General features: G+C 66.0%; 42 protein-coding genes and 1 tRNA gene. 27 read left to right on the forward strand and 16 right to left on the reverse strand.

Features of this window, described 5'->3' with window-relative positions:
• Positions 1-18: 18 nt before the first annotated feature.
• The 6 genes from HUU94_RS07655 to HUU94_RS07680 form a co-directional block, all read right to left on the reverse strand.
• The gene (locus tag HUU94_RS07655; protein ID WP_174274498.1) at positions 19-1215 is read right to left on the reverse strand and encodes a DUF445 domain-containing protein; all 1197 of its coding nucleotides are present in this window, start codon (positions 1213-1215) and stop codon (positions 19-21) included.
• A gap of 126 nt (positions 1216-1341) precedes the next feature.
• Positions 1342-4455 carry an efflux RND transporter permease subunit gene (locus HUU94_RS07660; RefSeq protein ID WP_174274499.1) on the reverse strand — a complete coding sequence of 1038 codons (3114 nt, stop codon included), beginning with the start codon at positions 4453-4455 and terminating at the stop codon, positions 1342-1344.
• Positions 4456-4459: 4 nt separating this feature from the next.
• On the reverse strand, positions 4460-5626 hold the full coding sequence (locus HUU94_RS07665; RefSeq protein ID WP_174274500.1) for an efflux RND transporter periplasmic adaptor subunit: 1167 nt from the start codon (positions 5624-5626) through the stop codon (positions 4460-4462).
• A gap of 81 nt (positions 5627-5707) precedes the next feature.
• Positions 5708-6622 (reverse strand): 50S ribosomal protein L11 methyltransferase, encoded by a 915-nt coding sequence (locus HUU94_RS07670; RefSeq protein WP_254602034.1) that lies wholly within the window; start codon positions 6620-6622, stop codon positions 5708-5710.
• Positions 6612-7319, reverse strand: a complete 708-nt coding sequence (locus HUU94_RS07675) for an SDR family NAD(P)-dependent oxidoreductase (RefSeq protein ID WP_174274501.1) — start codon at positions 7317-7319, stop codon at positions 6612-6614. The genes HUU94_RS07670 and HUU94_RS07675 overlap by 11 nt, the downstream gene beginning before the upstream one ends.
• 50 nt (positions 7320-7369) lie before the next feature.
• The gene (locus tag HUU94_RS07680) at positions 7370-8542 is read right to left on the reverse strand and encodes a methyl-accepting chemotaxis protein (protein WP_254602036.1); all 1173 of its coding nucleotides are present in this window, start codon (positions 8540-8542) and stop codon (positions 7370-7372) included.
• Positions 8543-8900: 358 nt separating this feature from the next.
• Between HUU94_RS07680 and sdhC the strand changes: the two genes are divergently transcribed.
• From sdhC to HUU94_RS07700, 4 genes are all read left to right on the forward strand, one after another.
• Positions 8901-9317, forward strand: coding sequence for a succinate dehydrogenase, cytochrome b556 subunit (gene sdhC / locus HUU94_RS07685; RefSeq protein WP_174274503.1), 417 nt, complete (start codon positions 8901-8903; stop codon positions 9315-9317).
• The gene (gene sdhD, locus HUU94_RS07690; protein WP_174274504.1) at positions 9317-9703 is read left to right on the forward strand and encodes a succinate dehydrogenase, hydrophobic membrane anchor protein; all 387 of its coding nucleotides are present in this window, start codon (positions 9317-9319) and stop codon (positions 9701-9703) included. The genes sdhC and sdhD overlap by 1 nt, the downstream gene beginning before the upstream one ends.
• A complete protein-coding gene (gene sdhA / locus HUU94_RS07695) occupies positions 9703-11490 on the forward strand; it encodes a succinate dehydrogenase flavoprotein subunit (RefSeq protein ID WP_174274505.1) in 1788 nt (595 codons plus the stop codon). The genes sdhD and sdhA overlap by 1 nt, the downstream gene beginning before the upstream one ends.
• A gap of 225 nt (positions 11491-11715) precedes the next feature.
• Positions 11716-12198, forward strand: a complete 483-nt coding sequence (locus HUU94_RS07700) for a hypothetical protein (RefSeq protein ID WP_174274506.1) — start codon at positions 11716-11718, stop codon at positions 12196-12198.
• 17 nt (positions 12199-12215) lie between these two features.
• Here the strand turns inward: HUU94_RS07700 and HUU94_RS07705 are convergent, their stop codons facing one another.
• A complete protein-coding gene (locus HUU94_RS07705) occupies positions 12216-13520 on the reverse strand; it encodes an MFS transporter (protein ID WP_174274507.1) in 1305 nt (434 codons plus the stop codon).
• A gap of 90 nt (positions 13521-13610) precedes the next feature.
• On the opposite strand from HUU94_RS07705, the gene HUU94_RS07710 reads away from it, so the two are divergent.
• From HUU94_RS07710 to HUU94_RS07725, 4 genes are read left to right on the forward strand one after another with little or no spacing between them, the layout of a single operon-like run.
• A complete protein-coding gene (locus HUU94_RS07710; RefSeq protein WP_174274508.1) occupies positions 13611-14144 on the forward strand; it encodes a GNAT family N-acetyltransferase in 534 nt (177 codons plus the stop codon).
• Positions 14145-14186: 42 nt separating this feature from the next.
• Positions 14187-14735 (forward strand): CDP-diacylglycerol--glycerol-3-phosphate 3-phosphatidyltransferase, encoded by a 549-nt coding sequence (gene pgsA / locus HUU94_RS07715; protein ID WP_174274509.1) that lies wholly within the window; start codon positions 14187-14189, stop codon positions 14733-14735.
• A 4-nt stretch (positions 14736-14739) separates the two neighbouring features.
• Positions 14740-14997, forward strand: coding sequence for a molybdopterin converting factor subunit 1 (gene moaD, locus HUU94_RS07720; protein WP_174274510.1), 258 nt, complete (start codon positions 14740-14742; stop codon positions 14995-14997).
• Complete coding sequence (locus tag HUU94_RS07725; RefSeq protein ID WP_174274511.1) at positions 14994-15437, forward strand: molybdenum cofactor biosynthesis protein MoaE; 444 nt, start codon at positions 14994-14996, stop codon at positions 15435-15437. The genes moaD and HUU94_RS07725 overlap by 4 nt, the downstream gene beginning before the upstream one ends.
• Here HUU94_RS07725 and HUU94_RS07730 read toward each other — a convergent pair.
• Entirely contained in the window at positions 15434-16357 is a 924-nt protein-coding gene (locus HUU94_RS07730; RefSeq protein WP_174274512.1) for a hydrogen peroxide-inducible genes activator, read from the reverse strand. The genes HUU94_RS07725 and HUU94_RS07730 overlap by 4 nt on opposite strands.
• Positions 16358-16465: 108 nt before the next feature.
• Here HUU94_RS07730 and HUU94_RS07735 point away from each other — a divergent pair, with 108 nt between their 5' ends.
• Positions 16466-17008, forward strand: coding sequence for a peroxiredoxin (locus HUU94_RS07735; protein WP_174274513.1), 543 nt, complete (start codon positions 16466-16468; stop codon positions 17006-17008).
• Between the two features lie 78 nt (positions 17009-17086).
• Positions 17087-17608, forward strand: coding sequence for a carboxymuconolactone decarboxylase family protein (locus HUU94_RS07740; protein WP_174274514.1), 522 nt, complete (start codon positions 17087-17089; stop codon positions 17606-17608).
• Between the two features lie 9 nt (positions 17609-17617).
• On the opposite strand, the gene HUU94_RS07745 is transcribed toward HUU94_RS07740, so the two are convergent.
• Positions 17618-19390: a cation:proton antiporter domain-containing protein gene (locus tag HUU94_RS07745; RefSeq protein WP_174274515.1), complete on the reverse strand. Its 1773-nt coding sequence runs from the start codon at positions 19388-19390 to the stop codon at positions 17618-17620.
• A gap of 102 nt (positions 19391-19492) precedes the next feature.
• Here HUU94_RS07745 and parC point away from each other — a divergent pair, with 102 nt between their 5' ends.
• Both parC and HUU94_RS07755 read left to right on the forward strand, forming a co-directional pair.
• A complete protein-coding gene (gene parC, locus HUU94_RS07750) occupies positions 19493-21769 on the forward strand; it encodes a DNA topoisomerase IV subunit A (RefSeq protein WP_174274516.1) in 2277 nt (758 codons plus the stop codon).
• Between the two features lie 26 nt (positions 21770-21795).
• Positions 21796-23523 carry a putative bifunctional diguanylate cyclase/phosphodiesterase gene (locus tag HUU94_RS07755; RefSeq protein ID WP_174274517.1) on the forward strand — a complete coding sequence of 576 codons (1728 nt, stop codon included), beginning with the start codon at positions 21796-21798 and terminating at the stop codon, positions 23521-23523.
• Here HUU94_RS07755 and HUU94_RS07760 read toward each other — a convergent pair.
• Genes HUU94_RS07760 through HUU94_RS07775 form a run of 4 tightly spaced genes read right to left on the reverse strand, consistent with a single transcriptional unit; the run spans position 23520 to position 26403 of the window.
• Positions 23520-24698 carry a CCA tRNA nucleotidyltransferase gene (locus HUU94_RS07760; RefSeq protein WP_174274518.1) on the reverse strand — a complete coding sequence of 393 codons (1179 nt, stop codon included), beginning with the start codon at positions 24696-24698 and terminating at the stop codon, positions 23520-23522. The two genes, HUU94_RS07755 and HUU94_RS07760, sit on opposite strands and share 4 nt — an antisense overlap.
• On the reverse strand, positions 24695-25279 hold the full coding sequence (locus HUU94_RS07765) for a CoA pyrophosphatase (RefSeq protein WP_174274519.1): 585 nt from the start codon (positions 25277-25279) through the stop codon (positions 24695-24697). Before HUU94_RS07765 ends, HUU94_RS07760 begins: the two co-directional genes overlap by 4 nt.
• On the reverse strand, positions 25276-25845 hold the full coding sequence (locus HUU94_RS07770; protein WP_174274520.1) for a DUF1285 domain-containing protein: 570 nt from the start codon (positions 25843-25845) through the stop codon (positions 25276-25278). Before HUU94_RS07770 ends, HUU94_RS07765 begins: the two co-directional genes overlap by 4 nt.
• 30 nt (positions 25846-25875) lie before the next feature.
• Positions 25876-26403: a GNAT family N-acetyltransferase gene (locus HUU94_RS07775; protein WP_174274521.1), complete on the reverse strand. Its 528-nt coding sequence runs from the start codon at positions 26401-26403 to the stop codon at positions 25876-25878.
• A 90-nt stretch (positions 26404-26493) separates the two neighbouring features.
• Here HUU94_RS07775 and HUU94_RS07780 point away from each other — a divergent pair, with 90 nt between their 5' ends.
• Both HUU94_RS07780 and HUU94_RS07785 read left to right on the forward strand, forming a co-directional pair.
• Positions 26494-26931 (forward strand): dihydroneopterin aldolase, encoded by a 438-nt coding sequence (locus tag HUU94_RS07780; RefSeq protein ID WP_254602041.1) that lies wholly within the window; start codon positions 26494-26496, stop codon positions 26929-26931.
• On the forward strand, positions 26931-27686 hold the full coding sequence (locus HUU94_RS07785; RefSeq protein WP_174274522.1) for an SDR family oxidoreductase: 756 nt from the start codon (positions 26931-26933) through the stop codon (positions 27684-27686). The genes HUU94_RS07780 and HUU94_RS07785 overlap by 1 nt, the downstream gene beginning before the upstream one ends.
• Before the next feature lie 78 nt (positions 27687-27764).
• On the opposite strand, the gene HUU94_RS07790 is transcribed toward HUU94_RS07785, so the two are convergent.
• Positions 27765-28595: a hypothetical protein gene (locus HUU94_RS07790; RefSeq protein ID WP_174274523.1), complete on the reverse strand. Its 831-nt coding sequence runs from the start codon at positions 28593-28595 to the stop codon at positions 27765-27767.
• 258 nt (positions 28596-28853) lie between these two features.
• Between HUU94_RS07790 and HUU94_RS07795 the strand changes: the two genes are divergently transcribed.
• The 5 genes from HUU94_RS07795 to HUU94_RS07815 all read left to right on the forward strand — a co-directional run bounded on the left by HUU94_RS07795 (position 28854) and on the right by HUU94_RS07815 (position 32421).
• Positions 28854-29483: an energy transducer TonB gene (locus HUU94_RS07795; RefSeq protein ID WP_254602043.1), complete on the forward strand. Its 630-nt coding sequence runs from the start codon at positions 28854-28856 to the stop codon at positions 29481-29483.
• Between the two features lie 71 nt (positions 29484-29554).
• A complete protein-coding gene (locus tag HUU94_RS07800) occupies positions 29555-30316 on the forward strand; it encodes a MotA/TolQ/ExbB proton channel family protein (RefSeq protein ID WP_217429588.1) in 762 nt (253 codons plus the stop codon).
• 100 nt (positions 30317-30416) lie between these two features.
• Positions 30417-30899 (forward strand): ExbD/TolR family protein, encoded by a 483-nt coding sequence (locus tag HUU94_RS07805; protein ID WP_174274525.1) that lies wholly within the window; start codon positions 30417-30419, stop codon positions 30897-30899.
• A gap of 44 nt (positions 30900-30943) precedes the next feature.
• Positions 30944-31372 carry an ExbD/TolR family protein gene (locus HUU94_RS07810; protein ID WP_174274526.1) on the forward strand — a complete coding sequence of 143 codons (429 nt, stop codon included), beginning with the start codon at positions 30944-30946 and terminating at the stop codon, positions 31370-31372.
• 149 nt (positions 31373-31521) lie between these two features.
• Positions 31522-32421, forward strand: coding sequence for an iron-containing redox enzyme family protein (locus tag HUU94_RS07815; RefSeq protein WP_174274527.1), 900 nt, complete (start codon positions 31522-31524; stop codon positions 32419-32421).
• Here HUU94_RS07815 and HUU94_RS07820 read toward each other — a convergent pair.
• Complete coding sequence (locus HUU94_RS07820; RefSeq protein ID WP_174274528.1) at positions 32397-33719, reverse strand: spinster family MFS transporter; 1323 nt, start codon at positions 33717-33719, stop codon at positions 32397-32399. The two genes, HUU94_RS07815 and HUU94_RS07820, sit on opposite strands and share 25 nt — an antisense overlap.
• An 83-nt stretch (positions 33720-33802) precedes the next feature.
• On the opposite strand from HUU94_RS07820, the gene rpiA reads away from it, so the two are divergent.
• The 8 genes from rpiA to HUU94_RS07860 all read left to right on the forward strand — a co-directional run bounded on the left by rpiA (position 33803) and on the right by HUU94_RS07860 (position 43454).
• Positions 33803-34507, forward strand: coding sequence for a ribose-5-phosphate isomerase RpiA (gene rpiA, locus HUU94_RS07825; protein ID WP_174274529.1), 705 nt, complete (start codon positions 33803-33805; stop codon positions 34505-34507).
• Positions 34508-34587: 80 nt separating this feature from the next.
• On the forward strand, positions 34588-36651 hold the full coding sequence (tkt, locus tag HUU94_RS07830; protein ID WP_217429589.1) for a transketolase: 2064 nt from the start codon (positions 34588-34590) through the stop codon (positions 36649-36651).
• Positions 36648-37790: a transaldolase gene (gene tal, locus HUU94_RS07835; RefSeq protein WP_174274531.1), complete on the forward strand. Its 1143-nt coding sequence runs from the start codon at positions 36648-36650 to the stop codon at positions 37788-37790. Before tkt ends, tal begins: the two co-directional genes overlap by 4 nt.
• Before the next feature lie 5 nt (positions 37791-37795).
• On the forward strand, positions 37796-39466 hold the full coding sequence (locus HUU94_RS07840) for a bifunctional transaldolase/phosoglucose isomerase (RefSeq protein ID WP_174274532.1): 1671 nt from the start codon (positions 37796-37798) through the stop codon (positions 39464-39466).
• A gap of 13 nt (positions 39467-39479) precedes the next feature.
• A complete protein-coding gene (gene gnd, locus HUU94_RS07845) occupies positions 39480-40466 on the forward strand; it encodes a phosphogluconate dehydrogenase (NAD(+)-dependent, decarboxylating) (RefSeq protein ID WP_174274533.1) in 987 nt (328 codons plus the stop codon).
• A gap of 5 nt (positions 40467-40471) precedes the next feature.
• Positions 40472-41905: a glucose-6-phosphate dehydrogenase gene (zwf, locus tag HUU94_RS07850; protein ID WP_174274534.1), complete on the forward strand. Its 1434-nt coding sequence runs from the start codon at positions 40472-40474 to the stop codon at positions 41903-41905.
• Positions 41902-42708, forward strand: a complete 807-nt coding sequence (locus HUU94_RS07855) for an HAD family hydrolase (protein WP_174274535.1) — start codon at positions 41902-41904, stop codon at positions 42706-42708. Before zwf ends, HUU94_RS07855 begins: the two co-directional genes overlap by 4 nt.
• On the forward strand, positions 42705-43454 hold the full coding sequence (locus tag HUU94_RS07860; RefSeq protein WP_174274536.1) for an HAD-IIB family hydrolase: 750 nt from the start codon (positions 42705-42707) through the stop codon (positions 43452-43454). Before HUU94_RS07855 ends, HUU94_RS07860 begins: the two co-directional genes overlap by 4 nt.
• 25 nt (positions 43455-43479) lie before the next feature.
• Here the strand turns inward: HUU94_RS07860 and HUU94_RS07865 are convergent.
• Positions 43480-43556, reverse strand: a tRNA-Pro gene (locus tag HUU94_RS07865).

Consider the following 43556-nt stretch of genomic DNA (forward strand, 5'->3'; position numbering starts at 1 on the left):
ACGTCACCAGGAAAGACTCTAAATCACGAGCTCGGCGGCGTGGATCAGCATGCCGACCAGACCGCCGACCAGCGTGCCGTTGACGCGGATATATTGGAGATCGCGGCCCACCGCATTTTCCAGCCGCGCGGTGATCGTTCCGGCATCCCACCCGCGCACCGTATCCGATACCAGCGAGACGATCGCGTCGCCGTAATTGGCGGCGATCGAGGCGGTCGCGCGGCGGGCGAAACGGTTGATCGAGCGGCGAAGGCCGTCGTCACGCTGGAGGGTTTCGCCGAAGTTGCGCACCGCCTCGCCAAGGCGCCCCGCCATCGCCTCCTGCGGATCGCGGACCGAACGCAGAAGCGCGTTGCGCGCGCGCTCCCAGAGGCCGTCGAGCCAATCGCCGAGCGCCGGATTTTCGAGCGCGGCATCGCGGAAGCGGGTGACGCGCGCCTGCAATTCCGGATCGTGCCGGAGGCGCCAGGCGAGGTTGGCGAGCCCTTCCTCGGCCTTGGCGCGCAACGGATGCGCGGGATCGTCGGCGACGTCGGCCAACAGCCGGAACAGCCCTTCGAGCACCTTGGTCGCGAGCGTCTCATCGAGCCCCGTCCAGCGCAGGATCGATCCCGCACGCTGCGCGATCATCTTGCGGAACAGCGGCTCGTTGGCTTCCAGCGTGCGCCCGATCCAATCGATGACGCCATCGATCAGCGGGCGGTGGCGCCCTTCGGCGATCGCCGCATCCAGCAACTGGCCGAGCACCGGCGCAAGCTCGATCGTGCCGATCTGGCGCACCGCCGCCGCGCGGACCATGCCCGCGAGCCGTTCATCGGCCATGCCTTCGAGCAGTGCGACCGCCAGCTTGCCGCTGCGCAACCGTCCCTCCCGGGGTGGCCGCGCGAGGAGCCGACCCAAGCCGCCGGCGAGATCCAGCCGCGCCATGCGCCGCGCGACGATCGCGGGAACGAGGAAGTTCGAGCGCAGGAAGGCCGCAAGCGAATCGCCGATCCGATCCTTGTTGCGCGGGATGATCGCGGTATGCGGGATCGGCAGCCCCAGGGGATGCCGGAACAGCGCGGTCACCGCGAACCAATCGGCAAGCCCGCCGACCATCGCCGCTTCGGCGAAGGCGCGCACGAAGCCCCAGCCGGGATGCCGCGCTTCCAGGGCGCGCGCGGCCAGAAACAATGCCGCCATCGCCAGCAGCAGTCCGGTGGCGATGATCCGCATTTCTCCCACCGTGCCCCGGCGACCCTGAAAGCGGGCGGGAAGAGAGGGGGGGAATCGCATCCGCGTACCAATCAACGCGGCGCCGAATGGTTCAAGCCCCGTATCGCCGACGGGCGATCCTTCGCGTCATTCGGCGGGAAGCGCGTGCGGATTCCGATCGTGGCCGCTGGTCGTGACGAAGCGGCCGAGTTTGCCGACGAGCCATTTCTCCAGGCCATCGGCAAGGCTGAAGCCGGCGGGCACGATCAGCAACGTCAGCACGGTGGAGAGGATCAGGCCGCCGATCACGGTGATCGACATCGGCTTGTTGAACGAGCCGTCACCGCCGATCGACAGCGCGCTCGGCAGCATGCCCGCGACCATCGCTACCGTGGTCATCACGATCGGCTGCGCGCGCTTGTGCCCCGCCTCCAGAATCGCATCCCGCGCAGAGACGCCCCGGCGCATTTCCTCGATCGCGAAATCGATGAGCAGGATCGAATTCTTGGCAACGATGCCGAACAGCATCAGGATGCCGATCAGCACGGGCATCGACAGCGGCATGTTGAGGATCCAAAGCACCAGCACGCCGCCGAGTGGCGCCAACAGCAGCGAACTCATGTTGACGAACGGCGGCATCACGCGGCGGTAGAGCAGCAGCAGCACTGCGAAGACCAACAATACGCCCGCGACGAGCGCGACCATGAAATTGACGACCATCTCGGCCTGCCACTTGGCGTTGCCCGCCGCCGCATAATGGACGCCCGCAGGAAGATTCTTCATCTCGGGCAGCTTCATGATCTTCGCGCGTTCCGCACCGGATACGCCGCCCGGCCCGAGATCGGCGCTGATCACGACACGCCTCTCCTGATCGTAACGCTGGATCTGCGACGGGCCGGCCCCGAAGCCGATATCGGCAACGACGGACAGCGGCACGCTGCCGCCGCGCGAGGTCTGCACGGGTAGGTTGGCGATCGTATCGAGGTTGCGGCGGCTGTTCCGGTCCAGCATCACGCGGATCGGTATCTGGCGATCGCTGAGGCTGAATTTGGCGGCGTTCTGGTCGACATCGCCGAGCGTGGCGATGCGGATCGTCTGGCTGAGCGCGGCGGTGGTGACGCCGAGGTCGGCGGCGAGCGCGAGGCGCGGACGGATGGTAATCTCCGGCCGGGGCAGATCGCCCTCGATCCGCGGAGCGCGCAGGCCGGGCAGCCGCTTGATGCCCTCGACGACCTTGACCGCCGCGGCGCTGAGCAAGGCCGGATCGTCGCCCGCGAGCATCACCGAAACGTCGCGCGAGCTGGCGCTGTCGCCGCTCTGGGAGGAGAAGTTGATCCGCGCATCGGGGATTTGGTTGAGCGCGGGTCCCACCGCGCGTTCGAACTCATAGCTCTTGCGCTTGCGATCGTCGCGTAGCTGCATGACGATCTGCGCCGAGCCGACATCGATATATTCGACCGCCGTCTGCACCTCGGGCTGCGCGCGCAGCAGATGGGTGGCCCGATCGGCGACCGCTTCGGTCTGCGCGAGCGTCGTGCCGGGCGCCATCTGGATGTTGACCGAGCTCGTGTCCGAATCCGACGGCGGCTGAAACGTCACGGGCATCGAGCTTATGATCAGCACCGTGATGACGAAGGCGAACACGCCGACCATCATCACCAGCTTGCGATTGTCGCGGAGGAACAGCCGCCACCAGCGGCGCGGCCCCCGATCGCGCGACAGTGTCCAGGAAAGGAGCTGCTGATAGCGGTCCTGCGCCCAGCCGCCGCCATGCTCCTGCGCGCCGTGCGCCTGGAGGAAATAGGCGGCGACCATCGGCGTGATCAACCGCGCCACCAGCAGGCTCATCAGCACCGATACGACGACCGTCATGCCGAAATTGATGAAGAATTGCCCCGCGATACCCGGCATCAGCGCGACCGGCAGGAACACCGCGACGATCGAGAAGGTGGTGCCGACCACCGCGAGGCCGATCTCGTCGGCCGCATCGATCGAGGCCTGATAGGCGGTCTTGCCCATGCGCATGTGACGGACGATATTCTCGATCTCCACGATCGCGTCGTCGACGAGCACGCCGGCCACCAGGCTGAGCGCCAGCAAGGTCATGAAGTTGAGCGTGAAGCCGAACAGGCTCATGATCCAGAAGGTCGGGATCGCCGAAAGCGGGATCGCCAGCGCCGAAATCACCGTCGCGCGGCGATCGCGCAGGAAGAGGAACACCACCGCCACAGCGAGCACCGCGCCCTCGATCATCGATCGCATCGCGGCCTTGTAATTCTCCTTCACATATTTGACGCTCGTCGCGCGCTTGACGAAATGGACCTTGGGATTTTCCTTCTCGAGCTGCGCGATGACCTTGATGGCCTGGTCGTAGATCGCGACGTCCGATGCGCCGCGCGAACGCACCAGGCCGAAGCTGACGACCGGCTTGCCTTCCATCTTGGCGAGCGAGCGCTGCTCGCCATAGCCGTCGCTGACCGTGGCGATATCGCCGAGCTTGACCGAGCGGCCGTCGGCCAACTGAAGCTGCGTCTGGCTGAGCGCGAAGGCGTCGTGCGCGTTACCGAGCACGCGCACCGATTGTTCGGCGCTGGCGATCTCGGCGCGGCCGCCCGCGGCATTGGTGTTGATCGCGCGAAGCTGGGCATTGACCTGGCTGGCGGTGATCCCCTGCGCCTGCATCTTGGCGGGATCGAGGATGACGCGGATTTCGCGCGTGACGCCGCCGTGCATGCGCACGCTCTGCATGCCCTCAATGGCGAGCATCCGGCGCGAGACGGTATTCTGCACGTACCAGGAGAGCTGCTCCATCGTCATGTCGGTCGCCTCGGCCGAGAAATTGGCGAGGCTGCCGCCGTTCATGATCGCGCGCTGGATCTGCGGCTCGATGATCCCGTCCGGAAGCTGCGCGCGGATCTGCGCGATCGCGTCGCGCACGTCGGTGGTGGCGCGATCGACCGGCGTCTGGATACTGAACTGGACGAAGGTCTGCGAATTGCCCTCGCTGACCGTGGAATTGATGTCCTCGACACCCTCGAGGTTGCGCACCGCGCTCTCGACCTTCTGCGTGACCTGCGTTTCGAGCTCGGTCGGCGCGGCGCCGGGCTGGGCGATGTTGATCACCACGCCGGGGAAGGTGATTTCCGGGCTCTGGTTGACGTTCATCTGCATGAACGAGACCAGGCCGCCGAGCGTCAGCGCCGCGAACAGGACGATCGCGAAGATGGGATTGCGGATCGACCAGGCGGAGATGTTGCGCATCGGCTTACTTGACCGCCGCGGCTGAGCTGACTTCGGGGATGATCTTCTCGCCCGGGGTCAGGAAGGCGCCGGCGCTGACGACTACCTTCTCCTGCCCGGTCAGGCCGTCGATGATGCCGACGCCGTCATCGTTGACGTCGCCGACCTTCACGGCGCGGCGCGCCACCGCATTGTCCTTGGCCAAGACGTAGACGAAGTTGCCCTTGTCGTCGCTCAGCACGGCGGACTGCGGCAATTGCGGGACGTCGGTCTTGCCGCTCGAAATCTGCGCCTCGGCGAAGCCGCCGGGGCGCAGCGCCTTGTCGTAACGAAGCGCGACCCGGGCGAAGCCCTGGCGCGTCGTCGGATCGATCACCGGCGATAATTGCCACACCCGACCGGGCAGCGAGACGCCGCTGCCGATCGGCGTGACCCTGGCGGGAATGCCGATCCGCATCTGCGCGAGGCTTTGTTCGGGGACGCGCGCCAGCATCTCCATGTCGCCGTTTTCGGCGATGCGGAACAGCACGCCCTGCCCGCCGACGATCTGGCCTGGTTCCACCGATCGCGTGAGCACGAGGCCGGCCTTGGGCGCCCGGATCACGAGGCGGGCATTGCGCGCGGACTGCTCGCCGAGCAAGGCGCGCGCGACCGAGACGCGGGCGATCGCCTGATCCCGCGCCGCCGTCTTGGTATCGATATCGGCCTTGGAGACGAAGCCGTTCTTGACTAGCGCCTTGGCGCGATCGAGGTTGGACTGGGCCAGCGCGGCATCGGCCTGCGCGACCCTGACCGAGGCGGCGAGGCTCGCCGCCTGCTCGGTCTGCACCGATCGCTCGACGATCGCGAGCGGCTGGCCCGCCGATACCCATGTGCCCGGATCGACCAGCACCTGCGTGACCTGGCCGCCTTCGCCGACCACGCCGACCTGCATGTCATGCCGTGCGGCGATCACGCCGTTGGCGACGATGGTGGCCGCTATCTGGCGACGGCCGGGCTCCACGACGGTGACATGTTGCAACGGCGATTCCGCGACCGGCCTGGCGGCACGCCGTCCCACCAGCACCCAGGCGAGGATCGCCACGACGAGGATCGCCGCGGCCAGCGCGATCAGCCGGCGGCGGCGCATGCGGCGCTGCGCTTCCGGGTCGAGCGCATCCCCATCGCTCATCAGAACAGATTCCATGTTCATTCCGCAGCTTTCGTCCAGCCCGAGTCGGGCGTTGCGCTGTATTATATCGATAGATCACCAACGGCAAGCCGCGGGGTGCTGTCAGGCTCTTTTCCGCAGCGCCAGGATCGGCCAGTCGCCATGTTGGAGGCGGCGGAAAATGTCGAGTCGATTTCGCGCGAACGCGGCGAGCACGGCCTGCTCCTGCGATACCAGCAGCCCCGCCAGAATCACCGTCGCGCCGGGCGCCGTAACGCCAGACAAGCTCGGTGCGAGCGCGATCAGCGGGCCGGCGAGGATGTTGGCGACAAGCAGATCGAACGGCGCGCGCGCCCGGATCGCGGGATGATCGACGCCGTCGGCCACGACCAGGGCGATCGCGGTATCGGGGATCGCGTTGATCGCCATATTCTCCGCCGTCACGTCGAGCGAGACGGGATCGAGATCGGAGGCCAGCACCCGCGCACCCGGCCAGAGCGCGCGGGCGGCGAAAGCGAGCAGGCCGGTGCCCGTGCCGATATCCGCGATGTCGGCATAGTCCAGGCCGTCGCGGGCGAGCAGATCGAGCAGTTCGAGGCAGCCGGTGGTGGTTTCATGATGCCCGGTGCCGAACGCCCGCGCCGCCTCGATGCGAAAGCTCACCGCGTCGGCCGGTATGTTCTCGCCATGCGCGGCGGTGTGGACGTAGAAGCGCCCGATCCGGATCGGCTCCAGCCATGCCTGGCTGATCGTCACCCAATCGGCATCGACGATGCGCTCGACCAGCGGCGGCGGGCTGTGCGGCAGCATCGCCCGCAACGCCGCGATCAGCGCTTCGTCCGGCGCTCCATCGACATAGGCCTCCAGCCGCCATGCATCGGGCCGCGCGGGATCGGCCTCGGTCGAGACGAGCAGGGGCGGGGGATCGAATCCCTCCAATGCCGGAATGTCGCCCGCCAGCGCCTCACCCTCGGCGCGCGAGCAGGCGAAGACGATCTTCCAGCTTTCGCGCTGCTGCATCGGCCAGTCAGCGGACATAGCTGGCGCCGTTGATGTCGAGCACCGCGCCGGTCATCGATGGCGGCGCATCGAAGCAGCAGAAACGCACGACCTCCGCCACCTCGGCGGGATCGGCGACGCGGCCGAGCGGGATATCCTGCAACAGCCGATCGCCGCCCCGGCTGGCGAGATAATCGTCGGCCATGCCGGTCATCGTGAAGCCGGGGCAGATCGCGAAGGCGAGCACGCCCTCCGCCGCATAGCCGCGCGCGATCGTCTTGGTCATCGCCACCATCCCACCCTTGGCCGCCGCATAATGCCAGTGTGCCGGGCTGTCGCCGCGATACGCGGCGCGGCTCGCGATGTTGACGATCCGCCCGCCACCGTGCGCGATGAAATGCCGGACCGCGAGACGCGAGAGCTCGGCGGCGGCGGTGAGGTTGATCCGCAGCGTGCGTTCCCAGGCGGCGAGCCACTCGGCATCCTCGCCATCGAGCGGCGCGCTCTCGAACACGCCGGCGTTGTTGACCAATATGTCGATGCGGCCGCCCAGCCGTTCCAGTGCTGCGGCCCACAGTTTCGGCGCCGCTCCCGCCTCGGCGAGATCGGCGGCGAGGCGATCGGCGGCGGCGCTGGTGCCGTGGCCGATCAGGGCGGCGCGATCGGAGAGACGCGCGACGATCGCGGCACCTATTCCCCGGCTGGATCCGGTGACGAAGATGTTGGGCCGAGTCATGCCGCGCGCTTAGAACGCTTCTGCCTCCATCGGAACCGCGGCCGGCGCGATCAGGCGATTCTTTCGATGAACTCGGTCGCGCTTCGATCCAGCGTGGTCAGCTTGTCGTCGACCGCGCGGAAGCCAGTGTCGAGCTGATCGATATTGGCCGCGAGCTGCTCGGTGCCGATACGGATCGCGCCCACCGTGGTCGACATCGCATCGGCGGCCAGCGCGGTTTCGTCGACCGCGGCGGTGATCATCGTCACGGTCTGCGCCTGCGTCTCCATCGCGATCCGGATGCGCACGGCGGATGCCTGGACATCGTTGACGGTCGCGCGGATCGAGCCGTTGGCCTCCACCGCCTGGCGCGTCGCGGTCTGGATCGCGTTGATCTTGGTGGCGATATCGTCGGTCGCGCGCGAGGTCTGGTTCGCCAGGCTCTTCACCTCCTGCGCCACCACGGCGAAGCCACGGCCGGCATCGCCCGCGCGTGCCGCCTCGATCGTGGCGTTGAGCGCGAGCAGGTTGGTCTGCCCCGCGATGTCGCGGATCAGCCCGAGGATCGATTCGATCGCGTGCGCATGATCCGAAAGCGTCCGCGCGACGCCGACCGCCGTTTCTGATTCGGTGCCGGCGCGCGTGGCGACGTCGGCGGCCACCTCGACCTCGGTACGGGCCTCCTCGATCGCGCGGATCAGCCCGGCGGCGGTCTGCGCGGCTTCCCGCATGGCGATCGCGGATTGCTCGGCGGCGGCGGCGACCTCCGATGTCTTGCCCAGCATGCCGCGCGCGGATCCCGAGGCTTCGGCGCTGCGATCGCGCAAATCGCGCGATTCGGTGAGCGCTTCGCCCAGCAGCGCACCGATCGCGCCGCGAAACTGTTCGCCGTCGGCGATGCGTTGCTCGGCCGAACGCGCGAGCACATCCTTGTTCGAACGTCGCGCCGCCTTTTCGATCAGGATGCTCTGGACGCGGCTTAGGCAATTGCCGGCGAGAGCGGCGAATTCCGCATCCTCGGGGAAGGCTTTCGCGATAGCGTCGAGTGCCGCATCGGTCATCAGCGCGGTGATGGCGTTCGAGAGCGGAATGGAAATGTTGGAGCTTGTCATCTGCTCGCCCCGTTCCGCCGCCAATCTCATCCACGCCTCGTTGAACGGATGAGTGAACAGTTTGAGATGGGGTTCGGCGATCATCAGCGCGATCTGCTGATCGTTGACTGCGATGCCCTGCTGCAATGCCATTTTTTTGTTTTCCCGATGCATCGGGTCCAGCATCAGAAGATCCAGGGCTTCGCCCGCCGCCTCCCGGAAAGCCGTGGCCATGACCTCCGACGCGCGTGAGGCAAGAAGAGCCATTCGGGGTGCGAACCGGCCATTGTCGCCGTAGATCTCGAACTCCTCCGCTGCCGTCGAACCGTAGCGCGCCGGCGCGGGGTGGGAACTCATATCCATGTGCGACCCTTTGATTTTCCTGCGGTCACTTATGCCAGCGATTGGTAAACAGGCGGTTATCCGTTATCGCCCGATGGCGGTCGGCGGACGTTGCAAGCCGACGCCATTGCTCTAAAGGCGCTGCCAGCAGCCCAACGAGGGAGAAACTATGGCGCGGAACGCCGCGCGGCCGTTGTCGCCGCATCTGACGATCTGGAAATGGGGGCCGCACATGCTGGTCTCGATCCTCCACCGCGCGACGGGCACCGCCCTGGCGATCGGCGGGGGTATCCTGTTCGTCTGGTGGCTGAGCGCGCTGGCGGGCGGCGAGGCGAGCTATGCGCGCTTCATCGACCTGGTGACCTCCGATCGCACCGGACATCTCAACCTGATCCCGGCGATCGTCCTGATCGGGCTGACCTGGTCCTTCCTCCAGCATATGTGCACCGGTATCCGCCACCTGCTGCTCGACACGGGTGCGGGTTATGAACTCAAGGCCAACAAGGCCGGGGCTGTGGCGACGCTGGTGGTATCGAGCGCGCTGACGATCATCGTCTGGGCCGGCATCCTGATGAGGGCGCACTGATGGGCACGGGAACGGGGATCGGCCGCGTCCGCGGGCTCGGATCCGCCAAGCATGGCTCGCAGCATTGGTGGCGGCAGCGGCTGACCGCGGGGAGCAACCTGCTGCTGCTGACCTGGCTGGTCGTGTCGCTCCTGCGGCTGCCGCTCCACGATTATCGCGCGCTGGTGCTGTGGCTGTCGAGCCCGTGGGCCAGCGTGCCCCTGATCCTCGCGACGGTTTCGGTCTTCTATCACCTGCGCCTCGGGCTTCAGGTGGTGATCGAGGATTATCAGCACGATTTCAGCCGCGTCATCGCGCTGGTGGTGCTCAATTTCTACGCGATCGCCGGCGCCGCGCTTGCGATCTTCGCCATTCTCCGCGTTGCTTTTTCGGGAGCCGTCGCCTGATGCCCGCCGCCTACCAAATCATCGATCATGTCTATGACGCGGTGGTCGTCGGCGCGGGCGGATCGGGGCTGCGCGCGACGATGGGGTGCGCGGAGAAAGGCCTCAAGACCGCCTGCATCACCAAGGTCTTCCCGACGCGCAGCCATACCGTCGCGGCGCAGGGCGGTATCGCCGCGAGCCTCGGCAACAACACGCCCGATCACTGGACGTGGCACATGTACGACACCGTCAAGGGATCGGACTGGCTGGGCGACCAGGACGCGATCGAATATATGGTGCGCGAGGCGCCGGCGGCGGTGATCGAGCTCGAGCATGCCGGCGTGCCGTTCAGCCGCAACGAGAGCGGGACGATCTATCAGCGTCCGTTCGGCGGCCACATGCAGAATATGGGCGCCGGCCCCCCCGTGCAGCGCACCTGCGCCGCCGCCGATCGCACCGGCCACGCGATGCTGCACGCGCTCTACCAGCAGAGCCTGAAGTATGACGCCGATTTCTTCGTCGAATATTTCGCGCTCGACCTGATCATGGAGGACGGCGTCTGCAAGGGCGTAATCGCGCTGTGCATGGAGGATGGATCGCTCCATCGCTTTCGTGCCCACGCGGTCGTGCTGGCGACGGGCGGATCGGGGCGCACTTATTATTCGGCGACCTCGGCGCACACCTGCACGGGCGACGGCGGCGGCATGGTGCTGCGCGCAGGGCTGCCTTTGCAGGACATGGAGTTCGTCCAGTTCCACCCCACCGGCATCTACGGCGCCGGCGTGCTGATCACCGAGGGCGCGCGGGGCGAGGGGGGCTACCTCACCAACAGCGAGGGCGAGCGCTTCATGGAGCGCTATGCGCCTTCGGCCAAAGATCTGGCTTCGCGCGACGTCGTCTCACGCTCGATGGCGATGGAGATGCGCGAGGGGCGGGGCGTGGGCGAGCACAAGGACCATATCTTCCTGCACCTCGACCATATCGATCCCAAGGTGCTGGCCGAACGGCTGCCCGGCATCACCGAGACGGGCAAGATCTTCGCGGGCGTCGATCTCACGCGCCAGCCGCTGCCGGTGACGCCGACGGTCCATTACAATATGGGCGGCGTGCCGTGCAACTTCTACGGCGAGGTCGTGACGCTCAAGGACGGCAATCCCGACAGCGTGGTGCCAGGCCTGTTCGCGGTGGGCGAGGCGGCGTGCGTTTCGGTGCATGGTGCGAACCGACTGGGCTCCAATTCGCTGATCGATCTGGTGGTGTTCGGCCGCGCGACGGGCTTCCGCATCGCCGAGCTCGTTCAGCCCAACAGCAAGCATGGCAAGATCAACGTCGAGGCCGACGACAAGGCGATCGGCCGCCTCGATCATTTCCGCAACGCGCGCGGCGCGACGCCGACCGCCAGGATCCGCCTCGATATGCAGCGCACGATGCAGAAGCATTGCGCGGTGTTCCGCGATACCGAACTGCTGCGCGAGGGGCTCGGCCTGATCGATACCGTCGCCGCCACGCTACAGGATGTCGGTATCCAAGATCGCTCGCTGATCTGGAACACCGATCTCGTCGAGACGCTCGAGCTCGATAACATGCTCCCGCAGGCGGTCGTCACGATGCATGGCGCGGCCAATCGCCACGAGAGCCGCGGCGCGCATATGCACGAGGATCATCCCGACCGCGACGACGCCAACTGGATGAAGCACACCATCTCTTGGTATGAGAAGGGCCGCGTGACGCTCGATTACCGCCCGGTGCACGAATATACGCTCACCGACGAGATCGACTATATCAAGCCCAAGGCGCGCGTTTACTGACGATCCGGGACTAGGTCGCAGGCGAGATCTCTCCATCGGAAAAAGTATAGCTTGATAGGTTAGCGCCATCCGTCTGAATGGCGCAAAATGACTTGTTTGAGGGAGTTCATCTGACTCGCCGCCCCGAAATTGCTGCTTCCAGTAATCGTTACGGAACCGTGCGCTGCGGGAGCGGTTGAGAGGCCTAACCGTCCGCATCTAACCGCCCGCATCAGGAGATATTCGATGGCCGACACCCCGTCCGACGGCGCCCCCGAGAGCGGCACGAGCACGCCCCCCCCACGCCGTCGTCGCGCACGCGGGGATAGCGGTACGAGCGCCAAGCCGAAGCGTTCGCCCGCCGCCAAGACGACGCGATCCTCACCGACGCGTCGATCGTCGGCGGTTACGGAAGCGGTCGCCGCGCCCAAGAAGACCGCGCGAAGGGCCGCGACCGCCGCCAAATCTACAGCGACGAAAGTCGTTCGGCAGGCAAGGCCCAAGGTCAAGGCCGCTGCCGACAAGATCGTGAAGACCGAACAAGCGGTGGTGAAGAGCCGCCTCGGCAAGGGCATGATCATCGGCGGCGCGATCGCCGCGCTGACCGCCGGCATAGCCGCCAAGTTCGGGCGCAAGAAGATTTCGCAGGCCACCACCAATGCGATGGACAAGGTAATGGGCAAGCCCGAGCCCGCCGAGCCCACCCCGCCTAAGATGTCCGCCGACTGAAATCGATCCGGCGCGGGCTAATCCATATCGACGTGGATAAGCTCGCGCTCGTGGTCGCGGCAGGCGCAGTCCAGTTTCCAGGCGAGCGCCGCCGCCAGAAGGCACAGCACCGAAACGCTCATCAACGTTCCCACGATCGAAAAGCCGATCTGCGTGAGGATGCCCGCGATCGCCGCGCCGAGCACCATCGCGCCCGAATTTACGATGTTGTTGGCGGCCACGGTTCGAGCGGTCTGCTCGATCTCGACCGTCGTCGTGAGGAAGGCATAGAGTGGGACGACGAACATGCCGCCGGTGATCGCGATGCCCAGCAACGACAGGCTGGCGAGGGGCGCACCGGGGTGGGTGAGAAAATCGCTCAGCGTGAAATAGGTGCCTGTGGGTGCGGGCGTCCAGTTTTCGGCGGAGATGCCCATCAGGATGATGAACAGCGCCATCGCGGCCACCGACCCCGACGCATAACGCGCCGAGACCCGGCCGCCGAGCAGGCGGTTGATCAGGATAGACCCGATCGCCACGCCGACCGAGAAGATCGCGAGAAAGACGCTCGCCACTTCCTTGTCGGCGGTGAAGACATTCTTCACCAGCGGGGGGAACTGGATGATCAGGATCGCGCCAATCATCCAGAAGAAGCTGATCGAGCAGATCGCCAGGAACAGCCGCGGAATATGCATCGTGGAAGCGATCAGGCGGATCGAGGAGCGGATGATGTGCCAATCGAGCTTCTTGTGCGCGCCCATGGGTGGTGCGGGGGGAATGCCGCGCGCGGTGAACCAGCCCGCGACCGCCACGACGATCGCGAGGATCGCGGTGACATGCGCATCGATCTTGCCCGCAAGGATCGTTCCGCTGAGGATGGCGCAATAGGTGCTCGCCTCGACGAGCCCGGTGCCGCCCAGCACTTCGTCGGCCTCGAGATGCTGGGGCAGCAGCGCATATTTGATCGGGCCGAAAAAGGTCGAGTGGATGCCCATCGCCAGCACGGCGGCCAGCATCAGCGGCACCGATCCCGCGAACAGCGCGCCGGCGCCGAGCAGCATGATCGCGATCTCGGCCGTCTTTACCAGGCGGACGATCCGCGCCTTATCGGTGCTGTCGGCGAGCTGGCCCGAAAGCGCCGAGAGCAGGAAGAAGGGCAGGATGAACAGGCCCGTGGCGATCGCGGAAAAGGTCGCCTCGGCGCGTGCATTCGAATAAATCTGATAGGTGGCGATCAGGATCATCGCCTGCTTGAACAGATTGTCGTTGAAGGCCCCCAGGAACTGGGTGGCGAACAAGGGAAGGAACCGCCGCGTGGTCAGCAGCCGGAAGGATGCCTTCATCGGTTCGGGGCGCGTACGGGAAAGGCCATCGTCGGGCGGCTCCTTAGCGCATCGTTCGCGCAGGTTCCAATCCCGCATGTCGCCGGAGCGATGATATCGCCCGTCATCGAAACCGGGCGGCTGCGGTTGAGACTGCATCGACCCGACGATCTCGACCGGCGCAGCGCGATCCGGATGCAGCCCGAAACGATGCGCCACATCGGCGGCGCCGCGGCCAGCCTGCCCCAGGCGCGCGAGGAAAGCTGGGCGCGAATTCAGCGCTATGTCGGCCATTGGGCGCTGTTCGGATGGGGGCTATTCGCGATCGAGGAGCGCGCAACCGGCCTGTTGATCGGCGAGGCGGGGATCGCCGATTTCCATCGCGGCCTGCGCCCCGATTTCGACGCGACGCCGGAGGGCGCCTGGCTGTTGGCGGCCGAAGCCGGCGGCAAGGGCTATGCGACCGAGGCGATGCAGGCGGCGATCGACTGGTTCGATCGCAACAGGGGACGCGAAAGAATCGTTTGCGTGATCGATGGACAGAATCTCGCCTCGATCCGCGTCGCCTACAAGCTCGGCTTCGGGCGCTATGACGAAATCGACTATCATGGCCAGCCAAAGCTGTTGTTCGAACGCCCGGCATGACCGTTTGCGCGAGCATGAAGCTGCTTTAGGGGTGGCGCCACGATGCTGACGCTGCCGAACATCCTCACGCTCTCCCGCATCTTCGCGATGCCGGTGCTGGTGGCGTTGCTCTGGCATCCCAAGCCCGCCGATTTCGCGATCGCCTGCGCGCTCTACGCGCTGGTGGCAATCACCGATTATTTCGACGGTTACCTGGCGCGCGCGCAGGGCGCGGTTTCCCGGCTCGGCATCTTCCTCGATCCGATCGCCGACAAGATCATGGTCGCGACGGTAATCGTCATGCTGCTGTACACGCGCGTGATCGATGGCCTGCCGGTGATCGCCGCGCTGGTGATCCTGCTGCGCGAGATCGCCGTTTCGGGGCTGCGCGAGTTTCTCGCCGAACTGCGTGTGTCGATGCCGGTCAGCCAGCTCGCCAAGTGGAAGACGACGTTCCAGCTTCTCGCGCTGGGGCTGCTGATCGCGGCGGGCGCTCTGCCCGAAACGCCGGTGATCGGCTGGGCCGGATTGTTCTGCCTGTGGATGGCGGCGGGGCTCACGCTGATTACCGGATGGGATTATCTGCGCGTCGGCCTCAAGCATATGGATTGAGGCAATGGCGATCGAGATGCTGTATTTCGCCTGGGTCCGCGAGCGGATCGGCCTCGATCGGGAGATGATCGATCCACCCGACGAGGTGGCGACGGTCGCCGATCTCATCGCTTGGCTCGCGATGCGCAGCCCGGGCCATGCCGAGGCCCTGGCGGACCCCGAACGTCTGCGCGCGGCGATCGATCAGAGCTTTGCCGGGATGGAGGCGAGCATCGGGAAGGCGCGCGAAGTGGCGCTGTTCCCCCCGGTCACCGGCGGATGATCCGGGTTTGCGTGCAACGGGAAAGCTTCGCGCCGGGCGCGCTGCTCGAGGAACTCGAGGCTGTCGGCGGTGGCGGCGTGGCGAGCTTCACCGGGATCGTGCGCGGCGAAGGCGATCTGGTCGAACTGATGCTCGAACATCATCCCGCGATGACCGCCAGTGCGATGCGGGAGATCGCGGATCGCGCCGCGCAGCGCTGGCCGCTGCTCGGGGTGATCCTCGTCCATCGCTACGGCGCTCTGGTGCCCGGCGACCGAATCGTCTTCGTCGGCGTCGCCGCCCGGCACAGGGCGGCGGCGCTCGAAAGCTGCGCCTTCCTGATCGACTGGCTCAAGACCCGCGCGCCCTTCTGGAAGCGCGAGCGATTCGCCGACGGCCGGACGCGATGGATCGAGCCGCGCGCCGAGGACGATCGCGCGGCGGCGCGCTGGGAGGTTTAGGCTGCCGCCTGCTGGGTGGCTTCCTCGCCCTTGCGCAACGCCTCGGCGAGGAGGCGGAACTCCTTCTCGCGCGGGCTGCCGGATCGCCAGATCAGCGAGATCTGCCGCGCCGCATGTTCGGCTGCCAGCGGGCGGGCGACGACATTGGTGTGATCGAGCAGGCCGGCCTTGAGCGCCATTTCGGGCAGCATCGTCACGCCGAGCCCATTTTCGACCATCTGGACGAGCGTGTGCAGCGAAGTCCCCATCATCGATGCCTCGGCGCGCAGCTCCGGCCGGTTGCAGGCGCCCAGCGCATGCTCCTTGAGACAATGACCATCCTCGAGCAGCAGCAATTCGCTGGGCGCGATGCTCTCCGGCCTGATCCGCGCGGGCAGGGCTTTGGCGCGATCCGGGGGGAACGCGACGTAGAGCGGATCGCGGAACAGATCGGCGTAATCGACGTCGCCGCACGCGTAGGGGAGCGCCAGCAGCACGCAATCGACCTGGCCGCGATGCAGCGATTCGCAGGCCGCCCCCGACGTCTCCTCGCGCAGATAGAGCTTGAGATCGGGCCACTCCTCGCGCAGCCGGGCGAGGACGCGGGGCAGCAGGAACGGCGCGATCGTCGGGATCACCCCGAGGCGCAACTCGCCCGACAGCGGCTTGCCCGCCGCTTTCGCCAGAGCGGCCAGTTCCTCGGCCTCGCGCAGGACGCGCTGTGCCTTGTCGGCGAGACGCTCGCCGAGCGGGGTGAAGCGCACCACCCGACGCGTCCGCTCGACGAGCATGATGCCGAGCAGCGACTCGAGTTCGCGCAGGCCGGCGGAAAGCGTCGACTGGGTGACGAAGCAGGCACTGGCGGCCCGGCCGAAATGGCCGAAATCGCGTAGCGCGACGAGATATTGGAGCTGTTTGAGCGTCGGAAGGTAGGTGGACACGCTAATCGCCTCGATCGATCAATGGTCATCATATAATCAATTTGTTTGTCTAGCGATAGAGCGTAGAGGAGGGTGCTTCTTCCCCAAAGCACCATGGAGAGTTTCAAAATGCTGACCGTCGGCGACAAATTTCCCTCGTTCGTCCTGCCCGTACAGCAGGGCATCGCCGCTCTCCCCGGAGGCGAGACGATCGATACCGGCGAGACCGGCAGCAAGTGGAAGGTCGTGTTCTTCTGGCCGAAGGATTTCACCTTCATCTGCCCGACCGAGATCATCGGCTATGGCGAGCTGAAGAATGACTTCGAGGATCGCGACGCGGTGCTGATCGGCGCCTCCACCGACACCGATTTCGTCCACTTCGCATGGCGCAAATCGGATGAGCGTCTGGCCAATTGCGAGTTTCCGTGGATCGCGGACAATCAGAAGAAGCTCGCCAACGCGCTGGGCATCGTCGATGCCGACGCGGGCGTCGCCTATCGCGCGACCTTCATCGTCGATCCGCACAATGTGATCCAGCACGTCACGGTCAACGGCCTCAACCAGGGCCGCAACCCGCAGGAGGCGATCCGCGTCCTCGACGCGTTGCAGACCGACGAGCTCTGCCCGTGCAATTGGACGGCTGGCGACGAGGTACTCAAGCCCGCCGCCTGATCGAACTTTCTCGGGGGGCGCGGGTGGCATGCTGCCGCCCGCGCCCTTTTTCTATCTGCAAATCACAAGGAGAGTACGATGTCGCTCCGTGACTTTTCGGCCGAGCTGCCCGATTACGCCAAGGATATCCGGCTCAACGTCAATTCGCTCGCGGGCGATGCGACGCTTGCCGATCAGAAGAAATATGGCCTGCTGCTCGCGACCGCGCACGGCACCGGCTACAAGCCTCTGGTCGATGCCGCCGAGGCCGAATGCGCCCCCAAGCTTTCGCCCGAGGCCGCCGATGCGGCGCGCGCGGCGGCGGCGATCATGGCGATGAACAACGTCTACTATCGCTTCGTCCATCTCGCGGCGAACAAGGAATATGGCCAGCTTCCCGCCAAGCTGCGGATGAACGTGATCGGCGCTCCGGGGATCGACAAGGCCGATTTCGAGCTGTTCAGCCTCGCGGTTTCCGCGCAGAACGGTTGCGGGATGTGCATCGATGCGCATGAGAAGGTGCTCAAGGGCCATAACGTGCCCACCGAGACGATCCAGGCGGCGGCGCGCTACGGCGCGGTGATGAGCGCGGCCGCGACGGTGCACGCGACGCGGGTATAGCCCTGCCGTTCAGGTCGGTTCGGCTTCGTCCAGCCGCCTCCGATGGAGCGGCGGTTGCCGCTCGGTCGCCGCCATCGCCATGATCTTGTCGCGGAGCTGCGCGCGCTTGTCGTGGATCGAGGCGATGACCGGCCCCATCGCGACGCCGAGATCGACCAGCACCGCTTCGGATAGCTGGAGCGAGGATTCCACCGTTTCGGGCACCGCATCGGTCGCGCCGGCGCGGTAGAGTTCGGCGGCATGGTTGGGATCGCGGGCGCGCGCGACGATCGTGAGATCGGCGAAGCGCGCGCGCAGGCTGCGGGTGAGGCGGACGCTCTGAACGGGATCGTCCATCGTTAGGATCACCGCGCTCGCCCGATCGACATCCAGCCGCTCGATCGCGCCCGCGCGCGCGACGTCGCCGAAGCGGACGGTATACCCGCGTTCGCGCGCGGCGGAGACATTCTCGCTGTCCGCATCCAGCGCGAGATAGGCGTGGCCATGCGCGGTCAGCATCTGCGCGACGAGCTTGCCGACGCGGCCGAAGCCGATGATCAGCGCGCGGGGGCCTTCCTCGACTTCGGCGGGTTCGACCTGCGCCGATTGTTTGGCGGCTTGCCTGGCCAGGACTTTGCCGATCACCGCGAGCAGCGGCGTGATCGTCATGCCGATCGCGGTGACGACCTGCCAGAAAGCGGCGCTCTCCGCTCCGATCACGCCCGCCGCCGCCGCCGAGGTCAGCACGATCAGGGTCGTCTCGCCCGGCGCCGCCATCATCAGCGCGACGTGCATTGCGACGCCGTGGCGCGCGCCGCCGATGCGGAGCAGGATCGCGGTCACCAGCGCCTTGATCGCGACCACCGCCACGACCGCGGCCAGCAGCGCCGACCATCGCGCGGCGATCGCATCGATATCCAGCGACATGCCGACCGTGATCAGGAAAACGCCGAGCGCCAGCCCCTGAAACGGCGCGGTCATCGCCTCGACCTCTTCGTGATAATCGGTCTCGGCGATCAGGATGCCGGCGAGCAGCGCGCCGACGATCGGCGACAGGCCCGCCGCGGTGGTGGCGATGCTCGCCAGGATGACGACGAGCAGGCTGGCGGCAAGAAACAGCTCCGGGCTCTTGGTGCGCGCGGCCTGCGCGAAGAGGCGGGGAAGCGCGATCCTCCCGATCACCAGAAGCACGCCGACGGTGGCGCCGCCGATCAGCAGCGTCCGCAGAAGCGCGCTCATTCCGCCGCCGCCGCCGGGCGCGATCGCGCTCAGGCCGAAGAGGATCGGCACCAGCGCCAGATCCTCGAACAGCAGCATCGCGAAGGCGCGCTGCCCCACCGGCCCCGTGGTGCCGGCGATCGGCAGCACCAACGCCGTCGAGGACAGCGCCAACGCGAAGCCCAGCCCGAGCGAGGCCGTCGTCGCCTGGCCCGACAGCCACAAGGCGACGCCGAGCAGCAGCCCGCAGGCCGCCAGCTCGGCGGCGCCGAGCCCGAACACCTTGGCGCGCATCACCCAGAGCCGCCTGAACGACAGCTCCAGCCCGATCGAGAAGAGCAGCAGCACGATGCCGAGCTCGGCGAACGGCTCTATGGCGTGCGGCTCGCTGATCGTGACATAATAGAGCCACGGCAATTGCGGCACGAAGCGCCCGAGCCCCGCCGGACCCACCGCCATGCCGACGAGGATGAAGCCGATGACCGGGTTGATTCGCAGCCGTGCGAATGCGGGGATGACGATGCCCGCCGCGCCGAGGATGACGAGCGCATCGGAAAAGCCGGCGGATTGAAGCGAGAGCGCCATAGGCCCCTCATCCTACGCCGCTTCGGGTAAAGCCAGCGCCGAGCTGCGGCGAATCGCCGCGCCCACCTCGCCAGGCGCGGATGCCACTGCTAACCGACGCCGATGCAGGCTGCCGATCCTCTCGATCAGATCGTCGACGCACCGTTCGACAGCGCGCTTTCCGAACGCTATCTCGTCTATGCACTCTCGACGATCACGGCGCGGTCGCTGCCCGACGTTCGCGATGGACTGAAGCCCGTCCATCGCCGCTTGCTTTGGGGCATGCGGCTGCTGCGGCTCGATCCGACATCCGCGTACAAGAAATGCGCGCGCGTCGTCGGCGACGTGATGGGCAAATATCATCCGCATGGCGATGCCTCGATCTACGATGCGATGGTGCGCCTCGCGCAGCCCTTCGCGCTACGCTATCCGCTGGTCGACGGGCAGGGCAATTTCGGCAACGTCGACGGCGATAATGCCGCGGCGATGCGCTATACCGAGGCACGGCTTACCGCCGCCGCGCTCCAGCTCATGGAGGGGCTCGACGAGCAGACGGTCGCCTTCCGCCCGACCTATAACGGCGAGGAGGAAGAACCCGAGGTCTTCCCCGGGCTGTTCCCCAACCTGCTGGCCAACGGCGCTGCCGGCATCGCCGTCGGCATGGCGACCTCGATCCCGCCGCACAACGCCGCCGAGCTGATCGACGCCGCCATCCACCTGATCGACCAGCCCGAGGGTTCGCCCGCCGAGCTGATGCAGTTCGTGCACGGGCCGGACCTGCCGACCGGCGGGATCATCGCCGATAGCGCGGCGGCGATCGCCGAGGCCTATGCCACGGGGCGGGGGGGCTTCCGCGTCCGCGCGCGCTTTTCGGAGCCGGAGAAGGGCGCGCAGGGGAGCTGGCAGCTCGTCATCACCGAAATTCCCTATGGCGTGCCCAAGGCTAAGCTGATCGAGCAGATCGCCGCGCTGATCGCCGACAAGAAGCTACCGATCCTCGCCGACGTGCGCGACGAGAGCGACGAGGCGATCCGCATCGTCATCGAGCCGCGCAGCCGCACGGTCGATCCGGAGGTGTTGAAGGACAGCCTCTATCGGCTGACCGATCTCGAAATCCGCGTGCCGCTCAACCTGAACGTGCTCGACAAGGATCGCACGCCACGCGTGATGAGCCTGAAGCAGGCGCTCGCCGCCTGGCTGGAGCATCAGTTCGAGGTGCTGGTCCGCCGTTCGCGCCACCGGCTGGAGAAGATCGCCGACCGGATCGAACTGCTCGACGGCTATCTCGTCACCTATCTCAATCTCGATCGGGTGATCGCGATCATCCGCGAGGAAGATGAGCCGCGCCCCGTGCTGATGGTCGAATTCGATCTCACCGAGCGGCAGGCCGAGGCGATCCTCAACATGCGGCTGCGCTCGCTGCGCAAGCTCGAGGAGATGGAGCTGCGCCGCGAGCGCGAGAAGCTTTCGGAGGAGGCCAAGGGGCTGGAGGCGCTGGTCGAGAGCCCGGCGCGGCAGCGCACGCGGCTCAAGCGCGATCTTGCCAAATTGCGCGAGACCTATGCGCCCGAAACCGCGCTCGGGCGCCGCCGCACGACGATCGAGGAGCAGGGGCCGGCGCGCGAAATCCCGCTGGAGGCGATGATCGAGCGCGAGCCCATCACCGTGATCCTGTCCCAGCGCGGCTGGATCAGGGCGATGTCCGGCCACCGCGATCTCGCGTCGGCCGATACGCTCAAGTTCAAGGAGGGCGACGGGCCGGCCTTCGCCTTTCACGCCCAGACCACCGACAAATTGCTGCTCTTCGCCGAGACCGGGCGCGTCTATACGCTGGCGGCTGACCGGCTGCCCGGTGGGCGCGGCTTCGGCGAGCCGGTGCGGCTGATGATCGATCTGGAGGGGGAAGCGGCGACCGTCGCGCTGATACCGTTGCGCGCCGACGAAAGGCTGCTGCTGGCGGCGAGCGACGGCAAGGGCTTCGTAGCGCGCGCCGCCGCGATCAGCGCGGAGACGCGCAAGGGGCGGCAGGTCGTCAACCTGCGCGATGGCGCGCGCGTAAAGCTGGTCAAGCGGATCAGCGGCGAGGACGATTATGTCGCGGCGATCGGCGACAATCGCAAGCTGGTGATCTTCCCGCTTTCCGAATTGCCCGAAATGGAGCGCGGGCAGGGTGCGCAAATCCAGCGCTACCGCGATGGCGGCCTTTCCGATGCGATCACCTTCCGGCTCGTCGATGGCCTGTCCTGGCCGATGGGCGGCGAGAGCAAGCGGACGCGAACCGAGAGCGACCTCGGCCCATGGCGCGTCGCGCGCGGGGCGGCGGGACGGATGCCGCCGACGGGTTTTCCGAGGGATAATCGCTTTGCCGATGCCCCCGGCGGAAAGAGCACGGAAAATTAACGGCCTAGCTCTAAAAGCGGTTCGCGATGGAGATGTCGAGGATCGCCCGCGAGAGTGCCAGGCCGGTGGCGCGCCCCGCCGACGTACGTGCTGCGTTGCTTCCCGGCCACGATTTGCAGCGCTATATCGATGCGCTGCCGATCGCGGCGGCCGTGGCCGCGATCGTCGACGGCGATCCGATCGATGTCGCGCATAACGCCGCCTTTTCCAGCCTGGCCGACAATATCGCCGACAAGGATCATCTGGAAGAGCTTCGCGAGGCGCTTCGCCGATTCGCGCTTTCGCATGCCACGGCCGATCAGTTCAGCTGGAAGGAGCCCGGAATAGGCGGGCGGCATTTCCAGGTTCATCTCGCGCCGCTCACCTCGCGCATGCATCCCGATCCGTTGATCATGCTGACGATGATCGATCGCACCACCGCGGTCGAAACCGAGCGCTCGCTCCGTTCGGAGATGCTGCACGACAGCCTTACGGGCCTGCCCAACCGGGTCGCGTTCGAAGAGGCGATCGATGCGGCGATCGGCGACACCGCCTTCGCCAACATTGCCGTGCTCAACGTCAATCTCAACCGTTTCAGCCGCGTCAACGAGAGCATCGGATCGCTGGCCGGCGACGAACTGATCATTACCGTGGCGCGACGGATGGTTTCGATCATGCGCGCGGGAGACATGCTGGCGCGCCTGGGCGGCGACGAATTCGGCGTGCTCGTCCGCCTCGTCGACGGGCCGGGCGATGCGCTTAACGTCGCGCGCCGGTTGCAGGCCTCGCTGGCGACGCCGATGCGGCTTTCGGAACTCGAGATCCGCATCGATTGCGCGATCGGCTGCGCGTTGTGGCACGATAAATTGCCGTCTTCCGACGAGATCATCCGCCACAGCCAGGTCGCGTTGAAGCGCGCCAAGCTTTCGGGCCAGATCGAGGTTTACGAGCCCGGCGAGGTCGGGCACGCGCGGAACCGCTTGAGCATGGAGACCGAGCTCCGGCATGCGCTCGAACGCGACGAGATAAGGCTCGATTTTCAGCCGCTGATCGAGCTGGACACCGGCCGGGTCGCCGGCTTCGAGGCCCTGGCGCGCTGGTCGCATCCCCAGCGCGGCGAAATCCAGCCCGCCGATTTCATCCCCGTCGCCGAGGAATCGGGATTGATCCTGCCGCTAGGGCGGTGGGCGATCGATTGCGCGGTGCGGACATTGGCAGGCTGGGATGCCGCCGCCGGATATGAATTGCCGGTCTATGTCAGCGTCAACGTTTCGCCCGTGCAGCTCGCGCGCGATCATGTAGCGGCACTGGTCGGCGATTCGCTCGACCGCCACGGCATCGGCGGGGGAAGGCTGACGCTGGAGCTCACCGAAAGCTCGATCATCGCCGATCCCGATCGTGCCGCCCGCCTGCTGGGCGATCTCAAGGCGCTCGCCTGCCGCATCGCGATGGACGATTTCGGCACCGGCTATTCCAGCCTCGCCTCGCTTCAGAAGCTGCCGATCGACATTCTGAAGATCGATCGCCAGTTCATCGCCGCCATGCACAACGATCGCGATTCAACCGCGATCATCCGCGCGATCCTCAGCCTCGCACGCGCGCTCGGGATGGTGACGATCGCCGAAGGGATCGAGGACCAGGGCGCGGCGCGTACGCTGGCCGTCCTAGGTTGCGAGATCGGGCAGGGATTCTGGTTCTCGCGCGCGATCCGTTCCGACGCCGCCTTCGCCTTCCTCATGGATGCGATCCACCCGCACTCCGCAGCCTGCGGTTAAGGAGCGGCCGCCTCTTCGGCGGCGATCGCCAGCGCCCGATCGCGATCGGGAAAGCCTTCGCTGGCCCAGCGCCTCTCCACCCTGGCAAGCGTCGCCGCGATCCGGGGGCCGGCGGGCATGCCCAGCGCGATCAGCGCGCTGCCGGTAATCGGCAGACGCGGGGGCTGCCACCCTTGCAGCGAAGCAACACCCGCCGCATCGCCGGCCAGCAACAGCCGATCGATCGCGCCTTGAACGCCGATCTCGTGCGCCAGCAGGCTTGGCGACGTGTCGAGCTCCCCCCGCGACGCGCTGACGAGCCGCCGCCGCTGCGCGTTGGAGAGCTTGAGCCGCGCACCGATGCTATCGACCAGCGCGGCATCGCGGGGCAGCAAGGCGGACATGCGCCGCAGCGGATCGGCAAGGCCGAGTTCGCGCTCGATCGGGACGAGCCGTTTCAGGCGGTCGAGCCCGTCGCCGCCGATCTCGGGCAGGATCGCCGTCAGAATGCCCGCCGAGAGCATCTCGGCGAGCGCTGGCGCTGGATTGGGAACGGCGAGAAGCTTGAGCAGCTCCTGCGCGATACGCTCGCGCGACAGGCTCATGAGATCGTTCGCGCGCCGAGCGCAGGCGGAGAGCCCCTGCGGCTCCGGCGCGCCGATCCCGAAGCGCGCATGGAAGCGGAAGAAACGCAGGATGCGCAGGTGATCCTCCGCGATCCGTTGCAGCGGATCGCCGATGAAGCGCACCAGCCTTCGATCGAGATCGGTCAGACCGCCGAAATGATCGTGGATCAGTCCCGATCCGGCTTCGGCCGACAGCGCGTTGATCGTGAAATCGCGCCGAGCGGCATCCTCGTGCCAATCATCGGTGAAGGCGACACGGGCGTGCCGTCCGTCGGTTTCGACGTCGCGCCGGAGCGTCGTCACCTCGATCGGGCCGTCGGGCAGCACGGCGGTGATCGTGCCGTGCGCGATGCCGGTCGGAACCGCCTTGAAACCGGCGCGCGCGATCCGCTCGGCGCTTTCCGCGGGCGGATGGATCGTGCCCAGATCGACATCGGAAACCGGCAGCGCGAGCAGCGCGTCGCGCACCGCGCCGCCGACGATCCGCACCTCGTCCCGCTCGGCGCCGAGAGCGTCCATCAGCGCCGGCAGGCCGGCTCGCTTGCGCCAGACCGCGTCTGGCATCCTCATGCGAAGCGCGCCAGCCGGCTCGCGAGATTGACGACGATGCCCGCCGTCGCCCCCCAGATCCGACGCTCGCCCCAGTTGATCTCGTAATATTGATGCATGCGGCCGGCCTTTTCGACCGAACGGATGATATGGTTCGCCTGCTCGAGCAGGAAGCCGAACGGCACCTCGAAAACGTCGGCGACCTCGGCTTCATGCGGCGTGAGCGGCAGGTCGGGTGTGGTCACCCCGATGACGGGCAGGATGTCGAAGCCCGAACTCGTTCGGTAGCGATTGGAGGTGCCGACCACCTCGACGGCGCCGGGCGGCAATCCGATTTCCTCATCGGCTTCGCGGAGCGCGGCGGCGATCGCATCCTCGTCCTCGGGATCGACCTTGCCGCCCGGAAAAGCGATCTGGCCGGCGTGGCGGCGGAGATCGGCATGACGCAAGGTCAGGATCACGCCGGGCTCGGGCCGATCGGTGACGGCGATCAGCACCGCTGCGTCGGCATAGATCGTATCGGCAAGGTCGATGTCATCGCCTTGCGGTCCCAGCCCGCGGCTATCCGCCAGCGCCGACGCGAGACGCTCGGCCAGCGTCATGGCGCGGTCAGCGCGAGAAAAGCGCCGTTGCTCCAGAGCCCCGGCGGTTCGAGCCCTTCGTCCAGCGCGATCTCCGCCATCTCATAATAGACCGGGCGGGCGATCAGCGCTTCGAGCCCGGCGCGAACGTGCAGATAGGGGTGGGGGCCGTCCTCCCGCTGTTCGAAGCGCAGGCCGTGGCCCTCGTCCGCCTCGACAAGGTCGCCGGTATTCAGGCGAAAGGCGATTCGGCGCTCGCTCTTCTCGCCTTCGGTGCGCATTTCGACCGCGACGAAGGCGGCATCCTCGACATCGATCGTCAATTTCTCGGCCGGCGTGACGAGGACGTGGCTGCCGTCGGGCTCACGCCGCAGCACGGTGGAGAAAAGGCGCACCATCGCCGCCCTGCCGATCGGCGACCCTTCATGAAACCAGGTGCCGTCGCGCGCGATCCGCATCGCGCTGTGCCCGCAATGCTTCGGGTTCCACGTCTCGACCGGAGGAAGGCGCTTCTCCTCCACCAGCCGCGCGATCTCCGCCAATGAGAGGCCGGCGAGATCGTCAGGGGGAGGCGCGCGTTCGGGCATCTTTCCCTGTTAGAGCGCGCCGCCCAGCGATTAAAGACCCGCCCTGACGATGCGGGGGCCGAGATGACCCGCCACGGGAAGCGACCGGCCCGCCGGCACGCGCGCCAGCAGACGGCGGCGCACCACAGGGCCCGGCACTCCCCACTCCCGCGTCCAGCGCGCCTCGAAACCGAAGAAGCGGCCATAATATTCGGGGTCGCCGATCAGGACGAGCGGATCGGCCTCCGTCGCTTCCGCCGCCGCGATCATCCGGTTCATCATCCTCCGGCCGATGCCGCCGCGCTGGAGATCGGGATCGACCGCGACGGGCCCGACGAGAATCAGCGGCGTGCGGAAATCGAGCGCCACCGGCCAGCATTGCAGCGAGCCGACCAGCGTATGCGCCTCATCGAAAGCCGCGAAGGAAAGCGCCGGGATCGCGGTCATGCCGTCGCGGATGCGATAGGCGGTGCGCTGCCGGCGATCGCGGCCGAACGCCGTATCGAGCAGGGCATCGACCGCGGCGGGATCGGCTTCGAGCAGCGGTGCGATCGTGACCGGGGGAGAAGGCGCTGGCATAAGGCGCGCCGCGCATAGCCGAGCCGCCCCGAAACGCAACGCGCTTGCGGGTGTCCGCGCGAAGTGGGAAAGGCGGCCGCACCCGACGAGATGACGATGCAAGCAACCTTGGCCGAACCTTTCTCCCCGCCGCAAGCGCTTCAGCCGGATTGCCATCCCGACGACCTGCTGCGCCTGGAAGTCGACGATATCGCGATCGATCTGCTGACCGGCATCTATTCGGAGGAGACTCACCTCCCGCAGCCGCTGCGGATTTCGATCGCGGTCGATCTTGTCACGCCCGATCGCTTCGCACCGGAAACTGCGCTCTCGGCTTCGAAGAATTACCTCGATCTGCGCGAAGCGGTGACGAAGGCGATCCCGCGCGATCGGCACTTCACGCTGATCGAGGCGATCGCCGATCATGTCGCCGATACGCTCTTCCTGGGCGACCCGCGGGTGCGGCGCGTTTCGGTCAAGATCGTCAAGCTGGCGATTTCCGAGGGCGGCGAGGCGATCGGCATGACGCTCGTGCGCCATCGGCGCTGATGCTGGCGCTCGTCACCGGGGGAACGCGGCGGCTGGGTGCCGCGATCGCCGCGCGGCTGGCGAAAGCGGGCTATGACCTCGCGCTCCACAGCCATAGCGCCGCCGAGCCGGAGCCCGCGCTGGCCGAGGCGATCCGCGCGAGCGGCGTGCGCTGGGCGAGCTTTCCCGCCGATTTGGCGGACGAAGCCGCGGTCGATCGCCTGTTCCCACAGGTCATCGCGCATTTCGGCGCCGCGCCGAGCATATTGATCAACAGCGCCTCGCGATTCGGCGCCGATGACTGGTCGAACGCCACGATCGCCACGATGGTCGAGCATTATGCGGTGAATGCCGCAGCACCGGCGCGGCTCGCACAGCAACTCGTGGAGAATCTTGGCGTGGGGCAGGGGGGGGTGGTCATCAACCTGCTCGATCAGCGGATCGTATCGCCGCCCGTGGATCAGGCGAGCTATACCGCCTCGAAACTCGCGCTCGCCGGGATCACCCAGGCGCTGGCGCGCGCGCTGGCGCCCCGGGTGCGGGTGTGCGGGATCGCGCCCGGTCTGACGCTGCCGACGCCGGACTATTCCCCGGCGCAGCTCGAACGGCTCGCCACGGCGATGCCGCTTGGCCGCCTGCCGACGCCGGACGATATCGCCGCTGCCGCGCTGTATCTCGTAGAAGCCCAGGCAACCACCGGGCAGGTCCTGTTCGTCGACGGGGGTGCTTCGATGGTTTCGTTCGAGCGTGATTTTCTCTTCATGACCCGCGACTAGGGTCTGTCGTGTTGACGTTGAACTCTCGTCACCCCGGCTCAAGGCCGGGGTGACGTTTCAACATGAACACGGCAGCCTCTAGTCCCGGTTGCGAATGCACGGGCCAAGCCCGTCGGTCACGACCTTGTAATCGGTCCGCGCCTGCTCGGCGTCCGCATCGGCGATGCCTTCAAGGGCGGCGGGCGGCAGGCTCGGCGGCAAACCGCAGGCCAGACGATACCACAGAAAAGTCTCGGGCTGGGGCGGGGCTGCGCTGGCGTCGACCAGCTCGGACAGCGCGACCGCCCAGCGCGGCGCCTCTCCCGGACGCCGGATGATCGACAGCGAGATCGGTCGTCCATCCGACGTGCGGACGAAGATCTGCGTCTCGCCCTCGCCGGGGAGCGATCCCGCGACATGGAAGGCATGGCCGATGCCGATCACCGAAGGCGGCGCATCGGGCGCGACCGATGCGGTGAGGATCGCGCGCAGCCGTGCCTCGCTGGCCGGGGTGCGGAGCAGTTGCGCGTGCGGGCCGGCCAGGGTGATCTCGCCTGCCCGGGCGGTCGGCGTTGCCAGCAGCAGCACGCCCGTCCCCTTGAGCTTGGCCTTGGCCTGCGCCTGCGGGAGATCGACGAGATAGCGTACTTCAGCGGGTGCGGGGCCGCGCCCGCCGATCAGTGCCAGCACCCTGGCTTCGACGAAGAAGCGCACCTTGCCGGAAGCGACGCCCGCCGCCTGCTCGCGCTTGAGCAATGTCGCTCGGATGATATCGGCCGATAGGATCTGTTGGGCCGCCAATATCATGTCGGCCATCTCGACATAGCCGATCGCGGGAGCGGCCGGCGGCGGCGGGGGCGCCGCGCCGACATTTGCTGCACTGCCGAAGGCGGCAAGCATGGCTAGAAAGCGATGGGTGAGGGAGGACATCTGCGACTCCTTGCGCATATATTCGCACTGGCGGGCAAAAAAAGGCCGTTTCAAGCCAATCCGCTGATGAAAAAGACCTTGGCCGGCGCACTGATAAAGGGCTTGCGCGAAAGGAGAAGGCCGCGATAGGAAAGCCATAGTCGTCAGAAGGTCGCCCAGGCGATTTGGCGGCACTCATAGCCGGAGGGTCGCCCGGCGATCATTCGGCGAAACCCGTTCAAGGAGTGCAGTTCCTTAATGGCCTATGCTGATCAAACGATGAGCTCCCGCAGGGTAGTGGCGCTTGCACTTGTTGCCGCGCTTCACGCGCTGGTGGGATATGCGTTCATTACCGGGCTCGCCTTCAACGTCATCAAGAAGGTTGCCGTCGATACCAAGATCGTCGACGTGCAGGAGCCGCCGCCGCCGCCGGAGCAGAAGCCGCCGCCGCCGCCGCCCGAACAGAAGGTGGAGCCGCCGCCGATCGTCGCACCGCCGCCGATCGTGCAGACGCAGCAATTGGCGCCGCCGATCGTCGCGCCGCCCGCCCCGCCGGTTCCTGCTCCGGTGATCCATGTGGATGCGCCCCCCGCGCCGCCGGCACCGAAGATTTCGCAGGCCGCTGGCGCCAGGGGCGATCCGGCGCAGTGGATCACCAACGACGATTATCCGCCTGGCGCGATGCGCGAGGGTCGTGAAGGCACTACGCGGATTTCCTGGTCGATCAACGAGCAGGGCAAGGTTGAAAATTGTCAGGTCACGGGCCCCAGCGGCTCGCCCGATCTCGACGAGACGGCATGTCGTCTGATCACGCGGCGCGGCAAATATTCGCCGGCCAAGGACCAGAACGGCCAGCCGATGCGCTCCACCGCAAGCCGCTCCATTCGCTGGACGATTCCGAAAGATTAAACGGCGGGCACCGTCGCCCTTACAACCGGCCGGTGCCCCGGCCCACGCATTGAAGAAGGAAGTCCTCGACCATGAACGCTACCGTTCCCGCAGCAGCAAATTCCAATCCCTACGGCCTGATGGCCGCGCTCCATCAGGGCGGCGTCATCGCCTGGACGGTCTTCATCATCCTCGTGATCATGTCGGCCGCCACCTGGTTCATCATGTTCACCAAGCTGTTCGAGCAGCAGAAGATCATGAACCAGGCCAAGCGCGTGCGCACGACCTTCTGGGGCACGCCGACTCTCCGCGAGGGCGCCAACAAGCTCGAGAAGAACTCCGCCTACCGTCAGATCGTCGACGACGGCCTGACCGCGCAGGAGCAGCACACCAAGCTTATCGACCCCGTCGACCAGCATGAGTGGCTCGGCAGCTCGCTCGGCCGCTCGACCGCCGCGATCAACTCGAAGCTCAGCAACGGCCTCGCGGTGCTCGCCACGGTCGGTTCGACCGCGCCGTTCGTCGGCCTGTTCGGCACCGTGATCGGCATCTATCGCGCACTGATCAAGATCGGCGCGGCCGGTCAGGCCTCGATCGACGCCGTTGCCGGCCCGGTCGGCGAGGCGCTTATCATGACCGCGCTCGGCCTCGTCGTCGCGGTGCCCGCGGTGCTCGGCTACAATTGGCTGGTGCGCCGCAACAAGGTGCTGGCCGAGCAGATCGGCGCCTTCTCGACCGATCTCCATGGCTATATGGTGTCGAACGGCGCGGTGAAGCCGGCGCTGATCTCGGTGAAGACCGCGCCGACCCCGCCGCTCAAAACCGGCTCGGCGGCCATCAATCCGAAGGCGTAACGGCGCGCGCGGCGGGGCCGGAGCTCCGCCGCCGCATCTCTACGGGTGATGCATTGTCGCCCGAAGCTCTCCCTCGGCAGCAGAATAGGACTTTCCTTCCATGGCAATGAGCGCGGGCCCAGCCGAAGACAATGCCCCGATGTCAGACATCAACACGACGCCCCTCGTGGACGTCATGCTGGTGCTGTTGATCATCTTCCTGATCACCGTTCCGGTCGTCATTCAGACCGTGCCGGTGTCGCTTCCCAAGGTCGCCTACGAGCCCACGACCAGCAAGCCCGAGAATGTCGTGCTCTCGATCCGGGGCAGGAATGGCGGCTGCGAGGTCTATTGGGGCCAGACGAGAATCGCTCCGCAGGAGTTGATCGATCGCTCGGTCGCCAAGCTCAGGCTCGAGATCGACAAGCAGGGTGGCCCCAATGCGGCCGGGCTGGAGCTGCCCGAGGTGCATATCCGCGCCGACGTCAACACGCCCTGGCGCTGCGTCGGCGGGGCGATGACCAACGTCGCGCGCGCAGGCTTCGCGCGAGTCGGTTTCATCTCGCAGCCCGATCCGGGCATGTATCATGCGGCGGTCGAGTGATGCGGTCCCTCTCCACGCGCTTCAGCTTTTCGGAGTTATAAATCATGGCAATGGCAGCAGCCACCGCTGAAGGCGAGCCGATGATGGACATCAACACGACGCCGTTGATCGACGTCATGCTGGTGCTCCTGATCATGTTCATCATCACCATCCCCGTGCAGACGCATGCGGTGAAGCTCGACCTTCCGCAAAATACCAACGCCCCGCCGCCGCCGATCCTGCCCACCAAGAATCGCGTATCGATCGATCCCGCGGGGACGATCGCGTGGAACGGCGCGCCGATCAATCTTACGATCCTGCGCCAGTATCTCGACCAGACGCAGCAGATGGATCCGATCCCCGAGCTGCACGTCGAGCCCGATCCGCAGGCACGCTACGAGATCGTCGACGAGGTGCTCGCGGTCACCAAGCGCGCCAACGTTTCGAAGATGGGCTTCGTGGGCAACGAGAAATACGCCGACTACGCCGGTTGATCCGATAGCGCACGTCATGAAGAGGGTGACCGGGAGAGCCGGTCGCCCTCTTTTTGCGTAACGGTTTCGCGTCCGGCTCCGCTGATCGCAAGGGAACGCCATCGTCCGCCGTGGGTTTGGACGGTCTAGTTTCTTTGGAGATCAACCACATGGCGAGCCAGCCCGCGTACGGCGACCAATCGCCGCGACGCTCGCAATTTCTCACGTCCAGCTTTCAGCGCGGTCTGACGCACTGGAATCATGAGCGCCTGGCACCCGGCTTCATATCTCCGGACTGGCAGAAGACGCTGGAGCGCGATACGCGCATGCTCCGTCTGGAAGGTGCCTTTCTAGAGGAGCTTCGCCAGGCGGTAGCTTTGGAAGCACGTTGCGTACCGAGCGATCCCGAGCGCTTCGTTTCCTGGTTCGAGAATCTCAAGCAGGAAGGGCCGGGGCAGGGCGATGCACTGTTCCCTTGGCTGGCAACGCAGGCGAGCGCAGCGGAGCTACGCTGGTTCTTTACGCAGGAGGCCGCGGGCGAGGCAGGGTTCGACGACCTCGTGGCGATGACTCAGGTCAAGCTGCCGCCCCGCGCCAAGCTGGAGCTGGCGCGTAACTATTGGGATGAGATGGGACGCGGCCATGCGGCTGGCATGCACGGCCCGATGCTCGACAGGCTGATCGAAACGCTTGGCGTCGAACCATCGATCGACTCGACCGTCTGGGAGAGTTTGGCGTTGGCCAATGCCATGACGGCGATGGCGACGAGCAGGCGTTACGTGTGGCAGTCGGTCGGCGCATTGGGCGTGATCGAGCTGACCGCTCCGGGGCGTTCCGCCCAGGTAGCGGCTGGCTTGCGAAGGATCGGGCTCGGCGTCGAGGATAGCCGTTACTTCGATCTGCACGCCGTGATGGACGTCAAGCATAGCGAGGCCTGGAACCGTGAAGCGCTGATACCGCTGGTCGAGGAAGATCCGCGGCGGGCGGTCGCGATCGCCGAGGGTGCGCTGATCCGCCTGACGTGCGGCGCGCTTTGCTTCCAGCGTTACCGCTCCGAGCTGTGGGGCTGATCGGCCTTGAGCGCCCGGGCTCCGAGCAGGAAATGCACGGACGCCCAGATATAGAAGAGCGCATCGATGCGCAGCGCGCGTGTCAGTCCGGCAGCCGAGGCCTGCGAGCATAAATCCTGGGTCGATCGAGCGGTGGCGCACATCGCCGCCTGATCGCCCAACGCCGATGTCGTGAAATGATCGCTCAACATCCCGACGAGCGTTGGGCCGATGCCCAGGCCGAGGCCGTTCATGACCATCAAAAGTATCGCGACGGCGGTCGCGCGGGCATGGGGACCGACACTGTCCGCCGTGGCCGCATAGACCGGCCCGAAATAGAGATGCGCCCCGCAGAAAGCGGGCAGCGCGAACATGGCGATGGCGACGGGGCTCGATTGGCCAAGCGCGGCGAGGAAGAAAAGCAGACCGATCATCGTACCGCCAGCGGCGGTGATGGCCCTCGCATCCTTCTGTCGGAGCTTGTCGGCAATCAGCCCACCCGCAGCGATACCGATGCCGATCCCAAGGCCCGCGACGATCCCGAACCCCGTGGCGGCGGTATGAAGCGGAAGCTGCTGGGTGCGCATCAGCAGCGGCACCGAAAAGTAGGTGATGCCATAGCCGCCGATCGAGGCCAGAGTCGCGCCCGCCGCCATGTGGCGAAATGCCGGGTTCGACCACAGGGTGCGGACGACCCATCGGAAATCCGGTGGCGACGACTCCGCGATTGCATCCTGCGCGCCGCGCTCGGGCTCGCGCAGCGCCAATCCGATCAATATCGCCAGCGCCACGCCGGGCAGGCCGAGCATGACGAAGGCGCTTCGCCAGCCGAGCAGTTCGGCAATCCAACCCCCGGCGACCGCCCCGAACAGGATACCGATCGGCACACCCAGCGAAAAAATCGCGAGCGCGGTCGCACGGCGGCGGGAGGGCCAGAGATCGGCGATCAGCGATTGGGCGGCGGGCGCATATCCGGCCTCGCCGATCCCTACGCCCATCCGCCCGAGCACAAGCTGCGGCACAGTCCTGGCCAGACCGCAGGCAGCGGTGGCGAGCGACCAGAGACCGACGCTCCAGGCTATGATCGCGATGCGCGAGCGACGCTCCGCGAGCCGGGCGATCGGCAGGCTCAGCAGCGCGTTGAACAAGGCGAAAGAGAGCCCGCCGAGTAGCCCGAGCTGTTTGTCGCTGAGACCAAGTTCCGCTTTCATCGGCTGGCCGAGAATGCCGATCAACTGGCGATCGACGAAATTCACGACATAGACCAGGGTGAGCAGAAAGAGGGTGAACCGCGCCCCGGCGCGTCGCGTGATGCTCATGATGTGCGTGCTTTGGCGCGCGTCGCGCCGATCGGCAAGCATGCCATATTGCCCTTCGCCGCGCTGATGTTCATGGCGGGCGGATGATCGAAGCGCCTCGCGACGGTGAAAAGCGTGCCGCGGCGGAGGCCGCGGTGGCCGAAATCGAAGCGGGGATGCTGGTCGGGCTCGGGACCGGAACCACGGCGGCCTTTGCGATCGCCGCGCTGGGCGAACGGGCGCGCGCCGGCCTGCGAATCAAGTGCGTCGCGACGTCTTTTGCCACGGCGCGCGCCGCCGAAGCCGTGGGCCTCGCGATCCTCGACATGGCCGATCAGGCGAGCGTCGATCTCTGCATCGATGGCGTCGACGAGATCGATCCCGACCTGCGCGCGATCAAGGGCGGGGGCGGGGCGATGGTGCGCGAAAAGATCGTCGCCGCCGCCGCCAGCCGGATGATCGCTATCGCCGATTCGTCGAAGGCCGTGACGAGGCTTGGGTCGCGCGCCGTGCCGATCGAAGTCCTCGAATTCGGGTGGCGCTTCGTCGCGGCGGAGGTCGGCCGGCTCGGAGCGATCGTCACTGCGCGCCAATCCGGAAGCACGTTCTATCGAAGCGATCAGGGAAATCCGGTGCTCGATTGCAGCTTCGCAGAGCTTGGCGATCCGGCTGCTCTATCGGCGGTGCTGGACGCCCTACCGGGGATGGTCGGCCATGGGCTGTTTATCGGGGAGATCGATGCGCTCTACCTCGGCACGGCGGCAGGCGTGCGCAAATCGGGTCGAACGCCTTCCGTCGGCGACATTTAGCTGCCAATTCGCGCATCTTTGGCCGCGATGGGCCGTTGCAACGACAGAGACGAAGGGACGAGATGACCCAGACCGAGGCTATGATCGACGCCGTCCACGAAGATGGTTCGCCCGAAAGGCTCGCGATCGATACGATTCGCACGCTTTCGATGGATGCGGTGCAGAAAGCCAATTCGGGCCACCCCGGCACGCCGATGGCGCTGGCGCCGGTAGCTTACACCTTGTGGTCGAAATATCTGCGCTATGATCCGTCGACGCCCGATTGGCCGAACCGCGATCGCTTCGTGCTGTCGGTCGGCCACGCCTCGATGCTGCTCTATTCGGTGCTGCATCTGGCCGGGGTCCGCGAGATCGATGCCGACGGCAACCCGACTGGAGCGCCCGCAGTCAGCCTCGACGATATCAAGCAGTTCCGCCAACTGAGTTCCAAGACCCCCGGCCATCCCGAATATCGGATGACGACCGGCGTGGAGACGACGACCGGACCGCTGGGCCAGGGCTGCGGCAATTCGGTCGGTATGGCGATCGCCGAGCGCGCGCTGGCGGAGCGGTTCAACCGTGACGGCTTCCGGCTGTTCGATTTCGACGTCTACGTCTTCTGCGGCGACGGCGACATGATGGAGGGCATTTCCTCCGAAGCCGCCTCGACCGCCGGGCACCTCAAGCTTTCCAACCTGTGCTGGGTGTATGACAGCAATCATATCTCGATCGAGGGCTCGACCGATCTGGCTTTCGACGAGGATGTCGGCAAGCGCTTCGAAGCCTATGGTTGGAACGTCATCCACGTCGACGATGCCAATGATTGCGAAAGCTTCGGCAAAGCGATCGAGAGCTTTAAGGCGACCGACGATCGTCCGACGTTCATCGTCGTCCATTCGATCATCGGCTGGGGATCGCCGCGCGCCGGCAGCGAGAAGGCGCATGGCGAGGCACTGGGCGAGGACAACGTCCGCAAGACCAAGCAGGCTTATGGATGGCCCGAGGACGCCCAGTTCCTCGTGCCCGACGGCGTCGCCGAACATTTCCACAAGGCTATAGCCGATCGCGGCGGCCCGGCACGCGAGCAATGGGAGGCGCTGTTCGCGCGCTACAAGAGCAGCTTTCCCACGGAAGCGGCCGAGCTCGATCTGCTGCGCCAGGGCAAGCTGCCCGAGGGCTGGCAGCAGGCGCTGCCCAGCTTCCCGGCCGACGAAAAGGGCCTGGCTTCGCGCGAGAGCAGCGGCAAGGTCCTTAATGCGATCGCTGCCAAGGTGCCGATGCTGATCGGCGGCGCCGCCGATCTTTCGCCCTCGACCAAGACCGACATCAAGGATGCGGGATCGTTCGAGGCGGGCAGCTATGGCGGGCGCAACATGCACTTCGGCGTTCGCGAACATGCCATGGGCTCGATCGCCAACGGCATGGCGCTTTGTTACCTCCGTTCGTATACCGGCACCTTCCTCGTCTTTGCCGATTATATGCGCGCGCCGATCCGGCTGGCGTCGATCATGGAATTGCCGGTGATTTTCGTGTTCACGCACGATTCGATCGGCGTCGGCGAGGACGGCCCGACACATCAGCCGATCGAGCATCTAGCAACGCTGCGCGCGATTCCGGGACTGGACACGATCCGGCCGGGGGATGCCAATGAAGTCGCTGTCGCCTGGAAGGTCGCGCTGGAACATACGAACGAGCCGACCGCGCTGATTCTGTCGCGCCAGGCGATCACGACGCTCGACCGCAGCAAGTATGCGTCCGCAGAAGGGCTGGAGAAGGGCGGCTATATCGTCGGCGACTGCGACGGCGAGCCCGAAGTGATCCTGATCGGCACGGGCAGCGAGTTGCAGATGGTCGCGGCGGCGCATGAGAAGCTGACGGCGGACGGCATCAGGTCGCGGCTCGTCTCGCTGCCGAGCTGGTATCTGTTCGAGAAGCAGGATCAGGCGTATCGCGAAAGCGTGCTGCCGCGATCGGTCCGCTCGCGGCTCGCGGTCGAGCAGGCCGGTTCGCTGGGCTGGGATCGCTACGTCGGCGCGGACGGCGGGACGATTACGATGTCGACCTTCGGCGCGTCGGCTCCGATCGCCAAGCTCCAGGAAAAGTTCGGCTTCAGTGTCGACAATATCTGCGCCACCGCGCGTAAGCTGATGGAAAAGAACGCATGAGCGATACACTCAAGGATCTCGGCAAGGCCGGCCAGGCCGTGTGGCTCGATTTCGTCGATCGCAAATTCCTCGACGAGGGCGGGCTCCGGAAGCTGGTTGCCGAGGATGGGCTGACCGGCGTGACTTCGAACCCGTCGATCTTCGAAAAGGCGATGGGGCATGGCGATGCCTATGACGACGGGTTCAAGCAATTCCTGGCCAAGGGCGAAGCGAGCGTCGAGGACGTCTACGAGAGCCAGGCGATCGCCGACATCAAGGCCGCCGCCGCCGATCTGCGGCCCGCTTATGATCGGCTGGAGGGCAAGGATGGCTACGTTAGCCTCGAAGTCTCGCCCTATCTGGCCGAAAAGACCGACGATACGATTACCGAGGCGCACAAGCTCTGGAAGGCCGTCGACGCGCTCAACCTGATGATCAAGGTGCCCGGCACCAAGGCCGGGGTGCCCGCAATCCGGCGGCTGATCGAAGATGGCCTCAATATCAACGTCACTTTGCTGTTCTCGCTCGAATCCTATCAGGCGGTGGCGCTCGCCTATATCGAGGGGCTGGAGGCGCGGGCCGGCAAGGGCGAGGCAATCGATCGCATCGCTTCGGTTGCCAGCTTCTTCGTCAGCCGGATCGACAGCCTGATCGACAAGAAGATCGACGATCGCGTGAAGGCTGGCGATGCCGAGAGCGATGCATTGAAGGCGATCCGCGGCAAGGTGGCGATCGCCAATGCCAAGCTCGCTTATGCCTGGTACGAAGATCTGGTCGCGGGCGATCGCTGGCAGGCGTTGGCGGCGAAGGGGGCGATGCCGCAGCGGCTGCTGTGGGCCTCCACCGGCACTAAGGATCCGGCCTATCCGGATACGCTCTACGTCGATTCGCTGATCGGCCCGGATACCGTCAACACGATGCCGCCGAAGACGATGGACGCGTACCGCGACCATGGCACGCTGGCGCAGACGCTCACCGCCGACGTCGATGCGGCGCGGCATGTGATGGCGGAAGCCGACCGGCTCGGGCTGGATATGCCCGGCGTAACCGCCGAACTCGTCAAGGATGGCGTCAAGCTGTTCGCCGACGCCGCCGATGCGCTGCTGAAGGCCGTCGGCGAGAAGCGGACGGCAATCCTTTCCGAGCTGGTGAAGGGCTGATCGCGATGAAGATCGAGCTTCCCGAGAGCCTGGCGCGCGCTGTCGATGTACGGCTGGAGCAGGCGGATCGGGAGGCGTGGACGAAGCGGCTCTGGGAGGGTGACCCCACGCTCTGGACGGGCAAGGACGAGGGCAAGTGGGTTGGCTGGCTCGCCGCCGCCAAGGGCGAACAGGTCGATTTCGCCCAACTCGCCGCGCTGACCGAGAAGGCAAGGCATTATAAGGATGTGGTGCTGCTCGGGATGGGCGGATCGAGCCTCGGTCCGGAAGTGCTGGCGCTGATCCTCGGCAATGCGGCCGGCAGCCCGAAGCTGCATGTGCTCGACACGACGGACCCCGATCAGATCGCCGGTGTTGCCGCGGCGATCGATCCTGAGAATACGCTGTTTATCGTTTCGTCGAAGTCGGGTTCGACGCTCGAACCCGAATTGCTGCGCGCCTTCTTCTGGGAGCTTTCCGGCAAGGATGGCAGCCGTTTCGTGGCGGTGACCGATCCAGGTTCGAAACTCGAAAAAACCGCGAACGATGATGGCTATGCCTTTGTCTTTCTTGGTGATCCTGCGATCGGTGGGCGCTATTCCGTGCTGTCGGCGTTCGGGATGGTGCCGGGTGCGGCGATGGGGCTGGACGCGCGCGCTTTCTATGATGCCGCCGCACAGATGGTATCGGCGTGCGGCCCGGGCCAGATCGCGTCCGACAGCCCCGGCGTGCATCTCGGCGTGATCATGGGCGAGGCCGCGAATGCGGGGCGGGACAAGCTCACCATCCTGCCCTCCCAGGGGCTGGCTCCGATCGGTGCGTGGCTGGAGCAATTGCTCGCCGAATCCACGGGCAAGCAGGGGAAGGGGATCGTCCCCGTCGATCTGGAGCCGCTGGGTTCGGTGGAAAGCTATGGCGCCGATCGATTGTTCGCGCATCTCCATCTCGAAGGAGACGACGATCCCGAACTCGAGGCGCGCCTGACCCAGCTCGCCGAGGCGGGGCATCCCGTCGTGCGGATGGCCGTCGCCACGCGCGAGGATATCGGCCGGGAATTCTTCCGCTGGGAGATCGCCACCGCCATCGCGGGCGCGGTGATCGGTATCGATCCCTTCGATCAGCCCGATGTCGAGGATGCCAAGGTCGCGACTCGCAAGCTCGTCGATGACTATGAGGCGAGCGGCAGCCTGGAGCCGGAGACGCCGATCGCCGAAAATGAGGATTTCGCGATTTTCGCGCCCGCCAGCACAGGCCTCGCGCCCAGCGATCCAAAGCAGCTTCTCGATCTCCATTTCGCCAGCCTCCGGCCAGGGAATTACGCGGGCTTTCTGGCCTATATCGAACGCGACGAGGGCAATTCGGCGGCGGTCGCCAGGATGCGCGCGCAGATCCGCGACGCCAAGCAGGTCGCCACCATCGCCGGTTTCGGTCCGCGTTTTCTCCACTCGACGGGTCAGGCTTACAAAGGCGGCCCCAACAGCGGCGTGTTCCTGACGATCACGCGCGATCCCGATCCCGATCTTGCGATACCGGGTCGCAAGGCGAGCTTCGGCACCGTGCAGATCGCGCAGGCGCGCGGTGACGCCGATGTGCTGGCGGAACGCGGCCGCCGCGTGTTGCGCGTTCACCTCAAGAAGGGCGGCGGCGGGATCGAAGCGCTTGCCTCGGCGGTCGAGGCGGCGCTCAAGGCGTTCTGACGGGGAGATCGATATGCGTTTGGCGATGATCGGGCTGGGCCGAATGGGCGCGAACATCGCGCGCCGGCTGATGCGCAACGGCCATGAGATCGTCGCTTTCGATCGCAACGTACCCGCAGTGGAGGCGCTGGTCGCCAATGGCGCGACGGGCGCCGCGTCGCTGGAGGAGGTCAGCGCCAAGCTGGAAGGCCCGAGGATCTATTGGGTGATGCTGCCGGCCGGCGATCCAACCGAGCAGACGATCGCGACGCTGATGTCGCACGCCGCCCCGGGCGACATCATCATCGATGGCGGCAACACCTTCTACAAGGACGATATCAAGCGCGCGAAGGCCTGCGCCGAAAAGCAGCTCCATTATATCGATGTCGGCACGTCCGGGGGGGTATGGGGGCTCGAACGGGGCTATTGCATGATGATCGGCGGAGACGCCGATACGGTGAAGATGCTCGATCCGATCTTCGACGCACTGGCGCCCGGCCATGGCACGATCCCGCGAACCCCGGATCGCGAGGGCAAGGAAGGCGAGGATCCGCGCGCGGAGAAGGGCTATATCCATGCCGGTCCGGCGGGCGCTGGCCATTTCGTGAAGATGGTACACAACGGCATCGAATATGGCCTGATGGCGGCGTATGCCGAGGGCTTCGACGTGTTGCAGGGCAAGTCGTCCGATAAGCTTCCCGAAGACGAGCGCTTCGATCTCAATCTTACCGACATCGCGGAAGTATGGCGGCGGGGCAGCGTGATCTCGTCCTGGCTGCTCGATCTTTCGGCCGCCGCGCTCGCCAAGGATCAGAAGCTGGATCATTTCTCCGGCCGGGTCGCCGATTCGGGGGAAGGGCATTGGACCGTACAGGCGGCGATGGAGGAGGCTGTGCCCGCCTACGTGCTCTCAGCCGCACTGTTCGCGCGATATCGCAGCAGGGTCGAGGGAACCTTCGGGGATAAATTGCTGTCGGCAATGCGCTTCGGCTTCGGCGGCCATGTCGAGATGCCGCAATAGTGGAGATGAACCAGGCGCCCGTCGCGCCCGCCGCGACGCTGGTGATCTTCGGCGCGATGGGCGACCTCGCCAAGCGGCTGCTGATGCCGGCGATCGCCAATCTCGTGCGCTGGAACTTGCTCGATCCCAAGACCGAGATTTTGGGCGTCAGCTATCACGATGGCGATGACGAGACCCTTCGCGCGACGCTCGACGATTTCATCGAAGGCGACGAGGTCTGGGAAAAGCTGCGCGCGCATATCCATTATTTCAAGGGTGACTTCACCCAGGACGAAACCTTCCAGCGGCTCGCCGGCGCGATCAAGGGTAATGCGATATTCTATCTCGCGACCGCGGCGTCCTTCTTTGGCCCGGTGACGCAGAAGCTCGGCGCGGCGGGCCTGCTCAAGGAGGAAGACGGCTTCCGCCGGCTGGTGATCGAGAAGCCCTTCGGCAGCGATCTCGCCTCGGCGCAGGCGCTCAACAAGACGTTGCTGGAGCAGGCGAGCGAAGCGCAAATCTATCGCATCGATCATTTCCTCGGCAAGGAGACCGTGCAGAACATCCTGGTGGCACGCTTCGGAAATTCGATCTTCGAGGCGGTGTGGAACAATCGCTACGTCGATCATGTCGAAATCACCGCCGCCGAGCAGGTGACGGTCGGCACGCGCGGCAAATTCTACGATGCCACGGGCGCGCTGCGCGACATGGTGCCCAATCATCTGCTCCAGTTGCTCGCCTTGACCGCGATGGAGCCGCCGACCAGCTTCGAGGCCGAACCGATCCGCAGCGAGAAGGCCAAGCTGATCGCCGCGGTCCATCCGGCCGATCCCGCCGATGCGGTGCGCGGGCAATATAAAGGCGGCAAGATCGGCGCCGACAAGGTTGCGGCATATCGCGAAACACCCGATGTTTCCGCCGACAGTCGCACCGAAACCTATGTCGCGCTGAAGCTGACCGTGGATACGTGGCGCTGGTCCGGCGTGCCTTTCTATCTGCGTACCGGCAAGGCGCTCTCGGCGCGCGACACCGAGATCGTCGTTCACTTCAAGAGCGCGCCGACCTCGCTGTTCAAGGGCACGGAAGTGACCAAGTTGCCATGCAATCGCTTCGTGCTGCAAATCCAGCCAGACGAGGCGATCAGCCTCGATCTCGCCGCCAAGATTCCGGGGCCGCTGGTGGACGTGGCGCCCGTGTCGATGACCTTCGCTTATGCCGATCGCTTCGAAATGGGGCATCGCACGGGCTATGAGACGTTGCTCTACGATGTGCTGACGGGCGATCAGATCCTGTTCCAGCGCGCCGATCAGATCGAGGGGGGCTGGCGCGCGATCCAGCCTTTGCTCGATGCCTGGGCCAAGCGCGGCAAACCCGAACCCTATAAGCCGGGCACCGCCGGGCCATCGGGCGCCGATGCGCTGCTGGCGCGGGATGGCCGGCAATGGCACACGCTCGGATGATCAGGCTCGTCGTTTCGGATATCGACGGTACGCTCGTCCGCAAGGACAAGAGCCTTTCGGACGTCAATGTCGCGGCGGTCGGCCGGCTGGTCGATGCCGGCATCGCCGTGACATTGATCAGCGCGCGCCCGCCATCGGGGATGATGTGGATCGCGGAAAGCCTCAAGCTGGCGGGGCCGTTCGGCGCGTTCAACGGGGGCACGCTGTTCATGGCGGACGGCACGGTCACCGAGCATCATATGCTGGATGACGGCGTGGCCGGCGAAGTGCTCGCGCATCTCGAGGGGCAGCCGGTCATCCGCTGGCTTTTCGCCGATGGAGACTGGCTGGCGAGCGAGGCGGATGGCGAGCATACCCCGCGCGAGATCAAGTCGGCGGGCGTGCAGCCGATCGTCGGCCCCGATTTCGGCGATCGCGTTCGCCGCGCCGACAAGATCGTGGCGGTGACCGACGACGTGGAACTGCTCGATCGGATCGAGCAGGAGGTAAAGGCTCTGGTCGGTGATCGCGCCACGGTCGCGCGCTCGCAGACCTATTATCTCGATATCACCGCGCCGGTCGGCAACAAGGGCGATGGCATCACCGCTCTGTGCAAGGCCTATCATGTCGTGCTGGAAGATACGGTGGCGTTGGGCGATCAGGCCAACGATCTGCCGATGTTCGCGCGCGCCGCTTATTCGGTTGCGATGGGGCAGGCGCCCGATCCGGTCAAAGCCGCGGCCAAGGATATCGCGGCGTCCAACGATGACGATGGCGTCGCCGATGCGATCGATCGGTTCATCCTTCCGAAGGTGCAGAAATGAAGCAACTCGTCGCATTCGACCTCGACGGTACGCTCGCCGAGAGCAAGCAGCCGCTGGGCGACGATATGGCGGCGTGGCTCGGGCGCCTGCTTGGGGTCGCCAAGGTCTGCGTGATCTCCGGCGGCGACTGGCCGCAGTTCGAAAAGCAGGTCGTCTCGCGCCTGCCCGCCGATGCCCCGCTGGAGGGGCTGTTCATCATGCCGACCACGGGCACCAAGCTCTACCGCTTTCAGGGCGGTTCCTGGCACGCGATCTATGCCGAACTCTTCTCGAAAGAGGAGCATGACAAGATCCTGTCGGCATTCGACAAGGCGCTGTCGGATGCGGGCCTCAAGGAAGAGCGGACCTGGGGCGATCGGATTGAGGATCGGGGCAGCCAGGTGACGTTCTCGGGCCTCGGGCAGGAGGCGCCGCTCGACGCCAAGAAAGCGTGGGACCCCGGCTTCGCCAAGCGCAGGAAGCTGCAACAGACCTTGCAGTCAGCACTGCCCGATCTGGCGATCAACATCGGCGGATCGACGTCGATCGATATCACCCGGAAGGGCATCGACAAGGCCTATGGCATGCGCCGCCTGACCGAGCATTCCGGCGTCGCGCCGGAAAATATCCTGTTCATGGGCGACGCGATCTTTCCCGGCGGCAACGACGATCCGGTGCGCGCGATGGGGATCGATTCGATCAAGGTCCGCGATGTCGCCGATACGATCACCGCGGTCACGGCGGTGATCGCCTGCCTGAAGCCATAGCGCCCGCGCGCTTCTCAAGAAATATTGGTCGGGGAGAGAGGATTCGAACCTCCGGCCCCTGCCTCCCGAAGACAGTGCTCTACCAGGCTGAGCTACTCCCCG

The sequence above is a fragment of the Sphingomonas bacterium genome, from assembly GCF_903644055.1.
Taxonomy (GTDB): Bacteria; Pseudomonadota; Alphaproteobacteria; order Sphingomonadales; family Sphingomonadaceae; genus Sphingomonas_I.

Excerpts from the sequence above, each read along its gene's own strand:
- zwf (WP_174274534.1), top strand. The coding sequence starts at position 40,472 with ATGAACCAGGCGCCCGTCGCGCCCGCCGCGACGCTGGTGATCTTCGGC.
- parC (WP_174274516.1), top strand. The coding sequence starts at position 19,493 with ATGCAGGCTGCCGATCCTCTCGATCAGATCGTCGACGCACCGTTCGAC.
- tkt (WP_217429589.1), top strand. The coding sequence starts at position 34,588 with ATGATCGACGCCGTCCACGAAGATGGTTCGCCCGAAAGGCTCGCGATC.
- HUU94_RS07810 (WP_174274526.1), top strand. The coding sequence starts at position 30,944 with ATGGCAATGGCAGCAGCCACCGCTGAAGGCGAGCCGATGATGGACATC.
- HUU94_RS07725 (WP_174274511.1), top strand. The coding sequence starts at position 14,994 with ATGATCCGGGTTTGCGTGCAACGGGAAAGCTTCGCGCCGGGCGCGCTG.
- pgsA (WP_174274509.1), top strand. The coding sequence starts at position 14,187 with ATGCTGACGCTGCCGAACATCCTCACGCTCTCCCGCATCTTCGCGATG.
- HUU94_RS07785 (WP_174274522.1), top strand. The coding sequence starts at position 26,931 with ATGCTGGCGCTCGTCACCGGGGGAACGCGGCGGCTGGGTGCCGCGATC.
- HUU94_RS07710 (WP_174274508.1), top strand. The coding sequence starts at position 13,611 with ATGATATCGCCCGTCATCGAAACCGGGCGGCTGCGGTTGAGACTGCAT.
- HUU94_RS07660 (WP_174274499.1), bottom strand. The coding sequence starts at position 4,455 with ATGCGCAACATCTCCGCCTGGTCGATCCGCAATCCCATCTTCGCGATC.
- HUU94_RS07675 (WP_174274501.1), bottom strand. The coding sequence starts at position 7,319 with ATGACTCGGCCCAACATCTTCGTCACCGGATCCAGCCGGGGAATAGGT.
- HUU94_RS07705 (WP_174274507.1), bottom strand. The coding sequence starts at position 13,520 with ATGAAGGCATCCTTCCGGCTGCTGACCACGCGGCGGTTCCTTCCCTTG.
- HUU94_RS07820 (WP_174274528.1), bottom strand. The coding sequence starts at position 33,719 with ATGAGCATCACGCGACGCGCCGGGGCGCGGTTCACCCTCTTTCTGCTC.
- HUU94_RS07700 (WP_174274506.1), top strand. The coding sequence starts at position 11,716 with ATGGCCGACACCCCGTCCGACGGCGCCCCCGAGAGCGGCACGAGCACG.
- HUU94_RS07765 (WP_174274519.1), bottom strand. The coding sequence starts at position 25,279 with ATGACGCTGGCCGAGCGTCTCGCGTCGGCGCTGGCGGATAGCCGCGGG.
- HUU94_RS07860 (WP_174274536.1), top strand. The coding sequence starts at position 42,705 with ATGAAGCAACTCGTCGCATTCGACCTCGACGGTACGCTCGCCGAGAGC.
- HUU94_RS07800 (WP_217429588.1), top strand. The coding sequence starts at position 29,555 with ATGAACGCTACCGTTCCCGCAGCAGCAAATTCCAATCCCTACGGCCTG.
- HUU94_RS07680 (WP_254602036.1), bottom strand. The coding sequence starts at position 8,542 with ATGGCATTGCAGCAGGGCATCGCAGTCAACGATCAGCAGATCGCGCTG.
- HUU94_RS07780 (WP_254602041.1), top strand. The coding sequence starts at position 26,494 with ATGACGATGCAAGCAACCTTGGCCGAACCTTTCTCCCCGCCGCAAGCG.
- HUU94_RS07805 (WP_174274525.1), top strand. The coding sequence starts at position 30,417 with ATGGCAATGAGCGCGGGCCCAGCCGAAGACAATGCCCCGATGTCAGAC.
- HUU94_RS07740 (WP_174274514.1), top strand. The coding sequence starts at position 17,087 with ATGTCGCTCCGTGACTTTTCGGCCGAGCTGCCCGATTACGCCAAGGAT.
- sdhD (WP_174274504.1), top strand. The coding sequence starts at position 9,317 with ATGGGCACGGGAACGGGGATCGGCCGCGTCCGCGGGCTCGGATCCGCC.
- HUU94_RS07775 (WP_174274521.1), bottom strand. The coding sequence starts at position 26,403 with ATGCCAGCGCCTTCTCCCCCGGTCACGATCGCACCGCTGCTCGAAGCC.
- HUU94_RS07855 (WP_174274535.1), top strand. The coding sequence starts at position 41,902 with ATGATCAGGCTCGTCGTTTCGGATATCGACGGTACGCTCGTCCGCAAG.
- sdhA (WP_174274505.1), top strand. The coding sequence starts at position 9,703 with ATGCCCGCCGCCTACCAAATCATCGATCATGTCTATGACGCGGTGGTC.
- HUU94_RS07655 (WP_174274498.1), bottom strand. The coding sequence starts at position 1,215 with ATGCGGATCATCGCCACCGGACTGCTGCTGGCGATGGCGGCATTGTTT.
- HUU94_RS07670 (WP_254602034.1), bottom strand. The coding sequence starts at position 6,622 with ATGTCCGCTGACTGGCCGATGCAGCAGCGCGAAAGCTGGAAGATCGTC.
- sdhC (WP_174274503.1), top strand. The coding sequence starts at position 8,901 with ATGGCGCGGAACGCCGCGCGGCCGTTGTCGCCGCATCTGACGATCTGG.
- HUU94_RS07665 (WP_174274500.1), bottom strand. The coding sequence starts at position 5,626 with ATGAACATGGAATCTGTTCTGATGAGCGATGGGGATGCGCTCGACCCG.
- rpiA (WP_174274529.1), top strand. The coding sequence starts at position 33,803 with ATGATCGAAGCGCCTCGCGACGGTGAAAAGCGTGCCGCGGCGGAGGCC.
- HUU94_RS07795 (WP_254602043.1), top strand. The coding sequence starts at position 28,854 with ATGAGCTCCCGCAGGGTAGTGGCGCTTGCACTTGTTGCCGCGCTTCAC.
- HUU94_RS07735 (WP_174274513.1), top strand. The coding sequence starts at position 16,466 with ATGCTGACCGTCGGCGACAAATTTCCCTCGTTCGTCCTGCCCGTACAG.
- HUU94_RS07770 (WP_174274520.1), bottom strand. The coding sequence starts at position 25,845 with ATGCCCGAACGCGCGCCTCCCCCTGACGATCTCGCCGGCCTCTCATTG.
- HUU94_RS07755 (WP_174274517.1), top strand. The coding sequence starts at position 21,796 with ATGGAGATGTCGAGGATCGCCCGCGAGAGTGCCAGGCCGGTGGCGCGC.
- HUU94_RS07815 (WP_174274527.1), top strand. The coding sequence starts at position 31,522 with ATGGCGAGCCAGCCCGCGTACGGCGACCAATCGCCGCGACGCTCGCAA.
- tal (WP_174274531.1), top strand. The coding sequence starts at position 36,648 with ATGAGCGATACACTCAAGGATCTCGGCAAGGCCGGCCAGGCCGTGTGG.
- HUU94_RS07745 (WP_174274515.1), bottom strand. The coding sequence starts at position 19,390 with ATGGCGCTCTCGCTTCAATCCGCCGGCTTTTCCGATGCGCTCGTCATC.
- moaD (WP_174274510.1), top strand. The coding sequence starts at position 14,740 with ATGGCGATCGAGATGCTGTATTTCGCCTGGGTCCGCGAGCGGATCGGC.
- HUU94_RS07760 (WP_174274518.1), bottom strand. The coding sequence starts at position 24,698 with ATGAGGATGCCAGACGCGGTCTGGCGCAAGCGAGCCGGCCTGCCGGCG.
- HUU94_RS07790 (WP_174274523.1), bottom strand. The coding sequence starts at position 28,595 with ATGTCCTCCCTCACCCATCGCTTTCTAGCCATGCTTGCCGCCTTCGGC.
- HUU94_RS07840 (WP_174274532.1), top strand. The coding sequence starts at position 37,796 with ATGAAGATCGAGCTTCCCGAGAGCCTGGCGCGCGCTGTCGATGTACGG.
- gnd (WP_174274533.1), top strand. The coding sequence starts at position 39,480 with ATGCGTTTGGCGATGATCGGGCTGGGCCGAATGGGCGCGAACATCGCG.